Source organism: Isoptericola sp. NPDC060185, from assembly GCF_042728595.1.
Lineage (GTDB): Bacteria > Actinomycetota > Actinomycetes > Actinomycetales > Cellulomonadaceae > Isoptericola.
The window spans coordinates 55,212-111,936 of the sequence record NZ_JBHWYY010000001.1 but is presented as its reverse complement, the minus strand read 5'-3'; the positions used below and the strand labels follow the sequence as shown (position 1 = coordinate 111,936).

Annotated in this window: 53 protein-coding genes (2 of these 53 only partly in view); 17 read left to right on the top strand and 36 right to left on the bottom strand. The window is 74.5% G+C overall.

Features of this window, described 5'->3' with window-relative positions; all coding sequences use genetic code 11:
- Positions 1-568 carry the 5' portion of an ABC transporter permease gene (locus ACFWDO_RS00535; RefSeq protein ID WP_380318365.1) on the bottom strand. It extends 428 nt beyond the left edge of the window, so only the first 568 of its 996 coding nucleotides appear in the window; it begins with the start codon at positions 566-568; the stop codon falls past the left edge of the window.
- Positions 569-831: 263 nt separating this feature from the next.
- Here ACFWDO_RS00535 and ACFWDO_RS00530 point away from each other — a divergent pair, with 263 nt between their 5' ends.
- From ACFWDO_RS00530 to ACFWDO_RS00510, 5 genes are all read left to right on the top strand, one after another.
- Positions 832-1,890, top strand: coding sequence for a LacI family DNA-binding transcriptional regulator (locus ACFWDO_RS00530; protein WP_380318362.1), 1,059 nt, complete (start codon positions 832-834; stop codon positions 1,888-1,890).
- 9 nt (positions 1,891-1,899) lie between these two features.
- Complete coding sequence (locus ACFWDO_RS00525) at positions 1,900-3,636, top strand: DUF885 domain-containing protein (protein WP_380318359.1); 1,737 nt, start codon at positions 1,900-1,902, stop codon at positions 3,634-3,636.
- Positions 3,637-3,675: 39 nt separating this feature from the next.
- Positions 3,676-4,602, top strand: coding sequence for an AEC family transporter (locus ACFWDO_RS00520; RefSeq protein ID WP_380318356.1), 927 nt, complete (start codon positions 3,676-3,678; stop codon positions 4,600-4,602).
- 26 nt (positions 4,603-4,628) lie between these two features.
- Complete coding sequence (locus ACFWDO_RS00515; RefSeq protein ID WP_380318353.1) at positions 4,629-5,276, top strand: Maf family protein; 648 nt, start codon at positions 4,629-4,631, stop codon at positions 5,274-5,276.
- Positions 5,277-5,469: 193 nt separating this feature from the next.
- Complete coding sequence (locus ACFWDO_RS00510; RefSeq protein ID WP_380318350.1) at positions 5,470-7,260, top strand: biotin carboxylase N-terminal domain-containing protein; 1,791 nt, start codon at positions 5,470-5,472, stop codon at positions 7,258-7,260.
- Here the strand turns inward: ACFWDO_RS00510 and ACFWDO_RS00505 are convergent.
- Positions 7,257-9,185, bottom strand: a complete 1,929-nt coding sequence (locus tag ACFWDO_RS00505) for a heavy metal translocating P-type ATPase (protein ID WP_380318347.1) — start codon at positions 9,183-9,185, stop codon at positions 7,257-7,259. The genes ACFWDO_RS00510 and ACFWDO_RS00505 overlap by 4 nt on opposite strands.
- Positions 9,186-9,259: 74 nt before the next feature.
- The gene (locus tag ACFWDO_RS00500) at positions 9,260-9,874 is read right to left on the bottom strand and encodes a GNAT family N-acetyltransferase (protein WP_380318344.1); all 615 of its coding nucleotides are present in this window, start codon (positions 9,872-9,874) and stop codon (positions 9,260-9,262) included.
- Positions 9,875-9,993: 119 nt separating this feature from the next.
- On the opposite strand from ACFWDO_RS00500, the gene ACFWDO_RS00495 reads away from it, so the two are divergent.
- Entirely contained in the window at positions 9,994-11,823 is a 1,830-nt protein-coding gene (locus tag ACFWDO_RS00495) for a DUF222 domain-containing protein (protein ID WP_380318341.1), read from the top strand.
- Between the two features lie 115 nt (positions 11,824-11,938).
- Here ACFWDO_RS00495 and ACFWDO_RS00490 read toward each other — a convergent pair whose 3' ends face one another.
- Positions 11,939-13,306: an MFS transporter gene (locus ACFWDO_RS00490; protein WP_380318338.1), complete on the bottom strand. Its 1,368-nt coding sequence runs from the start codon at positions 13,304-13,306 to the stop codon at positions 11,939-11,941.
- Positions 13,307-13,389: 83 nt separating this feature from the next.
- On the opposite strand from ACFWDO_RS00490, the gene ACFWDO_RS00485 reads away from it, so the two are divergent.
- On the top strand, positions 13,390-13,938 hold the full coding sequence (locus tag ACFWDO_RS00485; RefSeq protein ID WP_380318335.1) for an NUDIX domain-containing protein: 549 nt from the start codon (positions 13,390-13,392) through the stop codon (positions 13,936-13,938).
- Between the two features lie 49 nt (positions 13,939-13,987).
- Here ACFWDO_RS00485 and ACFWDO_RS00480 read toward each other — a convergent pair whose 3' ends face one another.
- Positions 13,988-15,433, bottom strand: a complete 1,446-nt coding sequence (locus ACFWDO_RS00480; RefSeq protein WP_380318408.1) for an NAD(P)H-quinone dehydrogenase — start codon at positions 15,431-15,433, stop codon at positions 13,988-13,990.
- 134 nt (positions 15,434-15,567) lie between these two features.
- Here ACFWDO_RS00480 and ACFWDO_RS00475 point away from each other — a divergent pair, with 134 nt between their 5' ends.
- On the top strand, positions 15,568-16,419 hold the full coding sequence (locus tag ACFWDO_RS00475) for a purine-nucleoside phosphorylase (RefSeq protein ID WP_380318332.1): 852 nt from the start codon (positions 15,568-15,570) through the stop codon (positions 16,417-16,419).
- A 37-nt stretch (positions 16,420-16,456) separates the two neighbouring features.
- A complete protein-coding gene (locus ACFWDO_RS00470) occupies positions 16,457-18,307 on the top strand; it encodes a phospho-sugar mutase (RefSeq protein WP_380318329.1) in 1,851 nt (616 codons plus the stop codon).
- On the opposite strand, the gene ACFWDO_RS00465 is transcribed toward ACFWDO_RS00470, so the two are convergent.
- The 16 genes from ACFWDO_RS00465 to ACFWDO_RS00390 all read right to left on the bottom strand — a co-directional run bounded on the left by ACFWDO_RS00465 (position 18,285) and on the right by ACFWDO_RS00390 (position 36,177).
- Complete coding sequence (locus tag ACFWDO_RS00465; RefSeq protein WP_380346739.1) at positions 18,285-19,196, bottom strand: siderophore-interacting protein; 912 nt, start codon at positions 19,194-19,196, stop codon at positions 18,285-18,287. The genes ACFWDO_RS00470 and ACFWDO_RS00465 overlap by 23 nt on opposite strands.
- A gap of 16 nt (positions 19,197-19,212) precedes the next feature.
- Complete coding sequence (locus tag ACFWDO_RS00460) at positions 19,213-21,036, bottom strand: oleate hydratase (RefSeq protein WP_380323896.1); 1,824 nt, start codon at positions 21,034-21,036, stop codon at positions 19,213-19,215.
- A gap of 121 nt (positions 21,037-21,157) precedes the next feature.
- Positions 21,158-22,702: a hypothetical protein gene (locus ACFWDO_RS00455; protein WP_380323893.1), complete on the bottom strand. Its 1,545-nt coding sequence runs from the start codon at positions 22,700-22,702 to the stop codon at positions 21,158-21,160.
- A gap of 4 nt (positions 22,703-22,706) precedes the next feature.
- Complete coding sequence (locus ACFWDO_RS00450; RefSeq protein ID WP_380323890.1) at positions 22,707-23,357, bottom strand: ATP-binding cassette domain-containing protein; 651 nt, start codon at positions 23,355-23,357, stop codon at positions 22,707-22,709.
- A gap of 11 nt (positions 23,358-23,368) precedes the next feature.
- Positions 23,369-24,088 (bottom strand): deoxyribose-phosphate aldolase, encoded by a 720-nt coding sequence (gene deoC / locus ACFWDO_RS00445; RefSeq protein ID WP_380323887.1) that lies wholly within the window; start codon positions 24,086-24,088, stop codon positions 23,369-23,371.
- Positions 24,085-25,200 (bottom strand): adenosine deaminase, encoded by a 1,116-nt coding sequence (locus tag ACFWDO_RS00440; protein ID WP_380323884.1) that lies wholly within the window; start codon positions 25,198-25,200, stop codon positions 24,085-24,087. Before ACFWDO_RS00440 ends, deoC begins: the two co-directional genes overlap by 4 nt.
- Positions 25,201-25,219: 19 nt before the next feature.
- Entirely contained in the window at positions 25,220-25,453 is a 234-nt protein-coding gene (locus ACFWDO_RS00435) for a hypothetical protein (RefSeq protein ID WP_380323881.1), read from the bottom strand.
- 83 nt (positions 25,454-25,536) lie between these two features.
- Positions 25,537-26,370: a hypothetical protein gene (locus ACFWDO_RS00430; protein WP_380323879.1), complete on the bottom strand. Its 834-nt coding sequence runs from the start codon at positions 26,368-26,370 to the stop codon at positions 25,537-25,539.
- A gap of 13 nt (positions 26,371-26,383) precedes the next feature.
- Positions 26,384-27,694, bottom strand: coding sequence for a thymidine phosphorylase (locus ACFWDO_RS00425; RefSeq protein ID WP_380323875.1), 1,311 nt, complete (start codon positions 27,692-27,694; stop codon positions 26,384-26,386).
- 2 nt (positions 27,695-27,696) lie between these two features.
- Complete coding sequence (locus ACFWDO_RS00420) at positions 27,697-28,152, bottom strand: cytidine deaminase (RefSeq protein ID WP_380323872.1); 456 nt, start codon at positions 28,150-28,152, stop codon at positions 27,697-27,699.
- Between the two features lie 2 nt (positions 28,153-28,154).
- Positions 28,155-29,453, bottom strand: coding sequence for an ABC transporter permease (locus ACFWDO_RS00415; RefSeq protein ID WP_380323869.1), 1,299 nt, complete (start codon positions 29,451-29,453; stop codon positions 28,155-28,157).
- The gene (locus ACFWDO_RS00410; RefSeq protein ID WP_380323902.1) at positions 29,450-30,778 is read right to left on the bottom strand and encodes an ABC transporter permease; all 1,329 of its coding nucleotides are present in this window, start codon (positions 30,776-30,778) and stop codon (positions 29,450-29,452) included. Before ACFWDO_RS00410 ends, ACFWDO_RS00415 begins: the two co-directional genes overlap by 4 nt.
- 98 nt (positions 30,779-30,876) lie before the next feature.
- On the bottom strand, positions 30,877-32,421 hold the full coding sequence (locus ACFWDO_RS00405; protein ID WP_380323866.1) for an ABC transporter ATP-binding protein: 1,545 nt from the start codon (positions 32,419-32,421) through the stop codon (positions 30,877-30,879).
- Positions 32,422-32,598: 177 nt separating this feature from the next.
- A complete protein-coding gene (locus tag ACFWDO_RS00400) occupies positions 32,599-33,696 on the bottom strand; it encodes a BMP family protein (protein ID WP_380317964.1) in 1,098 nt (365 codons plus the stop codon).
- Between the two features lie 172 nt (positions 33,697-33,868).
- Positions 33,869-35,062, bottom strand: coding sequence for an amidohydrolase (locus tag ACFWDO_RS00395; RefSeq protein ID WP_380317961.1), 1,194 nt, complete (start codon positions 35,060-35,062; stop codon positions 33,869-33,871).
- Positions 35,059-36,177 (bottom strand): mannose-1-phosphate guanylyltransferase, encoded by a 1,119-nt coding sequence (locus tag ACFWDO_RS00390; RefSeq protein WP_380317958.1) that lies wholly within the window; start codon positions 36,175-36,177, stop codon positions 35,059-35,061. The genes ACFWDO_RS00395 and ACFWDO_RS00390 overlap by 4 nt, the downstream gene beginning before the upstream one ends.
- A gap of 183 nt (positions 36,178-36,360) precedes the next feature.
- Here ACFWDO_RS00390 and sdhC point away from each other — a divergent pair, with 183 nt between their 5' ends.
- Genes sdhC through ACFWDO_RS00370 form a run of 4 tightly spaced genes read left to right on the top strand, consistent with a single transcriptional unit; the run spans position 36,361 to position 39,835 of the window.
- Entirely contained in the window at positions 36,361-36,744 is a 384-nt protein-coding gene (gene sdhC, locus ACFWDO_RS00385) for a succinate dehydrogenase, cytochrome b556 subunit (protein ID WP_380317955.1), read from the top strand.
- Complete coding sequence (locus ACFWDO_RS00380; RefSeq protein WP_380317952.1) at positions 36,744-37,208, top strand: succinate dehydrogenase hydrophobic membrane anchor subunit; 465 nt, start codon at positions 36,744-36,746, stop codon at positions 37,206-37,208. The genes sdhC and ACFWDO_RS00380 overlap by 1 nt, the downstream gene beginning before the upstream one ends.
- A 15-nt stretch (positions 37,209-37,223) precedes the next feature.
- On the top strand, positions 37,224-39,059 hold the full coding sequence (sdhA, locus tag ACFWDO_RS00375) for a succinate dehydrogenase flavoprotein subunit (protein WP_380317949.1): 1,836 nt from the start codon (positions 37,224-37,226) through the stop codon (positions 39,057-39,059).
- Positions 39,059-39,835 (top strand): succinate dehydrogenase iron-sulfur subunit, encoded by a 777-nt coding sequence (locus tag ACFWDO_RS00370; protein WP_380317946.1) that lies wholly within the window; start codon positions 39,059-39,061, stop codon positions 39,833-39,835. The genes sdhA and ACFWDO_RS00370 overlap by 1 nt, the downstream gene beginning before the upstream one ends.
- On the opposite strand, the gene ACFWDO_RS00365 is transcribed toward ACFWDO_RS00370, so the two are convergent.
- The 7 genes from ACFWDO_RS00365 to sigE form a co-directional block, all read right to left on the bottom strand.
- Positions 39,819-40,904, bottom strand: a complete 1,086-nt coding sequence (locus tag ACFWDO_RS00365) for a YihY/virulence factor BrkB family protein (RefSeq protein ID WP_380317943.1) — start codon at positions 40,902-40,904, stop codon at positions 39,819-39,821. The genes ACFWDO_RS00370 and ACFWDO_RS00365 overlap by 17 nt on opposite strands.
- A gap of 10 nt (positions 40,905-40,914) precedes the next feature.
- Positions 40,915-41,469: a 2'-5' RNA ligase family protein gene (locus tag ACFWDO_RS00360; RefSeq protein ID WP_380317940.1), complete on the bottom strand. Its 555-nt coding sequence runs from the start codon at positions 41,467-41,469 to the stop codon at positions 40,915-40,917.
- On the bottom strand, positions 41,466-42,533 hold the full coding sequence (gene trpS, locus ACFWDO_RS00355; RefSeq protein ID WP_380317937.1) for a tryptophan--tRNA ligase: 1,068 nt from the start codon (positions 42,531-42,533) through the stop codon (positions 41,466-41,468). Before trpS ends, ACFWDO_RS00360 begins: the two co-directional genes overlap by 4 nt.
- Before the next feature lie 70 nt (positions 42,534-42,603).
- The gene (locus ACFWDO_RS00350; RefSeq protein ID WP_380317934.1) at positions 42,604-43,023 is read right to left on the bottom strand and encodes a Sec-independent protein translocase TatB; all 420 of its coding nucleotides are present in this window, start codon (positions 43,021-43,023) and stop codon (positions 42,604-42,606) included.
- Between the two features lie 62 nt (positions 43,024-43,085).
- Entirely contained in the window at positions 43,086-44,468 is a 1,383-nt protein-coding gene (locus tag ACFWDO_RS00345; RefSeq protein ID WP_380317931.1) for a S1C family serine protease, read from the bottom strand.
- Positions 44,465-45,451 carry a zf-HC2 domain-containing protein gene (locus tag ACFWDO_RS00340; protein WP_380317928.1) on the bottom strand — a complete coding sequence of 329 codons (987 nt, stop codon included), beginning with the start codon at positions 45,449-45,451 and terminating at the stop codon, positions 44,465-44,467. The genes ACFWDO_RS00345 and ACFWDO_RS00340 overlap by 4 nt, the downstream gene beginning before the upstream one ends.
- On the bottom strand, positions 45,448-46,077 hold the full coding sequence (gene sigE, locus ACFWDO_RS00335; protein WP_380317925.1) for an RNA polymerase sigma factor SigE: 630 nt from the start codon (positions 46,075-46,077) through the stop codon (positions 45,448-45,450). The genes ACFWDO_RS00340 and sigE overlap by 4 nt, the downstream gene beginning before the upstream one ends.
- A 193-nt stretch (positions 46,078-46,270) precedes the next feature.
- Here sigE and ACFWDO_RS00330 point away from each other — a divergent pair, with 193 nt between their 5' ends.
- Positions 46,271-46,843 (top strand): O-methyltransferase, encoded by a 573-nt coding sequence (locus ACFWDO_RS00330; RefSeq protein WP_380317922.1) that lies wholly within the window; start codon positions 46,271-46,273, stop codon positions 46,841-46,843.
- A 104-nt stretch (positions 46,844-46,947) separates the two neighbouring features.
- Here the strand turns inward: ACFWDO_RS00330 and ACFWDO_RS00325 are convergent, their stop codons facing one another.
- The 4 genes from ACFWDO_RS00325 to dapE all read right to left on the bottom strand — a co-directional run bounded on the left by ACFWDO_RS00325 (position 46,948) and on the right by dapE (position 50,254).
- Complete coding sequence (locus ACFWDO_RS00325) at positions 46,948-47,115, bottom strand: DUF3117 domain-containing protein (RefSeq protein ID WP_079573043.1); 168 nt, start codon at positions 47,113-47,115, stop codon at positions 46,948-46,950.
- A gap of 163 nt (positions 47,116-47,278) precedes the next feature.
- Entirely contained in the window at positions 47,279-48,220 is a 942-nt protein-coding gene (folP, locus tag ACFWDO_RS00320; protein ID WP_380317918.1) for a dihydropteroate synthase, read from the bottom strand.
- Complete coding sequence (locus tag ACFWDO_RS00315) at positions 48,217-49,035, bottom strand: TIGR00730 family Rossman fold protein (RefSeq protein WP_380317915.1); 819 nt, start codon at positions 49,033-49,035, stop codon at positions 48,217-48,219. Before ACFWDO_RS00315 ends, folP begins: the two co-directional genes overlap by 4 nt.
- Positions 49,036-49,045: 10 nt before the next feature.
- The gene (gene dapE, locus ACFWDO_RS00310; RefSeq protein ID WP_380317912.1) at positions 49,046-50,254 is read right to left on the bottom strand and encodes a succinyl-diaminopimelate desuccinylase; all 1,209 of its coding nucleotides are present in this window, start codon (positions 50,252-50,254) and stop codon (positions 49,046-49,048) included.
- A 30-nt stretch (positions 50,255-50,284) separates the two neighbouring features.
- On the opposite strand from dapE, the gene dapD reads away from it, so the two are divergent.
- Both dapD and ACFWDO_RS00300 read left to right on the top strand, forming a co-directional pair.
- Complete coding sequence (gene dapD / locus ACFWDO_RS00305) at positions 50,285-51,253, top strand: 2,3,4,5-tetrahydropyridine-2,6-dicarboxylate N-succinyltransferase (RefSeq protein WP_380317909.1); 969 nt, start codon at positions 50,285-50,287, stop codon at positions 51,251-51,253.
- A 2-nt stretch (positions 51,254-51,255) separates the two neighbouring features.
- Positions 51,256-52,164: a hypothetical protein gene (locus tag ACFWDO_RS00300; protein ID WP_380317906.1), complete on the top strand. Its 909-nt coding sequence runs from the start codon at positions 51,256-51,258 to the stop codon at positions 52,162-52,164.
- 227 nt (positions 52,165-52,391) lie between these two features.
- Here ACFWDO_RS00300 and ACFWDO_RS00295 read toward each other — a convergent pair whose 3' ends face one another.
- From ACFWDO_RS00295 to fdxA, 3 genes are all read right to left on the bottom strand, one after another.
- On the bottom strand, positions 52,392-53,714 hold the full coding sequence (locus ACFWDO_RS00295; protein ID WP_380317903.1) for a citrate synthase: 1,323 nt from the start codon (positions 53,712-53,714) through the stop codon (positions 52,392-52,394).
- A gap of 194 nt (positions 53,715-53,908) precedes the next feature.
- Positions 53,909-55,090, bottom strand: a complete 1,182-nt coding sequence (gene dapC / locus ACFWDO_RS00290; protein WP_380317900.1) for a succinyldiaminopimelate transaminase — start codon at positions 55,088-55,090, stop codon at positions 53,909-53,911.
- Positions 55,090-55,407, bottom strand: coding sequence for a ferredoxin (gene fdxA, locus ACFWDO_RS00285; RefSeq protein ID WP_079573027.1), 318 nt, complete (start codon positions 55,405-55,407; stop codon positions 55,090-55,092). The genes dapC and fdxA overlap by 1 nt, the downstream gene beginning before the upstream one ends.
- A 73-nt stretch (positions 55,408-55,480) precedes the next feature.
- Here fdxA and ACFWDO_RS00280 point away from each other — a divergent pair, with 73 nt between their 5' ends.
- Positions 55,481-55,789 (top strand): hypothetical protein, encoded by a 309-nt coding sequence (locus ACFWDO_RS00280; protein WP_380317896.1) that lies wholly within the window; start codon positions 55,481-55,483, stop codon positions 55,787-55,789.
- Positions 55,790-55,817: 28 nt separating this feature from the next.
- Here the strand turns inward: ACFWDO_RS00280 and ACFWDO_RS00275 are convergent, their stop codons facing one another.
- Positions 55,818-56,725 carry the 3' portion of a prephenate dehydrogenase gene (locus tag ACFWDO_RS00275; protein WP_380317893.1) on the bottom strand. It continues 109 nt past the right edge of the window, so only the last 908 of its 1,017 coding nucleotides appear in the window; its start codon lies off the right edge, out of view; its stop codon occupies positions 55,818-55,820.

Here is a 56,725-nt window from a genome sequence, read left to right as displayed (position 1 = left end):
AGAAGGCGTCCGAGTTGCCGATGACGTCGATCGGCTGCCACCCGTGGGCGCGCAGGAAGTTGTTGATCAGCCCGGCCCCACCCAGCACCTGCTGGAAGACCGCGACCACGATCACCCAGGACAGGAAGTGCGGCAGGTAGAGCACCGACTGGACCCACTGGCGCACCCGGTTCGAGACCAGGCTGTGCAGCAGCAGCGCGAGGATGATCGGCGCCGGGAAGACGAGCACCGTCTGCAGCAGCGTGATGATCAGCGTGTTGCGGAGGGCGCTGAGGAACTCCGGGTCCCCGGAGAACAGGATCGAGAAGTTCTCGAAGCCCACCCACAGGCTGCGCCCGATGCCGAGGTACGGCTGGTAGTCCTGGAACGCGATGACGTTGCCGCCCAGCGCCAGGTACTGGAACACGATGACCACGAGCATCGCCGGCAGCGCCAGGAGCAGCACCGCCCGGTCCCGGACCATGCGGCGCCACCACGGCAGCGGCGGGCGCGGGGCGCCGGGGTCCACGTCGAGCTCGCCGGCGGTCTCCGGCCGGTGCCGGGTGCCGGCCTCGTCGAGCGCCGTCATCCGTCCCCCTCGGTCCGCAGGGGTGGGGGTGATGCCATGAGGTCGGTCCTCTCGTCGTCGAGCGGGCGGCATCGGGACCTCGACGTCCGCGGGGCGCACCGGTGCGAAAGTGATCGATCACTTCCAGGGCGTCACCGTAGAAGGTGATCGATCACACCGCAACCATCTCCTCGCGTCTCCTCCCCGCGGCCGCGTCGTCGGGGGCGTGCCAGAATGACCGGGCGCCCCACCTCGGCGGGCGCGTTGACCAGCAGGGACGACACATGACGGAGCAGCGGGCGGGACGTGAGCGGCGGGCGACGATCTGGGAGGTCGCCAAGGTGGCCGGGGTGTCCCACCAGACGGTCTCCCGCTTTCTGCGGGACGACCCGCGCATGCGCCCGGAGACGGTCGAGCGCGTCGCCAGCGCGGTCGCGGAGCTCGACTACCGCCCCAACCTCACCGCCCGGTCGATGCGCACGCGACGCAGCGGCCGGGTCGCCGTCCTGCTGCCGGCCGTCGCGACCTACGGGCCGCCCCAGATCCTCGGCGGGGTCATGGAGGTCGCCCACGAGCACGGCTACACGATCGAGGCGCTGACCGTGGAGGGCTCCGCCGCGGACCGGTTCGACCGCGTGCTGGAGCTCGCGGACTCGGGCCAGGTCGAGGGGGTCCTCGCCCTCGCCCCGCTCCCGCCGGCGTCCGAGCACGAGGTCCCCGCGCGCGCCGCCATCGTCGCCTCCGCCGACTACGACGAGAGCTTCCGCGGCGTCGGCGAGCTCGCCGACGGCTCGCCCGTCGCCGAGCTCGTCGAGCACCTCGCGGAGCTCGGCCACCGCCGCTTCCTGCACGTGACCGGCGCGCTCGACTTCGCGTCCGCCCGAGGACGTCGCGACGTCTTCGTCGCGACCGTGGAGCGGCTCGGCCTCGGGCCGGCGCTGGTGCACGAGGGCGACTGGTCGGCCGCGTCCGGGCGCGCCGCGGTGCTCGCGATGTCCGCCGAGGACCACCCCACCGCCGTCGTCGCGGCGTCGGACACCGTCGCGGGCGGCGTCGTGCAGGGGGCCCACGAGCGAGGCTGGTCGATCCCCGGGGACCTGAGCGTCACCGGCTGGGACAACCAGCAGCTGGGGGCCTACCTCGAGCCCACCCTCACGACCGTCCAGGTCGATCACCACCGGCTGGGCCGCGCGGCGATGGCCCGCATGGTCGCGACCCTGCGCGGGCAGCCGGCGCCGGAGCCGCCCGGCGAACCGCTCAACACCATCATCTGGCGGGGGTCGACCGGCCCCGTGCAGGGCGGACCGGGGAATGGACGGGATCCGGGCACCGCCACGCCCTAGGCTGCGACCGTGACCTCGACCACCCCCACCACGCCCCGCACGCCCTCCGCGATCGACGCCGTCGCCGACGCGTACGTCGCCCGGTCCGCCGAGCTCGACCCGCTGCTCGCGACGTCGATCGGGCTCTCCGGCCACGACCACCGGATGACCGACCTGTCCCCCGCCGGCCACGAGGCGCGCGCCGAGAGCGACCGCGCGGTGCTGCGCGACCTCGACGCGGCGGAGCGCGACGGCGGCCCGCTCGACGACGTCGATCGGGTAACCCTCGCCGCGATGCGCGAGCGCGTGGGGCTGCAGCTCGAGCTGCACGACGCCGGCGAGCCGCTGGCCAGCCTCAACAACATCGAGTCGCCGGTGCAGCAGCTGCGCGACGTCTTCGACCTCATGCCCACGGGCTCGGTCGAGGCGTGGGAGAACGTCGCCGCCCGGCTCAATGCCGTCCCGGACGCGATCGACGGCTACGTCGCCTCGCTCACCGAGGCTGCTCGCCGCGGGCAGGTCGCCGCGATCCGCCAGGTGCGCGAGGGGGTGTCCCAGTCGCGCGAGCTGGCCGGCGAGGACTCGTTCTTCCTCGGGCTGGTGCGCGGCGACGACGCCGCCGCCGTCCTGGACGAGTCCAGCGCGTGCAGCCTGGTGCGCGCGGAGCTGGAGCGGGGGGCCGCCGCGGCCCGCGCGGCCTACGCCCGCCTGGCCGAATTCCTCGAGGGCGACCTCGCGCCGCAGGCGCCCGCGGCGGACGCCGTGGGCCGCGAGCGGTACGCGCGCTTCTCGCGCGAGTTCCTCGGCGCCGAGGTCGACCTGGACGAGACGTACGAGTGGGGCCTGGACGAGCTGGCGCGGATCGTGGCCGAGCAGGAGTCCGTGGCCCGCGAGATCGCGGGGGCGGGCGCGAGCGTCGAGGACGCCGTCGCGGCGCTGGACGCCGACCCGGCCCGCACCCTGCACGGCACCGACGCGCTGCGCCGCTGGATGCAGGAGACCGCCGACGCGGCCATCGAGGACCTCGCCGGCACGCACTTCGACATCGAGGGCCCGGTGCGCACCATCGAGTGCCGCATCGCCCCCACCCAGACGGGCGGGATCTATTACACGCCGCCGAGCGACGACTTCTCCCGCCCGGGCCGCATGTGGTGGTCGGTGCCCGCCGACGTCACGGAGTTCAACACCTGGCGCGAGAAGACGACCGTCTACCACGAGGGCGTGCCGGGCCACCACCTGCAGTGCGCGGCCGCGGTCGTCGCCCGCGACACCCTCAACTCGTGGCGCCGCCTCATGTGCTGGGTCTCCGGGCACGGCGAGGGCTGGGCCCTGTACGCCGAGCGCCTCATGGCCGACCTCGGCCACCTCGACGACCCCGGCGACCGGTTCGGGATGCTCGACGCGCAGCGGATGCGCGCCGCCCGCGTCGTGCTCGACATCGGCGTCCACCTCGGCAAGCGGGCCCCCGAGCGGTGGGGCGGGGGCGTGTGGGACGCGGACAAGGCGTGGCCGTTCCTCAAGGCGAACGTCAACATGCCCGAGTCGTTCGTGCGCTTCGAGCTCAACCGCTACCTCGGCTGGCCGGGCCAGGCGCCGTCGTACAAGGTGGGCCAGCGGCTGTGGGAGCAGACGCGCGACGACGCTCGCTCGGCGGCGCAGGCGCGCGGCGAGGAGTTCGACCTGCGCGCGTTCCACGCCCGCGCGCTGAGCCTCGGCTCGGTCGGGCTCGACGTCCTCACGGGCGCGCTGCGCGACCCCCGCGCCTGAGCTCCCCGGCCCCGCACCCCGTCCCGCTCCTCGGCTGACATGGAAGGCATCCTCACCGGCTTCGCGATCATCGGCGTGGTCATCGCCGTCGGGTACGTCGCGGCGCGGCTGCGCCTCGGCGGGCCCGACGCCGGGACCGCGCTGAACCGGATCGGGTTCTTCGTCGCGAGCCCGGCACTGCTGTTCACCGTCATCGCCCGCGCGGACGTCGGCGAGCTGTTCCAGGCGCCCCTGCTGGAGCAGGCCGCGGCGGCGGTGACGGTGGCCGGGGTGTTCGTCGTCCTCAACGTGCTCTGGCTGCGGCGGCCGGCCGCGGAGGCGACGATCGGCGCCGTCTCGGCCGGGTACGTCAATGCCAACAACATCGGACTGCCGGTGGCGGTGTACGTGCTGGGCGACCCGGCCGCCGTCGTGCCGGTGATCCTGCTGCAGCTGCTGGTCCTGGCGCCCGTGACGCTGCTCGTCCTCGACGCGCAGACGAGCGGGCGGGTGTCGGTGCGGTTCGTGCTGAGCCAGCCGGTGCGCAACCCGATCATCCTCGGCTCGCTGGCGGGCGCCGTCGTGTCGTTGACCGGGTGGAGCGTGCCGGCGCCCGTCCTCGCGCCGCTGGAGATCCTGGGCGGCGCCGCCGTCCCGATGATCCTGCTGGCGTTCGGGATGTCGCTGCACGGGTCCCGGCCGTTCCAGCAGCCCGGTGGCCGGTCGGCGGTGGTGGTGGCCTCCGCGCTCAAGGCGGTCGCCATGCCGGCCCTCGCGTTCGTGCTGGCCCGGTACGTGGTCGGGCTCGACGACGCGCAGGTCGCCACCGCCGTCACGCTCGCCGCGCTGCCCGTCGCGCAGAACGTGTACAACTACGCGGCGCGGTTCCGTACCGGGGAGATGCTCGCGCGCGACACGATCCTCGTGACGACGCTCGCGTCGCCGGTCGTGCTGCTCGTGTCGAGCCTGCTGCTACACACCGGCTGAGCCCGCCCAGTGGGTATCGTGCGTCCGTGCCTCTCGTGAGCCTCGTCCTCGCCTCCCGCTCCCCCGCCCGCCTCGCCACCCTGGCGTCGGCCGGGGTCACGCCGGAGGTCGTCGTGTCCGACGTCGACGAGCCCGCGGTGCTCGCCGCGGCCCGCGCGGGCTTCGGCCAGGACCTGGAGCCCGCGGACGCGGTCCTCGTCCTCGCGCAGGCCAAGGCGGAGGCCGTCGGCCGTCAGGTGGAGGACGAGGTGTCGGCCCTCGTGCTGGGCTGCGACTCGATGCTCGAGCTCGACGGCGAGATCGTGGGCAAACCGGCCGACGCCGACGAGGCGCGCCGCCGCTGGCGCGCCATGCGCGGCCGGTCCGGCGTGCTGCACACCGGCCACTGGGTCGTGGACGCCCGCGACGACGAGGACGGCGGCACCGGCGCCACGCTGGGGGCGTCGTCGGCCACCACCGTGCACTTCGCCGACCTGGACGACGAGGAGATCGACGCCTACGTCGCCACCGGCGAGCCGTTGCACGTCGCGGGCGCGTTCACCATCGACGGGCTCGGCGGTCCGTACATCGAGCGCGTCGAGGGCGACCACCACGGCGTCGTCGGCCTCAGCCTGCCCCTGCTGCGCGAGCTGCTCGGCGAGCTCGACGTCGCCTGGCGCGACCTGCGCGGCTGACCGCCCGCACAGCGCGCGGGGTCCGTCGGGCCTGCCGAAACCACCAACGCGGGGCGGATGACCCGCCCGCTTCCCGCCGAGTCCATGTGGGATCCCTCCAAACGGCCCGGATCGCCGTTGGTACCCGGCACAGACTTCTGCGCGGGCGCCCCGCGGGTGCCGGAGGACGGCGGAGCACGCGTTACCGTGAGCCGTGCCCACCATCAGCAAGGTCCTCGTCGCGAACCGCGGCGAGATCGCCGTCCGCATCGCCCGTGCCTGCACCGACGCCGGTATCGCCTCCGTCGCCGTCTACGCCGACTCCGACCGGGACGCGCTGCACGTGCGGCTCGCGGACGAGGCGTTCGCGCTGCAGGGCCAGCGCGCCGCCGACACGTACCTCGACGTCGACAAGCTGCTCGACGTCGCGCGCCGCTCCGGCGCGGACGCGGTGCACCCTGGCTACGGCTTCCTGTCGGAGAACGCGCAGTTCGCGCAGGCGGTCCTCGACGCCGGCCTGGTGTGGATCGGCCCGCCGCCCGCGGCGATCGAGTCCCTCGGCGACAAGGTGAGCGCGCGGCACATCGCGCAGGCCGCCGGCGCGCCGCTGGTCCCGGGCACCCCCGACCCCGTGAACGGCGCGGACGAGGTGCACGCCTTCGCCGCCGAGCACGGCCTGCCGATCGCGATCAAGGCGGCGTTCGGCGGCGGCGGCCGCGGCCTCAAGGTGGCCCGCAGCGCCGACGAGATCGACGAGCTGTATGAGTCCGCGGTGCGCGAGGCCGTCGCGGCGTTCGGGCGCGGCGAGTGCTTCGTGGAGCGCTACCTCGACCGCCCCCGGCACGTGGAGACGCAGTGCCTGGCCGACACGCACGGCAACGTCGTGGTGGTCTCCACCCGCGACTGCTCGCTGCAGCGGCGCCACCAGAAGCTCGTCGAGGAGGCGCCCGCGCCGTTCCTCACCCCGGAGCAGGAGGCCGAGCTCGACCGGGCGTCGCGGGCCATCCTCGCCGAGGCGGGCTACGTCGGCGCCGGCACCTGCGAGTTCCTCGTCGGCACGGACGGCACCCTGTCCTTCCTCGAGGTCAACACCCGTCTCCAGGTGGAGCACCCGGTCACCGAGGAGATCACCGGCATCGACCTCGTGCGCGAGCAGCTGCGCATCGCCGCCGGCGAGCCCCTCGGGTACGACAGCACCTCCCCGCGCGGCCACTCCTTCGAGTTCCGCATCAACGGCGAGGACCCGGCCGCAGGCTTCCTGCCGTCGCCCGGCACCGTCAGCACGCTGCGCTGGCCCAGCGGCCCCGGCGTGCGCGTCGACACCGGCGTCGTCGAGGGCGACACGATCTCCGGCGCGTTCGACTCGATGATCGCCAAGCTCATCGTCACCGGCGCCACCCGCGAGCAGGCGGCGCAGCGCGCCCGCCGCGCGCTGCGCGAGCTCGAGGTGGCGGGGATCCCCACCGTCGTGCCGTTCCACCGCGCCGTGATGGACGCCGAGGACTTCGTCCCGAGCGACGGCTCGCCCTTCCGCGTGCACACGCGCTGGATCGAGACCGACTTCGCGGACGAGCTCGGCAGCCTGGCCCCCGCGCCGGCGTCGGTCCCCGACGCCGACGACGCGGCCGACGAGCAGCTCGCCGAGCGCGTCGTCGTCGAGGTGGGCGGCCGCCGGCTCGAGGTCGTGCTGCCCGCCGGCCTCGGCGTCGCCGCGGGCCGCGCGCGACGCGCGAACGCCGCCCGCCGTCCCGCCCGCCGCAACGGCTCCCGCGCGTCCGCCGCTGCGAGCGGCGCGACCCTCGCCTCCCCCATGCAGGGCACCATCGTCAAGGTCGCCGTCGAGGACGGCGCCCAGGTGGCCGAGGGCGACCTCGTCGTCGTCCTCGAGGCCATGAAGATGGAGCAGCCGCTGCTCGCGCACAAGGCCGGCACCGTGCGGTCCCTGTCCGCCGCCGCCGGCGCGACCGTGACCGCCGGCGCCGCGATCTGCGAGATCGTCGACTAGCCGGACCGTCGGCCATCGGTGCCGGGCCCGGCGCCCGCCGACGCGCGGCCCGGCACGACGGGCTCGCGGCCCGGCGTCGACGCCGCGACGTCGCGCGCGTCGGCCCGGCCGCCGATCGCGCGCAGCGCCGCCAGGATCGCCACGAGGTCCACGACCTCCTGGAGCAGCGCACCCACGGTCGCCGGGATGACGCCGAACGCCGCCACCGACATGAGCCCGACGCTCACGGCGATCCCGATCCAGATCGACTGGAGGGCGATGCGGACCGTGTCGTGCCCGATCCGCACGGCCTTCGCGACCCGGGACAGGTCGTCGACGAGGACGACGACGTCCGCCGACTCGCTCGCCGCCGTCGTCCCCTTCGCCCCCAGGGCGACGCCGACGTCCGCCGCCGCCAGCACCGGGGCGTCGTTCACGCCGTCGCCGACCATCATGACCGGGCGCTCGGCGATGTCCTGCACCTCCTGCACCTTGTCGGCCGGGAGACACTCCGCCCGCACCCGGTCGATGCCCAGCTCCGCGGCGACGTGCCGCGCCGTCGAGGCCGCGTCGCCCGTGAGCATCCGCACCTCGCGCACCCCCAGCCCGTGCAGGGCCGCGAGCGTGGCCGCGGCCTCGCGACGCACCTCGTCCCGGGCGAGCACCGTGCCCGCGAACCGCCCGTCGACGGCGACGTAGACGGCAAGCTGGCTCGGGGCGAGCGACGCGGCCGTCGCCTCGGGGGCGAGCCCGCGCACGAAGGCGAGCTTGCCGACCGCCACCTGCCGCTCCCCGATCGTCGCCACGACGCCGTTGGTGGCCTCCTCCCGCGCGTCGCCGGCCTCGCCGAGCTCCAGCCCGCGCTCCTGCGCCGCCCGGATCATCGCGCCCGCGAGCACGTGCGAGGAGTACTGCTCTGCCGACGCGACGAGGCCGAGCAGCTCGTCCTCGTCGAACCCGGCCTCCGGGCGCACCTCGTCCACCTCGGGCGTGCCCCGCGTGAGCGTGCCCGTCTTGTCGAAGACGGCGGTCCGGACGCGTCCGAGCTGCTCGAGCACGCCCCCGCCCTTGACGATGACGCCGTTGCGCGACGCACGGCTCATGCCGCCCAGGAACGCGACCGGCGCCGCGATGAGCAGCGGGCACGGGGTGGCGAGCACCAGCACCTCGGCGAACCGCACCGCCTCGCCCGAGAGCGCCCACGCCACCGCGCCGAGCGCCAGCGAGAACGCCGTAAAGGGCACCGCGTACCGGTCCGCGAGGCGCACCACCGGCGCCCGGCTGGCGCTCGCCTCCGACACGAGCGCGACGATGCGCTGGTACTGGCTGTCCGCGGCGGCCGAGGCGGCGCGGACCGTCACCGCCACCGGGCCGTTCACCGACCCGCTCAGCAGCTCGTCGCCCGGGTGCTTCTCGACGGGCAGGCTCTCCCCGGTGAGGGACGACTCGTCCATCGACGTCGACCCGCTCACGAGGATCGCGTCGACCGGGACCAGCTCGCTCGGGCGCACGAGGAGCTCGTCGCCCACCCGCACGTCGCCCACGGGGACGTCGGTGATGTCGTCGCCCTCCATGCGGTGCGCGCGCTGCGGCGCGCGCGACAGCAGTGCGTCGAGCTCCCGCTTGGCGCGGTGGTTGGCGTAGTCCTCCAGCGCGTCGCCGCCGGTGAGCATGAGCACGACGACGAGCGCCGCCACGTACTCCCCCACCGCCACGGTCGCCACGATCGCGGTGATGGCGAGGACGTCGAGGCCGACGTTCCCGCGCAGCAGCTGCCGGACCATGCCCACGGCCTGCCAGACGGCGATCGCGAGCGCGTAGACGCCGAACAGCCACGACACCGCCGCCCCCGCGCCGCTGAGCCACAGCCCGATCCCGACCAGACCGACCACGACCGTGAGCGCGACGGCCCAGTACGTCCGCGCGAGCTCCTGCCAACGACTCATCCCGCCATCCTGCCCCGGTCGTGGGCGGGGCGCGGCTCGACGGCTGTCCCCCTGCTCACGTCGCCGTGGCCACGTCACGTCGCCGCGGGTGCTCCTTCTGGAGGCGGGGCGCCGTCGGGCCGGGCCAGCGGCGCGCGCAGGAGGAGCCCGAGGCCGCCCTCGAACGTCACCCCGGCCAGCCGCGGGCCGCGGGCCACCTCCACGAAGTGCCAGGGCCGGTGCAGCGCGATCGACGCGAGGTTGCGGGAGTTGACCACGAAGAAGACCTCTGGCGCGCGAACCGCCACCCAGTCGATCCGTGCCTGCGTGAGCGCCGTCGCGACGCCCCGCCGCCGCAGGCGTGGGTCGACCGTCACGCCACCCAGGTAGTGTCCGGCGGGGGCCGGGTCGGTCACCGCGGTGCGGAGCGACGTCTGGCCCCAGCCCACGACGGCTCCACCGCCCGGACCAGGCTCGACGTCGAGGCCGAGGTCGCGGGCGAGGTCGGGGGCGAGGTCGGGGGCGATCGTGGCGACGAGGACGCACCGGTCCTGGTCGCCGACCGCCCGCCGGTACGCGTCGGGACGGACCGCACGGCTGGCGCGCAGCCCCACGGCCGCCATGGCCTCGACGTCCGACTCCACCGCGGGGCGCACCGTGAGCGGGACGCGCTCACCCCCGCCGTCGGGTTCGTACGCGGCGAAAGACACGACGAACACCCTAGCCACGGAGACCCTGGCCACGGACTCAGCCCGACCCTCCGCCGTCGTTGTCCACAGATTGCCGGGAGGCTCCAGAACACGCGTTCGAACGTCGCTAGGCTCGGGGGATGACGACGACGCTCCCCGACTCCGCGACCGGCACCTCCGCCGGCACGCCTGCGGGTCGCGCGAGCGGGCCGGCTGACCTGAACGCGGCGGCGGAGCGGCTCGCCGCGATGCCACGGTCGTGGACCCCGTCGATCAGCGAGCTGCTCGAGGAAGAAGGACGATCTGGCAGGGGCGGGCCCGGCACTGAGCCGCAGCACCCTGCCTCCTCGAAGCAGCCCTCGTTGGCCGACCTGGACCGGGTGCTCGACGAGCTCGCCGAGAACGACGCCGAGATCGCTACCCTGCACGCCCACCGCGCGGTCCTCCTCGCACAGGCAACGGGCCTGGCCGAGGCCCTGGAGTCCGACCTCCTCGCCGACGACGACCCCGCCGACCCGACCGCCCGCCGGGCACCCTCCGCCCGGCGGCTCGAGCTCGCCCGCCGCGCCGTCACCACCGAGATCGCCACCACCCTGCACCTGGGCGAGCACGCCACCGGCACGCTGGTCGACCACGCCGTGGCGTTGACCGGCAAGGCCCCCGCGACCCTGACCGCCCTCAGCGCCGGCCGACTGTCCTGGGCGCATGCCACCGCCATCACCACACACCTCGCCGACCTGACCTCCGACGAGGCCGCACATGTCGAGCACACCGTCCTCGCCGCCGTCATGACAGCCGAGGTCAACCCCGACGACGCCCCCGGCACCACCGCCGGCACGGTCTCGTGCACGCCCACCCAGGTCGCCCGCCGCGCCCGCCGAGCCCGCGAGACCGCCCACCCCACCCCGCTCGACGTCCGCCACCACGAGGCCGCCCTCCGGCGCACGGTCTGGCTCGAGGACGACCACGACGGCATGTCCTGGCTCGTCGCCCACCTCCCCGCACCCCTCGCCCACGCCGCCTACGACCGCCTCACCCGCACCGCCCGCCACCTCACCACCAACAACGACGCTGGCAACGGCGCCGGCCGCGCTGGTGGCACTGGCGGCGGAGACGGCATGGGCGGCGGCCGCACCCTCGCCCAAGCCCGCGCCGACACCCTCACCGCGCTCCTGCTGGACGACGGCACCCTCGACCACACCACCGCGCCGGGCGGGACCCATGAGACGACCCATGACACAAGGCCAGTCGACGGCCGTCCGCACGACGACCCGAGCCCCGATCCCCCAGACGAAGCGCCCGACCTGAAATGCACTCAGTCGGCGATCGCGACGCTGGCGCGCTCCATCCGCCCCCAGGTCACGGTCACGGTCCCGGTCCTGACGCTGCTCGGCATCACGGACGCCCCGGCCACGATGAACGGGCACATCCCCATCGACCCCGACACCGCACGCACCCTGACAGCCCTCGCCCCCTCACTGCGGCGGATCCTGACCCACCCCGAGACCGGCACCGTCCTGTCCGTAGGGCGCACCACCTACACCACCCCCGCCGACCTCAAGAACCTCATCCGCCACCGCGACACCACCTGCCGCTTCCCCGGCTGCACCCACCCCGCCACCCAGTCCGACCTCGACCACACCACCCCCTGGGCCACCGGCGGCACCACCAACGCCACCAACCTCGCCGCACTCTGCCGCCGACACCACGTCCTGAAACATCAAACGACATGGCAGGTCAGACAGGTGAACACGGCGGCCGGCACCGGCCCCCACCGTCAACCACCCGACTGGGGCGGCACCCTCGAATGGACCTCCCCCACCGGACGCCGCCACACCACCACGCCCGAGCCCATCGACACCACCCGACACCGACACGCGCCCCACGGGCACGAGGTCCCCGACCACGCGCTCCCCGACCCGGGTTTCGACGACCCACCGGACGTCTCACCCGCGGTCCCACCGTTCTGAGCCACGCCCCCAGGACCCCCTACCTGTCAACGCCACCCGTCGTGAGCGAGGCGTCGTGAGCGGCGCGTCGTGAGCGGCTGGCGCGGTCAGGCGTGACGGGCGCGTCGACCCAGGCTCAGGTGGTGGCGGGCTCCTCGTCGGCGTCCGCGGTCGCAGGGCGCGCGATGGCGGCGAGCGACCGGCGCGCGGACGGCACGGACAGGACGGCGAGGACGAAGGCGACGAGCAGCGCTCCGGCGACGACGAGCAGCACCTGCACGGAGTACCGGTCGGCGAGCGGGCCGAAGACGACCATGCTCAGCGGCATGGCGACGGTCATGACGATGCCGACGAAGCCGAAGACGCGGCCTTGCATCTCAGGGGCGACGGTCTCCTGGAGGATGGCCATGCTCGGGGCCGACATCAGAGTGAACGACACCCCGATCAGCAGCCCGAGCGCGAAGAACACCCACATGTTCGTGGAGAGCCCGAGCCCCGTCGTGAACACGCCCGCCGCGAAGGTGGTGCCGACGATCAGCGCCACCCGGTTCGTGACGCGAGTGCCGACCAGCGCCATCGCGAGCCCGCCGGCCAGCATGCCCGCCGCCCAGAACACCTCGTTCGTGGTGAGCTTCCAGACCTCGTCGCCGAAGGTGCGGGTCACCATGAGCGGCGTGAGGTACGACGGCGCGCCGATCAGCACCATCGTGGTGGCGAAGATCGTCATGAGCCACCGCACCGCCGCGTGGCCGCGGATGTAGCGCACCCCGGCCACCAGGTCGCCGAAGTAGGTAGGCCGCTCCCCCGCGGCACCGGCACCGCCCTCCGTGCCCGCGGTCCCAGCGGCGTCGTGCCGCACCAGCCGCGGCACCCGCACGAGCAGCAGCATCCCCACGCCCAGCAACGCGGTGACGACGTCCACGAAGAACACCGCGACGATGTCGAAGCTCGCGTAGATGGCGGCGGCCAGCACCGGGGCGAGCAGCATCATCCCGGACTGGATGGACTGGTTGATCCCGTTGATGCGGATGAGCTGGGCGGTCGGCACGATCTGCGGCACCATCGCGTTCACCGCGGGCGTCTGGATGCCGGCGAACGTGGAGCGCACCGCCAGCGCCACGTAGATGATCCACAGGTCGTCGACACCGGACAGCATGAGCAGCGCGAGACCCAGCGTGATGGTCGCGATCGCGCTGTCCGCGCCGATGATGAGCAGCTTGCGCGAGTGCCGGTCGGCCCACACGCCACCGAAGATCGACATGAACGCCTGCGGCAGCATGCCGAACACGATGCTGAGCATCAGCACCGACCCCGACCGGGTGACGATCGTCAGGTGCCACATCACGGCGAACTGCACGAGCATCGACCCGAGCAGCGAGACGGTCTGGCCGGTGAGGAAGATCGCGACGTTGCGCTTCCAGCCGGGCATCTCGCCCTCGGGCCCGGTCAGGGGCACGGCCGGGAGCGCGGTCTCGGGCGCGGTGGTCACCTGGTCGTCGTCCATGGGTGCAGATGACGGTCCGCGGGAGCTGAAGTCATCGGTGCCGGCGTCGCTCACCCGGCAATCGTCGCCTGTAGCCTGGCCGCGTGCCCAGCCCATTCCCTCCGCGCGAGACGCTCCACCGGCACCCCGGGGACGGCTGGGTGACCTGCGGCGACCACCGGCACTGGGGCCTGCACGGTGCCGCGGGGCTGCTGCTCGCCCGCCGCGCGACCGCTGGCCGCGCGACCGACCAAGGGACCGGCGCCGGTCCTGTCACCGACGTCGTGCTGCAGCACCGCGCACCGTGGTCGGACCAGGGCGGCACCTGGGGCGTGCCCGGCGGCGCGCTGGCGCCGGACGAGACCCCCGTCGACGGCGCCCTGCGCGAGAGCCTCGAGGAGGCGGCCGTGCCGCCCCGCGCCGTGCACGTGCTGGGCACGCACGTCCTCGACCACGGACCGTGGGCCTACACGACCGTCCTCGCGGACGTCGTGCCCGGGGCCGACGTCGCGCCGTCCGCCGCCGACCCGGAGAGCCTCGAGGTGCGGTGGGTGGCCGTCGACGACGTCGCGGCCCTCCCCCTGCTGCCCGCGTTCGCCGTGGCCTGGCCGACGCTGCGCGCCCGGCTGGACGCGGCCGGTCTCGGCCGATGACGCGCGGCCCAGGCCTGTGACGAGCGACGTCAGCCGCTGAGTCGCGGGCTCAGTCGACGGCCTGCGGGCCGGACTGGCCGTGCAGTACGCGCGCGGCCTCCGCGATCGAGCCCGACAGCGACGGGTAGACGGTGAACGCGTCCGCGACGTCGTCGACGGTGAGCCGGTGCGCGACGGCGAGGGTGATCGGGAAGATCAGCTCGCTGGCCCGGGGGGCCACGACGACGCCGCCGAGCACGACCCCGGCGTCGGGGTGCGCGAAGAGCTTCACGAAGCCGTCGCGCATCCCGAGCATCTTGGCGCGCGGGTTGCGCGCCAGCGGGAGCGTGGTGGTGACGTAACGGTGCCCCCGCTCGCGCAGCGCCTGCTCGCTGAGGCCGACGGTCGCGATCTCCGGGCCGGTGAAGATGTTGGCGGCGACGCGGCCGAGCTTGAGCGGCGCGACCGCGTCGCCCAGGGCGTGCGACATCGCGATGCGCCCCTGCATGGCGGCCACGGAGGCCAGCGGCAGGACGCCCGTGCAGTCGCCCGCGGCGTACACGCCGGGCACGGAGGTGCGCGAGACGCGGTCCACCTCGACGTGCCCGCTCGCGGACAGTCGCACGCCGGCCTCCTCGAGGCCGAGGCCCCCGGTCGACGGCACGGCGCCGACGGCGATGAGGACGTGGGAGCCTTCCACGACGCGGCCGTCGGACAGGGTGACGGCGACGCCGTCGGCGGTGCGCTCGGCGGACGCGGCGCGCGAACGGGACATGACGGTCATGCCGCGGGAGCGGAAGACGCCCTCGAGCAGCTCGGCGGCGTCCATGTCCTCGCCGGGCAGCACGCGGTCGCGCGAGGAGACCAGCACCACCTGGGAGCCGAGCGTCTGGTACGCGCCGGCGAACTCCGCGCCGGTGACGCCCGAGCCCACGACGATCAGCTTCTCGGGCAGCTCGGTGAGCCGGTACAGCTGCGTCCACGTGAGGATCCGCTCGCCGTCGGGGACGGCGGTCGGCAGCGTGCGGGGCGTGGCGCCCACGGCGAGCAGCACGGTGTCAGCGTCGAGGGACGTCGTCTCCCCCGCCGCGCCGTCGACCACGACGCGCGACGGCCCGTCGAGCCGACCGGTCCCGGCCACGATGTCGACCCCCTCGCGCTCCAGGCGCGCGTGGATGTCCCGCGACTGGGCGTCGGCGAGCGCGAGCACGCGGGCGTTGACGGCCTTGAGGTCGACGAGGTCGCGCCGCTCGCCGGCGGGCGCCTCGCCACGGACGCCGAGCTCGGGGCCCTGCTCCGCGGTGGTGAACCACTCGGCGGTCGCGATGAGGGTCTTGGACGGAACCACGTCGGTGAGGACCGCGGCGCCGCCGAGGCCCTGGCGCTCGACGACGGTGACGCGGGCACCGAGCCGGCGGGCCACGAGGGCGGCCTCGTAGCCGCCCGGGCCGCCGCCGACCACGACGACGTGCGGGGCGCGGGGGTCGGTCTCGGGGATGCCGGGGGTGGGGGCGATCGAGGAGGCCGGGGTGTCCGGGGCGGTGTCCGGGGAAGGGGTGTTCACGGAGGGCACGGGGGCCATTGTGTCAGGCCGCCGAGGGGCCCGCGCCGACGCGGCGCGGGGACCCCGCCCGGACTACCCTCGGGACCATGAGCACCACGAGCCGCAGCGTCGGGGACCTCGACGACCCGACCACCGACCCGTTCGACGTCGCCCGCGCGGCGGCCGACCACATCGCCGAGGTGACGGGGGTGCCCGGCCACGACGTGGCGCTGGTGCTCGGCTCCGGCTGGGGCGGCGCCGCCGAGCTGCTCGGCGACGTCGTGGCCGAGATCCCGACGCACGAGATTCCGGGCTTCTCCCGCCCCGCCGTCGTCGGGCACGCGGCCACCACCCGCTCCGTGCGGGTCGAGCGCCCCGACGGCGCCGTGCGCCACGCGCTGGTCATCGGCGGCCGCACCCACCTGTACGAGGGCAAGGGCGTGCGCCGCGTCGCGCACGGCGTGCGCACGGCCGCCGCCGCCGGCTGCGAGACGGTCGTCCTCACCAACGGGTGCGGCGGCCTGCACATGGCGTGGCGGCCGGGCCAGCCGGTGCTGATCCGCGACCACATCAACCTCACGGGCACGTCGCCGCTCGAGGGCGCGACGTTCGTCGACCTCACCGACCTGTACTCCCCGCGGCTGCGGGAGATCGCCCGCACCGTGGACCCCGAGCTGCCCGAGGGCGTGTACGCCCAGTTCCACGGCCCGCACTACGAGACCCCGGCCGAGGTGAAGATGGCCGGGCTGATGGGCGCCGACCTCGTCGGCATGTCCACGACGCTGGAGGCCATCGCCGCGCGGCACGCCGGCCTGGAGGTGCTCGGCGTCTCGCTCGTGACGAACCTCGCCGCGGGCATCAGCCCGCAGCCGTTGTCGCACGAGGAGGTGCTGGAGGCCGGCCAGGCCGCCGGCCCGCGCATCAGCGAGCTGCTCGCCCGCATCGTCACGGCCCTGTGACGCCCCGCGAAGAGACCCGCGAAGAGAGAGGTCAGCGATGAGCCTGGACACCGACGACCCGGCCTTCGAGCCTGCCGCGCGGTCCACCGACCTGTCCACGCTGCTCGACCAGGTGGAGCGCTGGATCCGGTACGACGTCGACGACGACGACAAGGCCGAGCTGTCCCGCCTTGCCGAGCAGACGTCGTCGCCGCGCGCGAGCACGCGCGAGCACGCGGTGAACCTGCTGCGCGACCGTTTCGCCGGCAGCCTGCAGTTCGGCACGGCGGGCCTGCGCGGCGCGATGGCGCCGGGCCCGAACCGCATGAACCGCGCGGTCGTGACGGCGGCCGCGGCCGGCCTCGGCTCCTACCTCGCGGCGCAGCTGGGGCCGGGCGTGGCCCCGCGTGTGGTCGTCGGGTACGACGCGCGCGAGCGCTCGTCGACGTTCGCGACCGACACGGCCGCCGTCCTCACCGCGGCCGGCGCCGAGGTGCTGCTGCTGCCGTCGGCGCTGCCCACCCCGGTGCTCGCCTTCGCCGTCCGCCACCTGGACGCCGACGCGGGCGTCATGGTCACCGCGAGCCACAACCCCGCGCGGGACAACGGCTACAAGGTCTACCTGGGCGGCCGCGTCGTGACCGACGCCGGCCAGGGCGCGCAGATCGTGCCGCCGCACGACGCGGGCATCGCCGAGCGCATCGCCGCCGCCGGGCCCGCGTCGGGGGTGCCGCGAGTCGAGTCGGGCTGGACCGTCCTCGGGCGCGACGTCGTCGACGCGTACGTCGCGTCGGTGCACGCGCTCGCCGAGCGGGCCGGCACGTCCACCGGTCCGGCGGAGCGGGCCGCGCTGCGCGTCGTCACGACGTCGCTGCACGGCGTCGGCGGCAGGGTCCTGGCCCGGGTGCTCGCCGACGCGGGCTTCACCCACGTGCAGCCCGTCGAGGAGCAGCTGCACCCCGACCCCGCCTTCCCCACGGTCCGGTTCCCGAACCCCGAGGAGCCCGGCGCCATCGACATGGCCGTCGCGCTCGCCGAGGCGCACGCCGACGTGGTCATCGCGAACGACCCCGACGCGGACCGGTGCGCGGTGGCCGTCTACGACCCGAGCCACGGCACCCACCAGGGCGCCGAGACGGCCCGCTCGCACGGCTGGCGGATGCTGCACGGCGACGAGGTGGGCGCCCTGCTCGGGCGCGAGGCGGTGCGCCGCATCGCGCGGGGCGACGTCGCCCCGCCGGACGGCCCGGACGGCGCCGGCCCGGTCGTCGCCTGCTCGGTGGTGTCCTCCCGCGTGCTGTCCTCGATCGCCGTGCGGTACGGCGTCGGGCACGCGACCACGCTCACCGGGTTCAAGTGGATCTCGCGGACCCCGGGCCTCGTCTTCGGGTACGAGGAGGCGCTGGGCTACTGCGTGGACCCGGCGCAGGTGCGCGACAAGGACGGGCTCAGCACCGCGGTCCTGGTGGCACTGCTCGCCGCGCGCGAGAAGGCCGCGGGGCGCACCCTCGTCGACGCGCTCGACGACGTCGCCCGCGAGAACGGGCTGTTCGTCACCGACCAGCTGTCCGTCCGTTTCGACGACCTGTCGAAGATCCCCGAGACGATGGCGCGGCTGCGCTCGGCGCCGCCCCGCACCCTCGCCGGGGCCGGCGTGGCGCAGGTCCTCGACCTCGGCGACGGCATCGACGGGCTGCCGCCCACCGACGGCATCGTGCTGCTCGGCGCGGACGACACCCGCGTCGTCGTGCGGCCCAGCGGCACCGAGCCGAAGGTGAAGTGCTACCTCGAGGTGGTCGAGCCGGTCGCGTCGGACGCGTCCGCGATCGACATCGGCCGGATGCGGGTCGCGGCGCACAAGAAGCTCGACCGGATCAAGGCGGACCTCAGGACCGCGCTGGGTCTGTGAGCCCCGCGTCGTCCGTGAGCTTCGCGTCGTCGGTGAGCCCCGCGCCGTCGGTGAGCTCCGCGTCGTCGCGCTCGATGGCGGCGGCCCAGTCGCGCTTGCTCGCGCGCCAGCCCTCGTCGTCGCTTCCGCGGCGCCAGTAGCCCGAGGCCGACAGCAGCTCGCGCGGCACGCCGAGCTGCGTGCGCACCCAGCGACGCAGGTCGCGCACGCACCCGGCCTCGCCGTGCAGGAAGACGTGCGGGGCGCCGGCGGGGAACTCCCCGGCGGCGGCCCGCACCGCGTCGGCGAGGCCGTCGCCCGCATCGCGGTGCACCCACGTCACGGTGAGGTCCGCGGCCGACTCGAGCGGCTGCTCGTCCTGCGGCCCCGGCACCTCGACGACGGCGTGCGCGACGGCGCCGGCCGGCAGGGACTCCACCGCGGCCGCGATCGCGGGCAGCGCGGAGTCGTCGCCCACCAGCAGGTGCCACGGCGCCGCGGGGTCCGGGGCGTACGCGCCGCCCGGGCCCAGGAACGTGACCGGCTCCCCCGGCCGCACGCGCGTGGCCCACGGGCCGCCCACGCCCTCGTCGCCGTGCACCACGAGGTCGAGGTCCCACTCGGTGTCCCCCGACGTCGAGCCCGACGTCGAGGCCGACCCGTCTCGGACCGCGCGCACCGTGTACGCGCGCACCAGCGGGCGCCCGTCGGCCAGCTCGCCGAGCACCAGCTTCACGTAGCTGTCCGTGTGCGCCGTCGGGTCCAGCGAGGCGAGCTCGGGGCCCGTGAGCGTGACCCGCACCAGGTGCGGCGAGAGCCGGCGCACGGCCGAGACGGTCGCGTGCCGCGGGGTGCGCTTGCGGGCGGGAGGAGCGGGGGTGCCAGCGGAGGTCTCAGCCGTGTCGGTCATCACCAGCAATCATGACTCACTCGACGGCGTCGTCCTGCCGCTCGCGGCGCGTGGTGGCGCCCCGCTCGGGGATGAGCCCGAAGTCCGTGAGCAGCTCGCCGATCTGCGTGCCGTCCAGGCGCCGCAGCAGCCGCTCGCGCAGGAACCTGGGCCCCGGCAGGTCCACCTCCTCGCCGTCGCGCAGCCGGCTCGTGGCCTTGAGCAGCGTCCGCACGTCGTAGGTGGAGCCGAACACCTCGGGCACGCCGCGCTCGATGTCGAGCAGGCGGTAGGCGGCCTCCATGCCCGTGCGCACCGAGTACTCGGTGGTGAAGATGCAGTCCCGGCTGGTCTCCGCGAACTGGCCGATGAACGCGAAGTTCACCGCGCCCTCGGGCACGACGTCCGGCCGGTCGCCCGCGTGCCGGGGCATGAAGAACGACGTCACGTACGGCATCATCACCGGCACCGTCCGGGCTCCTGTGGCCGCGAGCTCGTCGATCTGGTCGACGGGGACGCCCAGGTGGTAGAGCCACTCGCGGGTGATCTCCTCGCCCGTGCACTCCTGCATGGGCTTCGTCACGTAGTCGCCCGGGCGGTCGACGAACAGCGAGTACACCCACACCACGACCTGGTCGGCGGGCTGCTGCTTGAAGTGGGGCTGCCGGTTGACCGTCCAGCTCATCAGCCAGCTGGAGTCCTTCACGGTGACGATGCCGCCGGTCACGACCTTGCCGCTGAACGGGTCGCGCTTGCAGATGCGCTGGATGTGCTCCGGGATGCGCGGGTCGAGCGTCGTGACGGTGGCCGACTCCCACTTCGTGTGCGGGATGTCGCCGCCGAAGACGTCGGGGTGCCCGAACGAGGGGTCCTTCGCCGCGATCCGGCGCCACAGGTCCCACGCGGGGGCGGGGCCGGTGTCGAGGCGGGCCGGGGTCTGGTGGTCGCCGTTGTCGGAGTTCTCCGTGAGGGAGCCGATGGTGGCCAGCACCAGGTCGTCCTCGCCGAGGTCGACGCCCCCGGCCTCGCCGTCGGACACCCAGTGGATGCGCGTCGCGACCTTGCGGCTCGCGCCGTCGGCGCCGGGCGTGACCGCGTAGTCGATGTCCGTGACCTCGGTGGAGAAGCGGAACGTCACGCCCTGGTCGAGCAGCCACCGGTACAGCGGCAGCACCAGCGACTCGTACTGGTTGTACTTGGTGAACTTCAGCGCCGAGAAGTCGGGCAGGCCGCCGATGTGGTGCACGAAGCGGTGGATGTACAGCTTCATCTCCAGCGCGCTGTGCCACTCCTCGAACGCGAACATCGTGCGCCAGTACAGCCAGAAGTTGCTCTCGAGGAACTCGCGGCCGAAGACCTCGTCGATCCGCTTGCCCTCCATCTCCTCGCGCGAGGCGAGGAAGACGCTCACGATGTCCTTCTGCGCCTTCTCCGACAGCGCGAACAGGCCGTCGGTGTGCGCGTCCTGGCCGCGGTCCACGGTGGCGCGCTGCAGGGAGAAGTTCGGGTCGTCCTTGTTGAGCCAGTAGAACTCGTCGAGCACCGACGCGCCCTCGACCTCGATCGACGGCACCGACCGGAACAGGTCCCACAGGCACTCGAAGTGGTCCTCCATCTCGCGCCCGCCGCGGATCACGAAGCCCTTCTCGGGCTCCTTGATCCCGTCGAGCGCACCGCCGGGCAGGCGCAGCCGCTCCAGGATGGTGATGCGCTCCCCCGCGAGCTGCCCGTCGCGGATCATGAACGCCGCCGCCGCCATGGACGCGAGGCCGGCACCGACCAACCACGCCGTCTTGCCGTCCACACCGGCCGGCTTGCGCGGTCGGGCGAAGGCCTCGTAGTTGCCGTTGCTGTAGTACACGGGCGGTCCCTCCGGTCGGCGCGACGGCCCGGGTCGCGGGCCCTGGGTCGAGCCTCTGCCGAAACGTCGCGGGCCGCGACCGGGACGGGGCGGGACGGGGCGGGGCGGGGAGCGGGACGCCTCAGGCGCGCGCGAACCGCCGCACTGCGGCCGCGACGAGGCCCGCGGCGAGGGCCACCACCGCCACCGAGGCCGGGCCCGGGGAGCCCGCGGCGCCGGCCCGGTGCAGCAGCCAGCCCGCGGCGGCCACCACGAGCCACCCCCGCAGGTACCAGGCGCCGAGCACGAGCATCGACATGTCGCCGTTCGGCGTCATCATCGGCGTGAACAGACCCGGCGGCGCAGCGGTCGCGCCCGCCACCCAGATGCGGACCCCGAGCGCGGCCACGACGACGGCGAGGACGACGACGGCGCCGGTTCCCGCCGCCCCGGCGCCCCCGGCGAGCGCCCCGACCGCCGTCCCGAGGACGGCGGCCAGCAGGCCCAGGGCCCCCGGCACCGCCGCGTGACCGGCGACGGCGGCCGTCGTCGACCCTGGCAGGAGGGCACCCGGCCGGGGCTGGGCGGCGTAGGCATGCAGGCCGTCGGCCCACGTCCGGGAGGCGGCGTAGAGCGCCGCCGCCCCGACCACGGTGACGAGCGCCGGGCCGCCGTCCGCCCCGAGCTGCACGAGCAGCGCGCCCGCGCACCCCGCCACGAGGGAGACGGCGAACGCCGCGGGGCGCCGGCGCAGCCCCAGCAGGTCGCGCGCCACCAGCGGCGCGCGGGCCAGCAGCCACCGCGGGAGCGTGGCCGCTCGTCCCGCGTACGCGCGCGGGCCGAGCACGTCCCCCACGGCGCCGGACTCGCCCCCCACGAGCCCCCGCGCGGCCGTCACCGTCCTGGCCTGCCCCGCGGCCGCACGGTCCATGTCGATGCCGTCGGGCAGCACGCGGAGCACGAGCACGGCGCCCCCCACACCCAGAAGTCCTGCCACGACGACGGCCACCGCACCGGACGCCCCCGGCAGGACCGCGCTCGCACTCGCCCCCGCCGCCCCGGCGCCGCCCGCACCGAGGACCAGCAGGGCCGCGGTCGTCGTGGTCGCCGCCGACCGCACGCGGCCGGGCACCTGCGCGGCCACGCCGACGGCCAGGGGCACCTGCGCGAGCAGCGCGGCGACGGCCCCCGCGAGCACGGTGCCGGACGCGACGGCGCCCTGGGCCACGGCGCTGCCGAGGAACGCCCCGACGGCGGCCGCGCCCGCCACGAGCCACGCCGCGCGCCGTCGCAGCACGTCGTGCGGCGCGAACTGGCCGCCCAGGGCGAAGGTCGCCTCCGCCGGGGTGGTCCACAGCGGCCCGCCGGCACGCGCCGACGCGAGCCCTGCGGTGCACAGCACGCCCAGCCCGAGGACGCACCCCGCGGCCGCCGCCAGGGTCCCCGAGGCCCCGGCGGGCCAGGACAGCGCCGCCGCGGCCTGCACCAGCGCGGACCACAGGATCGGCCCGTACACCAGCGCGAGGAGCACCACGCCGTACCCGAGGTAGACCCGGTCGTGCGGGTCCCCGCCGTTCTCGGCAGCCCGCACGACGACGGCCCGGCGGCGCAGCGACGCCACCCAGCGGCGCCAGCGGCGGTACGGCACGCGGGAGCCGTCGTCCACGTGCCCGGCGACGACGCTCACCGGGTCACCGGGGCCCCGGCGCCGCGAGCTCCACCTCGCGGCCCCGGCGCGCGAGGTCCGCGCGCAGGTCCGGGTCGTGGGTCGCGACGAGCAGCGCGCGGCCGGCGTCGAGCGCCCCCGCGACGAGGCGGCGGGCGACGGCGCGCCAGCGGGCGTCGAGCCGCTGCTCCGGCTCGTCGAGCAGCACGAGGCGGGCGGGCCGGTACAGCGTCGTCGCGAGGGCGAACATCTGCCCCTCGCCCGAGGACAGCTCGCCGGGGAGCTGGTCGCGCACCCGGTCGAGCTCGGCGGCGGCCAGCGCGGCCTCGACGTCCGGGCCGGGGTGCCGGCCCGCCCACGCCGACGCCACGAGGCGCAGGTGCTCCGCGACCGTGAGGTCCGGGTAGGCGGACAGGCCGCCGAGCAGCACCGCCACGTCCTCCCGGCGGCGCAGCCGCGCCTGCCCGGCGGGCAGACCGAGCACGCGCACCCGCCCGGTCGTCGGCTCGTCCTTGCCGGCGACGAGACGCAGCAGCGTCGACTTGCCGCTGCCGTTGGGCCCGACGACGGCCGCCGCCTCCCCCGGGCCGAGGGTCAGGGTCGTCGGCCCGAGCACCTGCACGGTGCCGTGGGTGCGGGTCGCGTCGCAGACCTCGACGAGCGGCCCGGCGTCCACCCCGCGCCCGCTCAGTAGCCGCTGCCGCCGGCGGCCGGGGCCTCGCCGGAGAAGCCCGCGAGCACGCCCGCGGTCCCCGACAGCCCGAGCCGCGTGGCGCCGGCGCCGATCATGGCGAGCGCGTCGTCCAGCGTGCGGATCCCGCCGGAGGCCTTCACGCCCAGGGCGTCGCCCACGGTGTCCGCCATGAGGGCCACGGCGTGCACGGACGCGCCGCCGGCGGGGTGGAACCCGGTGGACGTCTTGACGAAGTCCGCCCCGGCGTCCTTCGCCGCCCGGCAGGCGGCGACGATCTCGCCGTCGGTCAGCGCGGCCGCCTCGATGATGACCTTGAGCAGGTGCTCGGCGGGCACGGCGGCCCGCACGGCGGCGATGTCGGCGCGGACGGCGTCGAACGCGCCCTCCTTGGCGGCGCCGACGTCGATCACCATGTCGACCTCGTCGGCCCCGTCGGCCACGGCGCGGGCGGCCTCGGCCGCCTTCACCGCGCTGACGTGCTTGCCCGACGGGAATCCGCAGACCGTCGCCACGGCGATGCGGCCCGCCGCGACGCGGGCGGCGTGCGCGACAAACGTCGGCGAGATGCAGACCGAGAAGACGCCGAGGTGGGCGCCCTCCTCGACCAGCGCCGTGACGTCCGCCGTCGTCGCCTCGGGCTTGAGCAGCGTGTGGTCCACGAACTGGGCGAGGGCCGCCGCGTCGGTGGGGACGGTACGGGCTGCGTCGCTCATCGCTGCGCTCCTTCGGCCTGCTGGTAGCCCGGCAGGATGACGTCGTCGACGAGCGCACGGCGCTCGTCGTGGTGCATGAAGGCGCTCCACGCGGCGGTCAGGGTGACGTCGGCCAGGTCGTCGATGGTCCAGCCGGCCTCGGTGACCAGGCGCGTCATCTCGTTGCTCATCGACGTGCGCGACATGAGGCGGTTGTCGGTGTTGAGCGTGACCGCGAAGTCCAGCTCCTTGAGGCGCGTGATGGGGTGGTCGGCCACCGACGTCGCCGTCGTCGCCGCGGTCTGCAGGTTGGAGACCGGGCAGACCTCGAGCGTGATCTGGTGGTCGCGCACCCAGTGGGCCAGGCGGCCCAGCTCGGCGCGCCGCTCGCCGTCGTCGTCGAAGCCCTCGTGGAAGGTGATGTCCTCCACGATTCGCACGCCGTGGCCGATCCGGTCGGCCTGGCCCAGGTGCACCGCCTCGGCGATCGACGCCGGGCCGGCCGCCTCGCCGGCGTGGATCGTGGTCGGGAAGTCCTGCTGCGCGAGGTAGCGCCAGATGTCGACGTGGCGCGACGGCGGGAACCCGTCCTCCGGGCCGGCGATGTCGAACCCGACCACGCCGCGGTCGCGGTAGGCGACGGCGAGCTCGGCGATCTCCTGCCACCGGTCGGTGTGCCGCATGGCCGTGACGAGCTGGCCCACGCGGATGATCTGCCCGCGCGCGGCGGCCTCGCGGATGCCCTCGTCGATGCCCGCCTGCACGGCCTCGACCGTCTCGGGGAGGCTCAGCCCGCGGGCCAGGTGCTGCTCCGGGGCCCAGCGCTGCTCGGTGTACACGACGCCGTCCGCGGCCAGGTCCAGCACCGCCTCGCGCGCGACCCGCGCCAGGGCGTCGGGCGTCTGCATGACGGCGATCGTGTGGTCGAACGTCTCGAGGTACCGCACCAGGGACCCCGAGTCCGCGGCCTCGACGAACCACGTGCCGAGCGACGCGGCGTCCGACGCCGGGAGCTCGTGGCCCACCTCGGCGGCGAGCTCGAGGACGGTCTGCGGTCGCAGGCCCCCGTCGAGATGGTCGTGCAGGAGCACCTTGGGCAGGGCGGGGATCAGGTCGACGAGCGCTTGCGTCATGGGGCCAACCTACCGGCCGTCAGGCGCCGGCGGCGGCGTCGGGATCGTCGAGCCCCGGCACCTCCTGGCTCTGCTCCACGACGTCCGCCTCCGCGGCCTCGTCGTCGAGGTCCGGGCGGGCGTGCCGGGGCCGGTACTCCTCGGGCGCGGGAGGCTCCTGCTCGGCGGTCTCGGCGTCCTCGACCAGGCTGGTCGTCTCCTCCGTGCCCTCCACGCCGGCGTCCTGCCGGGCGTCCTCCGGGACGGTGCTCATGGAGCTCCTCCTTCGCTCGACGGCGGTGCGCCCACCCATCGTGACCCGCCCCCCGGCGGCGCGCCAGAGGAGCCCGGCTGTGCTCAGCCGCGCGCGTCGCGGGGCAGCAGCGCCCAGACCACGTGGGGCCAGCCGCCCAGCGCGGCCTCCCTCACGGGGCCGGTCGCGTCCGCGCGACGGCCTCCTCCCGCCGCCTCCAGCTCGGCCCGCGGCACGGCGTGCAGACGCCCGGCGGACGGCTCGTACAGCGTCGCGAGGCCGCCACGGACGGCGGTGAGCAGGACGACGTGCCGCGGCACCGCCGTCGCCGCGCCGCGGGCGAGGTCGCCGCCCGTGTAGAGCGGGACGGGCACGCCGGCGGCCGCGGCGGCCACGGCCGAGGCGAGGACGCCGGGGGCGGTGCGGCCGCCCACCACGCGGTGCGTGTAGCGCACGCGGCCGTACCGGGCGACGCGCGCCGCGCCCCACGGCGGAGTGCCGAGCGCCTGCGGCCACACGGGCAGGCCGCGCACGCCGTGGGTGGTCTCCCGGTGCAGGGCGCGCTGCTGGGACGCGAACGCCGCCGCGGTGCCCTCCGGCCATCGGCTCAGCTCGAGCGCACGGCGCGGGTCGCCAGCGAGGCGCAGCATCGCGAGCACCGCCGGGCCGCAGCTGCGCTCGTCGACCTGTCGCGCGGGCGCCAGCACGCCCTCGGGCCCCGGCAGCACGAGGGCGCGCGGACGACCCGGGGCGGGCGGGGGCGCGTCGCGGCCCAGCGGGTCGAGCACCCACGCCCGCGCCGCGGGCGGCAGGGCCGCCAGCGCGGGTGCGAGGTCGTCCGGCACGTCCGGCCGGGCGAACCTCCCCGCGGGCGGCGGCGCCGGCGGCGGGCCCGCGAACGCGCCCACCGCGGCGAGGAGGTCCGTCAGGCGACGCATCCCTGCCGTCGGCTCAGCCGATCCGGTCCAGGACGAGCGCCGACGGCGACCCCACGGCCGCCACGTCGTCGACCGCCCACTGCCCGTCGAGGGCGGCCAGCGCGCGGTCGAAGCGCTCGGGGGTGTCGGTGTGCAGCGTGAGCACCGGCTGGCCGGCCTCGACGCTCTCGCCCGGGCGGGCGTGGATCTCGACGCCGGCACCCGCCTGGACCGGGTCCTCCCGGCGCGAGCGTCCCGCGCCGAGCCGCCACGCGGCCAGGCCGACGGCGTAGGCGTCGAGGCGCGACACGACCCCGGCGCGGTCGGCGACCACGTCCCGGCGGTGCGCCGCGACCGGCAGGGGTGCGTCCGGGTCGCCGCCCTGCGCGGCGATCATGCGGCGCCAGACGTCCTTGGCGCGCCCGTCGGCCAGCGCCGCCCGCACCTCGGCCTGGGGCACGGGGCGGCCCGCCCCGGCGAGCATCTCGACCGCCAGCGCCACCGTGAGGTCGACGACGTCGGCCGGGCCGCCGCCGTCGAGCACCTCGACCGACTCGCGGACCTCGAGCGCGTTGCCCGCGGTGCGCCCGAGCGGCACCTGCATGTCGGTGAGCAGCGCGACCGTCCGCACGCCGGCGTCCGTGCCGAGGTCGACCATCGTGCGGGCGAGCTCGCGGGCGGCGGCCAGGTCCTTCATGAAGGCGCCGGAGCCCACCTTGACGTCGAGCACGAGCGCGCCCGTGCCCTCCGCGATCTTCTTGCTCATGATCGAGCTCGCGATGAGCGGCACCGACTCGACGGTGCCGGTCACGTCGCGCAACGCGTAGAGCTTCTTGTCCGCCGGGGCCAGCCCCGCCCCCGCCGCGCAGACCACCGCGCCGACGTCCTCGAGCTGGTCCATCAGCTCGGCGGTGCTCAGCGACGCGCGCCAGCCCGGGATCGCCTCCAGCTTGTCCAGAGTCCCCCCGGTGTGGCCCAGCCCGCGGCCCGAGAGCTGCGGCACCGCCACGCCGAACGACGCCACGAGGGGCGCGAGCGGCAGCGTGATCTTGTCGCCCACGCCGCCGGTGGAGTGCTTGTCCGCCGTGGGCCGCGACAGGCCGGAGAAGTCCATCCGCTCGCCGGAGGCGATCATCGCGCCGGTCCAGCGCGCCACCTCCGGCCGGGTCATGCCCCTCAGCAGGATCGCCATCGCGAGGGCCGACATCTGCTCCTCGGCGACCGCGCCGCGGGTGTACGCGTCCACGACCCAGTCGATCTGCGCGGCCTCGAGCGTCCCCCCGTCGCGCTTCGCCCGGATGACGTCGACGGCGTCGAACGGCTCGTTCCCCGGCGTGGTGGTCATGCTCAGCTGCCCTCTCGTTCGCTGGTGCGCGGCCGGTCCAGGTCGGCCGCGCCGAACGCGTCCGGCAGCACCTCGGTCATCGGCACGACGCCGCGCGCGGTCTCCACGAGCAGCGCCGGCCCGCCGTGCTCCCACAGCAGCTGGCGGCAGCGCCCGCACGGCATGAGCAGCTCGCCCGCGCCGTCCACGCACGTGAACGCGACCAGGCGGCCGCCCCCGCCCGTGACGAGGGCGGACACGAGCGAGCACTCCGCGCAGAGCGTCACCCCGTAGGCGGCGTTCTCCACGTTGCAGCCCACCACCACCCGGCCGTCGTCGACCAGCGCCGCGGCGCCCACCGGGAACGCCGAGTAGGGCGCGTACGCGCGGCCGACGACGTCGCGCGCCGCGGCGCGCAGGGCGTCCCAGTCGACCGGGGGCCCGGGCACGGCGGGCTCGGACGGTGCGGGCTCGGGCACGGCTACTCCTTGGTGTAGGGGGTGCCCGACGCCGCGGGCGCACGGGACTTGCCGACCAGGCCGGCCACGGCCAGCAGGGTCACCACGTACGGGAGCATCAGCATGAACTGGCTGGGCACGGGCGAGCCGACCACGGACAGCACGTTCTGCAGGTTCGTCGCGAACCCGAACAGCAGGCCCGCGAGGGCCGCCCGCAGCGGGTCCCACTTGCCGAAGATCACCGCGGCGAGGGCGATGAAGCCCGCACCCGCCGTCATCTCGCGGCCGAACTGGTTGATCGACACCACCGTGTAGAACGCGCCGCCGAGGCCGACCACGGCGCCGCCGATGAGGACGGCGCGGTAGCGGGTGCGCAGCACGTCGATGCCGACCGTGTCCGCCGCCTTCGGGTGCTCGCCCACCGCGCGGACGCGCAGCCCCCAGCGGGTGCGGAACAGGGCGTACCAGACCGCGGCGACCGCCACGAACATCAGGTACACGACGATGGTCTGGTTGAACAGCACCGGCCCGATGATCGGGATGCGCTCGAGCAGCGGGATTGGCAGGCGCTCGAAGCGGGTGGTCGAGTTGAGGGTCTCGGCGTTGGGGACCAGCACCTCGGAGTAGAAGAAGCTCGTCAGGCCGATCACCAGCACGTTGAGCACCACGCCGACGATCACCTGGTTCACCTTGTAGGTGATGGTGAAGACGCCCAGCACGAGCGCCACCAGCGCGCTCGCGACGACCGCGGCGACCAGGCCCGCCCAGGGGCTGTTCGTCAGCGACCCGACGATCGCGGCGACGAACGCCCCCGCGAGCAGCTGGCCCTCGATGGCGATGTTCACGACGCCCGCGCGCTCGCCCACGACGCCGCCGAGGGCGCCGTACACGAGCGGCACCGCGAGGCCGACGGCGCCGCCCAGCAGGCCGACGACCGACAGGTCGCGCGGGCTGCCCGCGGCGGCCCAGGCGAGGAAGCCCACGAGCAGCGCGGCCGCGAAGACCGCGATCGCCCAGGCGGGCACCCGGCGCCCGGACCGCGTGCGGACGATGGCGAACAGCAGCACGAGCACCCCGATCGCCCCGCACACCCACGCCGTCGCCATCGCCGGCACGACGATCGTGGACAGGACGACGAAGTCGGTGCTGGTCGACAGCGCGAACCGGGCCGAGCCCTCGTGCGGCGCGAGCAGCAGGAGCAGCGCGTACAGCGCGAGGACCACCGTGAGGCCGACGACGGCCTTCCACGACACCCTCGCCACGACGCGCGGGGCGGGCTCGGTGGCGGTGGGACCCGCAGCGTCGACGGTCGTGGCGGTCATGCCCGTCCCTCCTCGGTGGCGGCGGCCGCGGCGCGGCGGCGGTCGCGGCGGCTTTCGCGCCCGCGGGGTGTGCGGTCGGGCTGCGGCAGGCGGAAGATCGCGCGCACCAGCGGGGGCGCCGCGATGAACAGCACGATCAGGGACTGCACGACGAGCACGATCTCGATGGGGATGCCCTGCGCGGCCTGCATCGCCGAGCCGCCGGCCTTGAAGCCGCCGAACAGGATGCCGGCGCCGAGCACGCCCCACGGCGACGACCCGCCGAGCAGCGCGACCGTGATCGCGTCGAAGCCGATGCCCGCGTCGATGTCGACGCTGAAGCCGGTGGTCACGCTGCCCAGCACCTGCTGGACGCCCGCGAGCCCGACCAGGCCACCGGCGACGAGCATGACGAGCACCGTGGTGCGCGAGACGTCGATGCCCGCGACCCGCGCCGCCTTGGGGTTCTCCCCCACGGCGCGGAACGCGAAGCCGGCGCTGGACCGGTTGAGCAGCCACCAGACGCCGACGACGGCGAGCAGCGAGAGCACGAAGCCCCAGTGCAGGTTGTACGACGGCCCGAGCAGCGGCGGCAGCACGGCCGAGTCCTGCATCGGCGGCGTCTTCGGGTTCGCGGAGCCCGGGGCCTGCATGAGCCCCGGCGTCGCGAGGAAGTACGACAGCAGGTAGAACGCCACGTAGTTGAGCATGATCGTGACGATCACCTCGTGGGCGCCCGTGCGTGCCTTGAGCAGGCCGGCGATCCCGGCCCACAGGGCGCCGGCCGCGACGCCGGCCACGAGGCACAGCAGCATGTGCCACGGGAACGGCAGCCCGGTGACGCCGAAGCCGATCCAGCCGGCGGCGGTCGCGGCCATGAGCATCTGCCCCTGGCCACCGATGTTGAACAGGCCCGCGCGGAAGGCGAGCGCGACGCCAAGGCCGGCCGCGATGAGCGGCGTGGCGTTCGTGAGCGTCTGCGTGAGCGGCCGGATGCCCTGCGCGAAAGAGTCCGCGCCGAAGTTGTAGACCGCGCCCTGGAACAGCGCGGAGTACGCGCCGCCCACGGCCTGCCCGATCGCGGCGAGCGTGTCGCTCGGTCGGGAGAAGAAGTACGGCGCCGCGGCGAGCACGGCCTCGTCGGTCACGACGATGAGGATCGAGCCGGCGATCACGGCCAGGACGATGGCGCCGAGCGCCACGGCCCAGCCGCCGGACGTCGCGCGGCGCATCGCGTCGCGCCACCGGTCGCCCGACTCCTCGACCGCGGGGGCCGCGACACGCGCGACCTCCTGCTCGAGCTCCTCCGCGAGGCCCGGCTCCGCCTCCGCGTCGACCTGCTCGATCGCCTCGCCCAGCGGCGAGCCGGGGTCGACGTCCGGCACGGGGTCATGTGCCGGGTCCTTCGCCGGACCGTCGGCCCGGTCCTGGGGCGACTCGCCGCTCACGCCGCGTCTCCTTCGTTCTCGGGACCCGTCGGCGACGCGTCCTCGGGCGCGATTCCGGCCATCATGAGGCCGAGCACGTCGCGCGGGGTCGTCGCGGGGACGATGCCGACCACCCGCCCGCGGTACATGACCATGATCCGGTCGGCGAGGGCGACGGCCTCGTCGAGCTCGGTGGACACCACGACCACGGGGATGCCCGTGTCTCTCGTCTCGACGATCCGCTTGTGGATGAACTCGATCGACCCGACGTCGACGCCGCGGGTCGGCTGCGCCGCCACGAACAGGCTCAGCTCGCGCGAGAGCTCGCGCGCCAGGACGACCTTCTGCTGGTTACCGCCCGACAGGCGGCCCACCCGGGTCTCGATGCCCTGCGTGCGCACGTCGAACTCCGCGACCTTCTCGCGGGCGAACTCGTCGCGGAGGGCGAGCTGCAGCGCGCCGCGGCGCACGAACGGCGGTCCGTCGGTGCGGTCGAGCACAAGGTTCTCGGCGATGGTGAACTCGCCCACCAGGCCGTCCTCGTTGCGGTCCTCGGGGACGAAGCCCACGCCCGCGTCCAGGATGCGGCGCACGGACCGGCCCACGAGCTCCGTGCCGTCCAGCCGCACGCTTCCGGTGACCCCGGGCTGCAGGCCGACGAGCGCCTCGGTGAGCTCGGTCTGCCCGTTGCCCTGCACGCCGGCCACGACGAGCACCTCGCCGCCGCGGACGGTGAAGCTCACGTCGTCCACCAGCACCACGCCGTCGGCGCCCTCGACCCGCAGGTCGGTGACCTCGAGCGCGTGCTCGGTCGGGCGCGGGGCGTCCTTGCGCACCGTCAGCTCGACGGCGCGGCCCACCATGAGGGACGCCAGCTCGCCGTCGGTCGCTGTGGGGCTGGCCTCGCCGACGACCTTGCCGTGGCGGACCACGGTGATGCGGTCGGCGACGGCGCGCACCTCGCGCAGCTTGTGCGTGATGAAGACGATCGCGGCGCCCTCGTCGCGCAGCTGGCGCATGATCGCCATCAGCTCGTCGGTCTCCTGCGGCGTCAGCACCGCGGTCGGCTCGTCGAAGACCAGCACGTCCGCGTCGCGCGACAGCGCCTTGATGATCTCGACCCGCTGCTGCACGCCCACGGGGAGGTCCTCGACGACCGCGTCGGGGTCGACGTGGAAGCCGAACCGGCCCGCGATCTCCTCGACCCGGCTGCGCGCGCTGTCCAGGTCGAGCACGCCGCCGGCCCGCGTCGACTCGTGCCCGAGCATGACGTTCTCGGCCACCGTGAACACGGGGACGAGCATGAAGTGCTGGTGCACCATGCCGATGCCGGCGGCCATCGCGTCGCCCGGGCCGTCGAACGCCTGGACCTCGTCGTCCAGCAGGATCTCGCCCTCGTCGGCCTGGTAGAGGCCGTACAGCACGTTCATCAGGGTGGACTTGCCGGCGCCGTTCTCGCCCAGCAAGCAGTGGATCTCGCCCGGCTGCACCACCAGGTCGATGTGGTCGTTCGCCACGAGCGCGCCGAAGCGCTTCGTGATGCCTCGCAGCTCGAGCCTCATGCTCTGCCTTCCGTCCGTCGAGGGATCCGTCGAGGGGTCGTCAGGGGCCGGGATCGACGTACCGTCGTCAGCCTCTCACCGGGGCGACGTCGCCGCCGCCCCGCATACGTCGTGCGCGGGCCCCGGGGTGTTCCGCGGGGCCCGCGCACGAGCGTCATCGGTAGGTCGAGCGGTCGGTCACTCCTGGCCGGAGAGGTACGACTTGACCGTCACGTCGCCGTCGATGATCTTCTGCTGCAGGTCCTTGACCTCGTCCATGAGGGCCGGGTCGACCTTGTCCTCGAAGTTGTGCAGCGGGGCGATGCCCACGCCTTCGTTCTCGAGGGTGCCGATGTACGGCGTCGCGTCGAACTCGCCCTTGCCGGCGGCCGTGACCGCCTCCTCGGTGGACAGGTCCATCGCCTTGAGGACCGACGTGAGCACGTAGTCCTGCGTCGACGGGTCGGACTCGAAGAGGTCCGCGTCTGCGCCGATGAGCGCGATGTCCTTGCCCGAGTCCTGGATCGCGGCGATCGCGGACTGGTAGATCGGCCCGCCCACCGGCAGGAGCACGTCGACGCCCTGGTCGATGATGTTCTGCGCCGTGGTCTTCGCGGTCTCGTTGGCCTCGAAGCCGCCCGTGAACGAGCCCTCCTCGCCGCCCGAGTAGCCCACGACCTCGACCTTCTTGCCCTTGGTCTCGTTGTAGTACTCGACGCCCTGCTTGAAACCGTCCATGAAGATGGTCACGGTCGGGTACGGCTGGCCGCCGAAGGTGCCCACCTTGCCCGTCTGCGAGTAGCCCGCGGACAGGTAGCCGGCGAGGAACGCGGCCTGCGCCGTGTCGTACAGCAGCGGCTTGATGTTCTCGGCGTCCGTCTTGCCGTCGAAGTCCGCGTCCGCCGCGTCGTCGATGATGATGTACTCGGTCTCGGGGTTCGCCTTCGCCGACTCGATCGTCGCGGCCGACAACGCGAAGCCGACCGACACGATCGGGCTGCAGTTCTGACCGACGAGCGACTCGACGTTCGGCTTGAAGTCGCTCTCCGACTGGGACTGGACGGACGTGAGCTTCACGCCGAACTCGTCCGCCGCCGCGGTCGCCCCCTCGAAGCTGAGCTGGTTGAAGCTCTTGTCGTCGAACCCACCCTGGTCCGAGACGATGCACGGCTTGAAGCCCTCCACCGCGGTCGCGGCGCTGCTACCGCCGCCGGACTCCTCGGGGGCCTCCGCACAGGCCGCCAGCGCGAGCGCGGCGACGCCGGCGAGGGCGGTGAGCTGGATCGCTCTCTTCACCTGTCGCTCCTGTCGATCGATCGTCGGGCCAGGATCGTCCGGCCCGTCACCGAGGTGAGCCTAGCCACCGGCGACCGCGCCGAGAACCGCAAGCGGTGAACCTGCAGGAGTCGTTACCGAAGCGGTATCGACGCGGCACCTCCCGGGAACACACCGGCAACTTTCCGGCGGGTCAGGGCTGCAGCGCGAAACGTCCCAGCAGCCGGGCCCCGACGGCGATCGACCGCTCGTCGACCACCAGGTCGCCCCGGTGGATGTCGTAGCGCCGCTCCCCCGGCGTCGCGGTGCCCAGCCGCGCCATCGCGCCGGGGGCCTTGGTGAGGTACCAGGCGAAGTCCTCGCCGCCGAGCGACTGCTCCGTGAGCACCACGCCGTCGGGCCCGAGCACCGCCGCCCCCGCGGCCTCCAGCGCCCCGGTCACCGCCGCGTCGTTGTCGACCGGCGGGACGCCGCGCGCGTGCCGCACCGTCACGTCCACCTCGTAGGGGGCCACGACCTGCTCGACCGCGTCGTGGAGCACCTGGCCCGCGCGCTCCCAGGCGCGCACGTCCAGGCAGCGCAGCGTGCCTCCCACGGTGCCCGTGGCGGGGATGGCGTTGTGCGCGTTGCCCGCGTGCACGGCGCCCCAGGTGAGGTTCACGCCCGAGCGCGGGTCGAGCCGGCGGCCCAGCACCGCGGGGACCTGGGTGATGACCTGGCCCAGCGCGTACACGACGTCGCCCGTGAGGTGCGGGCGCGAGGTGTGGCCGCCGCTCGAGGACAGCGTGACCGTCACGGTGTCGGACGCGGACGTGATCGGCCCGATGCGCGTGCCGACCTGCCCGACGTCGAGCTTGGGCTCGCAGTGCACCGCGGCGATGCGGTCCACGCCGTCCAGCGCGCCCTGCCCGATGACGTCGTGCGCGCCCCCGGGGGTGACCTCCTCCGCGGGCTGGAACACGAGCCGCACGCCGCGCTCGAGCAGGCCCTCGTCGGCCAGGGCCGCGAGGGCCAGCCCGGCGCCCAGCACGACCGCCGTGTGCACGTCGTGACCGCAGGCGTGCGCGACGCCCGGCACGACGGAACGGAACGGCAGCCCGCAGGAGTCCTCGAGCGGCAGCGCGTCGATGTCGGCACGCAGGGCCACCCGGCCGCGGCCGTCGGCCGTGCGCCCCGGGCCGATGTCGCAGACCAGCCCCGAGCCCTCCAGCAGCCGGGGCTCGAGGCCGGCAGCACGCAGCCGGTCGGCCACCAGCGCGGTGGTGCGCACCTCCTGGCGGGCGAGCTCCGGGTGGGCGTGCACGTCGCGCCGCACGGCGATCAGCTCCGCCTCCAGCGCGCCGACGACCTCGTCGAGGCGCGCGCCGGTGCCGGTGCCGGCGCTCACAGGACGTCCTCGCGGCCGTGGGTCCGCATCGCGTCGACCATGTCCTTGACCTGCTGGGCGCGGGCCCGGGTCGTGACCAGCAGCGCGTCCGGGGTGTCGACGACGACGACGTCGTCGATGCCGAGCAGCGCGACCACCCGGTCGCCGCCCGGGACGACGACGGATCCGGCGGACTGCACGCGCACCACGTCGGCGGGGTCGCCGAGCACCTTGGACCCCCCGTCGTCGTCCGACGGCAGGAGCGCGGCGAGCGAGTTGAAGTCCCCGACGTCGTCCCAGCCGAAGGTGCCGGGCACGACGGCGACGCCGCCCTCCGCGGCCACCGGCTCCGCGACGGCGTGGTCGATCGCGATCTTCTCCAGCCCCGGCCACACCCGGGCCACGACCTCGGCGCGCCGCGGTGTGTCCCACGCGGCGGCGATCTGCCGCAGCCCGTCGTGCAGGGCGGGGCGGTGGGTCGCCAGGTGCCCCAGGAGCACAGAGCTGCGGGCCACGAAGATGCCCGCGTTCCAGCGGTACTCGCCCGACGCCACGTACTCGCGGGCGGTCGCGGCGTCCGGCTTCTCCGTGAAGCCGCGCGCGTGCAAGGCGCTCGGCGCGCCCTCGACGCCCAGCGGCTCGCCGCTGTGCACGTAGCCGAAGGCCACGGACGGGCGCGAGGCCGCGATCCCGATCGTCGTGACGTAGCCCGCGCGCGCGGCCTCGACCGCCTCGCGCACCGCGGCGTCGAAGGCGGCCGCGCCGGACACGACCTGGTCCGCCGCGAAGGAGCCGACGACGACGTCCCCGTGCCGCCGCTCGAGCACGGCGGCGGCGAGGCCGATGGCAGCCATGGAGTCGCGCGGCGACGGCTCGGCGAGCACGTCGTCGTCGCCGAGCCCGGGGAGCTGCTCGCGCGCGGCGGCCACGTGCTGCTCCCCCGTGACGAGGACCACCCCACCGGGACCGGTCAGGGGCCGGAGCCGGTCGACGGTGCCCTGCAGCAGGGAGCGGCCGGTGCCCGCGAGGTCGTGCAGGAACTTGGGGGCGCCCGCCCTGGACAGCGGCCACAGGCGGGTGCCCGCGCCCCCCGCCGGGACCACGGCGAAGAACCCGGGGACGGGTCGGGAAGTCATGTCCGCAGCATAGTGACGCGTGCTGACGGCGACGGCTCGCGCGACGTCAACCCTGTGGGATGGGTCACGAAACGCCCCGAGCCGTCCCGGTTTGCCGGACCTCGTGTGCCGGGAGGCGACCGGATGTCACTACAGTGGCCGTGAACGGAATCCACACAGAATCCGCCAACGGAGGCTCCCCCCGTGCCTACAGCACCTGCTGGCACGCTCTACCGCGGCCGTGAAGGCATGTGGTCCTGGGTCGCGCATCGCGTGACCGGCGTGCTCATCTTCTTCTTCCTCCTCGTGCACATCCTGGACACGGCGCTCGTCCGGGTCTCGCCCGAGGCATACAACGCCGTCATCGGCACGTACCAGACGCCGATCATGGGACTCGGGGAGGCCGGCCTGGTGGCCGCGATCGTCTTCCACGCGTTCAACGGCATCCGCGTGATCCTGGTCGACTTCTGGGCCAAGGGCCCGAAGTACCAGAAGGCCATGCTCTGGATCGTCGTCGGCCTGTTCGTCGTGACGATGGCCGGCTTCCTGCCGCGGCACCTGATGAACGTCTTCGGAGGTGGGCACTGATGGCTCAGACCCAGACCCCGTCCGCGCTCGCCGCACCGCGCTCCCCGTACGCGCGCCGCAAGACCACCCGCGGCAACTACGAGCTGTACAGCTGGGTGTTCATGCGGGCGTCGGGCGTCGTGCTGCTCGTGCTCGTCTTCGGGCACCTGTTCGTCAACCTCATGGTGGGCGACGGCGTGCACGCCATCGACTTCGCCTTCGTCGGCGGCAAGTGGTCCTCCCCGTTCTGGCAGGTCTGGGACCTGCTGATGCTGTGGCTCGCGATGATCCACGGCACCAACGGCGTGCGCACGATCATCAACGACTACGCCCAGCGCGACACCACCCGCATGGTGCTCAAGGGGCTGCTGTACCTGGCGTTCGTGATCGTCGTCGTGCTCGGCACCCTCGTGATCTTCACGTTCAACCCGTGCCCGCCGGACGCACCGGCGAACCTCCTGCCGTCGATCTGTTCCGCGAACTAAGGACTGGCTCCCCCGATGCAGACACACCAGTACGACGTCGTCATCGTCGGCGCAGGCGGCGCCGGCATGCGCGCGGCGCTCGAGGCCTCCGGCGAGGCCCGCACCGCCGTCATCTCCAAGCTGTACCCCACCCGCTCCCACACCGGCGCCGCCCAGGGCGGCATGGCCGCGGCCCTCGCGAACGTCGAGGAGGACAACTGGGAGTGGCACACGTTCGACACCGTCAAGGGCGGTGACTACCTGGTCGACCAGGACGCGGCGGAGATCCTCGCGAAGGAGGCCATCGACTCGGTCCTCGACCTGGAGAAGATGGGCCTGCCCTTCAACCGCACGCCCGAGGGCCGGATCGACCAGCGCCGGTTCGGCGGGCACACCCGCGACCACGGCCAGGCCGCGGTGCGCCGCGCCTGCTACGCCGCGGACCGCACCGGCCACATGATCCTGCAGACGCTCTACCAGAACTGCGTGAAGCAGCAGGTGGAGTTCTTCAACGAGTTCTACGTCCTCGACCTGCTGACGGACCACGACCTCACCACCGAGCAGATCGAAGACGGGGCCGAGGTCAACGCGACCGGCGTCGTCGCCTACGACCTGGCCAGCGGCGAGATCCACGTGTTCCAGGCGAAGGCGATCATCTTCGCGACCGGCGGCGCGGGCAAGATCTTCAAGACCACCTCCAACGCCCACACCCTCACGGGCGACGGCATGGCGCTGGCGTACCGCCGCGGCCTGCCCCTGGAGGACATGGAGTTCTTCCAGTTCCACCCGACAGGCCTGGCCGGCCTGGGCATCCTCCTGTCGGAGGCGGCCCGCGGCGAGGGCGGCATCCTGCGCAATGCGGACGGCGAACGCTTCATGGAGCGCTACGCCCCCACCATCAAGGACCTCGCGCCGCGCGACATCGTCGCCCGGTCGATGGCCAACGAGGTGCGCGAGGGCCGCGGCGCCGGCCCGAACAAGGACTACGTCCTGCTCGACCTGACGCACCTCGAGCCCGCGCACATCGACGCGAAGCTCCCGGACATCACCGAGTTCGCGCGCACCTACCTCGGCATCGAGCCGTACACCGAGCCCGTGCCCGTGTACCCCACCGCGCACTACGCGATGGGCGGCGTCCCGACCAACATCCTGGGCGAGGTGCTCCGCGACAGCCACAACGTCGTCAAGGGCCTCTACGCCGCGGGCGAGGTCGCGTGCGTGTCCGTGCACGGCTCCAACCGCCTGGGCACCAACTCGCTGCTCGACATCAACGTCTTCGGCAAGCGCGCCGGCCGCTCCGCGGCCGCGTACGCCAAGACGGTCGCCCAGCACGCGGAGCTGCCGGAGGCCCCGGCCGCCCGCGTCGAGGCCCAGCTCGCCGAGATGCGCGACCGCCCCGAGGGCGAGCGCGTCGCCGACGTCCGCCAGGCGCTGCAGGAGACCATGGACGCGAACGCCCAGGTGTTCCGCACCGGCGACTCGCTGAACGAGGCGCTCGCCACGATCCGCGACCTGCAGAAGCGGTACCGGAACGTGTCCGTCCAGGACAAGGGCAAGCTGTTCAACACGGACCTGCTCGAGGCGATCGAGCTCGGCTTCCTGCTGGACATCGCCGAGGTGACCGTCGTCGCCGCCCTGAACCGCAAGGAGTCGCGCGGCGGGCACTACCGCGAGGACTACCCCGCCCGCGACGACGCGAACTACATGCTGCACACGATGGCGTACCGCCGCCCGACGTCGGCCCCCGACGCCGGCGACGGCCACGTCCCGGGCTACTTCGACCACGTCGAGGACTTCGGGGACTACAAGGTCGTCCTGGGGTCCAAGCCCGTCATCCAGACCCGGTACGAGCCCATGGAGCGGAAGTACTGATGACTGCTGTTCTCGAGAACCCCGCTGCCCCGTCGGCCGAGCCGAAGGCCGGCGCCGTCCCCAGCTTCGAGGTCACGCTCCGCGTCCGGCGGTACAACCCCGAGTCGGAGCACGGCGAGGAGTCGACCTGGGACGACTTCGTCGTCCAGGTGCACGGCACCGACCGCGTGCTCGACGCGCTGCACAAGATCAAGTGGGAGCAGGACGGGTCGCTGACCTTCCGCCGTTCGTGCGCTCACGGGGTCTGCGGCTCCGACGCCATGCGGATCAACGGCCGCAACCGGCTCGCCTGCAAGACGCTCCTCAAGGACGTCAACCCGGACAAGCCGATCACCGTGGAGCCCATCAAGGGCCTGCCCGTGGTCAAGGACCTCGTGGTCGACATGGAGCCGTTCTTCGCCTCCTACCGCGAGATCATGCCGTTCCTCATCACGTCGGGGAACGAGCCGAGCCGCGAGCGGCTGCAGTCCGCCGAGGACCGCGAGCGGTTCGACGACACCACCAAGTGCATCCTGTGCGCCGCGTGCACGTCGTCGTGCCCCGTGTTCTGGACCGACGGGCAGTACTTCGGCCCGGCCGCGATCGTCAACGCGCACCGGTTCATCTTCGACAGCCGCGACGAGGGCGCCACCCAGCGCCTGGAGATCCTCAACGACAAGGAGGGCGTGTGGCGCTGCCGCACGACCTTCAACTGCACCGAGGCCTGCCCCCGCGGCATCGAGGTCACCAAGGCCATCCAGGAGGTCAAGCGCGCGATGATCACCCGCGCGTTCTGACGCCCCGTCCCGCCCGCCGGCCCACCCGGCGGACGCTGGACATCCGCATGGCGTAGGAGCCCCGTCGTACCCCGCGTACGACGGGGCTCCACGGCTTTCCGGACCCCTGCCCGCGCCGGACGACGCGCTCGATCTCCGCCGCGTCGCGCATCGCCGCGACCTCCGCCTCCGCGCGCGCGATCTCGTCCAGGCGGGGCGGGTCGTAGATCCACGCGCACACCAGCAGCAGCACCCGCGCGACGAAGTTCACCAGCACCAGGACCGTCACGAGGCCGGCGAACGCGGCGAGCAGGGCGTTGCGCTCCGCGCCGGCGGCCACGACCGACGTGCCCAGCCAGCGCAGCACTCCCGCCACGACGCCCGCCGCGAGGCAGCCGAGGACGAAGTCGCGCGTGCGGCGCGGGCGCACCCGGGCCACGACGCGCACGATGAGGTAGACCAGCAGCGCGTCGAGGGCCACCCCGACCGCGGCAGATCCCAGCGCCGTGACCTGGGCGACGACGAACGACCCGCCGAACAGGTCCTCGACCCGCCGGCTCACCGCCTGGGACAGGATGCTCGCCGCGGCGGAGGCCACGATCATCGCCCCGAGGATGACGAAGCCCAGCAGCTCCCAGATCTTCGACAGCACGGGGCTGACACCCACCACCGGCTGGTCGAACATCGACCGCACGGAGATGCGCAGGGCCCGCATGAACCCGATCGCCGTCCACAGGAACACCACGGTGGCCGTCACGCTGTACCAGGTGATCACACTGGGCAGCACCAGCTGCGACGGTTGGATGACGTACTTGTCACCCTCGCCGACGAGTCCCGGCAGCCACGTGTTGATCTGCCTGAAGACGGCTTCCTGGAGCTCTTTCCGGCCGTCCAGCACCCGCGAGAACACGGTGAAGCCGATGGTCAGCGCGGCGAAGAGCGAGAAGATCGCCGTGTAGGCGATGCCGCCGCACAGGAGGGCGCCGCGGCGGTCGACGTACCAGTACCAGGACCGCACGGGCCGGAGGCTCTTGAACCACTGGTACGCGACGACGGACCGGCTCTTGGCCTGGACGAGTCGGTCGTTCACAACCGCGACCCTAGGGAGCCGGGTGCTCCCCCGCGAGCCGGAACGAGCGTTGCGGGCGCCACACACCGTCGTCGCCGTGCTCGTACTGCCAGAGGCGGTCCACCTCGAAGACGCCGTCGAAGTCGGCCATCTCGACGAAGGCGCGGTCCAGGTCGGCCTCGGTGACCTCGTGCGCGACGGTGACGTGCGGGTGGTAGTTGAACCGCAGGTCCTGGGCCAGCACGCCCGACCGCGCGGCGGTCTCGAGCCGCTCGCACTCCGCGATGCCCTCGGCGAGCGACACGAACACGACCGGCGAGACGGGGCGGAACGTGCCCGCCCCGCGCAGGTGGACGCGGAACGGGGCCGTCTCTGACGCCACCTTCTCCAGGTGCTCCGCCACGGCGTCGAGCAGCGACTCGTCGACCACCGTCGGGCCGATCACCGTGATGTGCGGCGGGATGGAGTTCGCCAGCGGGTCGCCGAGCCGGGCGCGCGCCTCCTGGAGCTGCGTGCCGTACGGCTCGGGCACCGCGATGGCGACGCCGATCCGCACCTGGGCAGGCCCGCGGTCAGGGAAGTTCACCGGGCGCCTCGCGGCAGCAGGCCGAACCGGTCGTAGACGCGGTCGAGCACCGGCCGCGCGATGTCCCGCGCGCGCTCGGCGCCGTCGGCCAGCACCTTGTCGAGCTGCGCCGGGTCCGCGAGGTAGGTCTGGGCCCGCGTCTGGAACGGCTCGAGGAAGGCGACGACGGCGTCGGCCAGGTCCACCTTGAGGTAGCCGTAGCCACGGCCGTCGTACTCGGCGGCGATCTCGTCGACGCCGCGCCCCGTGACGGCTGAGAAGATCGTCAGCAGGTTGGAGATGCCCGGCTTGGCGGCCGGGTCGTAGCGCACGCCGTAGGACTCGTCCGCGTCCGTGACGGCGGACTTGATCGCCTTGACGGCCTTCTTCGGGTCCTCCAGCAGCCAGACGACACCCTTGCCGCCGGCGTTCGACTTGCTCATCTTGGCCGTGGGCTCCTGCAGATCCTGGATCTTCGCCACGGCCTTGACGATGTGCGCCTCGGGGACGACGGCGGTGCCCTCGCCGAAGCGGGCGTTCAGGCGCTCCGCGAGGTCGCGGGTGAGCTCGAGGTGCTGGCGCTGGTCCTCGCCGACCGGCACCAGCGCCGTGTCGTACAGGAGGATGTCCGCGGCCATGAGCACCGGGTACGTGAACAGGCCCACGGTGGTGCCCTCGGACCCCTGCTTGGCCGACTTGTCCTTGAACTGCGTCATCCGGCCGGCCTCGCCGAAACCGGTCTGGCACGACAGGAGCCACGCCAGCTCCGCGTGCTCGGCCACGTGCGACTGCACGAACAGGATCGACCGTTCGGGGTCGATGCCGCCCGCGAGGTACTGCGCGGCCGTGCGGCGGGTGCGCTCGCGCAGCGCCGCCGGGTCCGGGTTCACCGTCAGGGCGTGCAGGTCGACGACGCAGTACAACGCCTCGTGGCCCTCCTGGAGGGCCACCCACTGGGCCAGCGCGCCCAGGTAGTTCCCGAGGTGCAACGACCCGTCGGTCGGCTGCATGCCGGAGAAGATGCGGGGCAGCCCCGGCGCGGACGCTCCGCGCTGCGGGGACGATGAGGTGGCGACGTCGGGCATGGCGTCCATTGTGGCAGGTCGCCCGGGCCCGTCGAAAACCGGTCCAGGAGGAGGGCCGCCGGAGCGACGGCTACGTGGCCTCGTCGTCGAACGGGGCCGGCACCGTGACCTCCGCCTGCTCCGAGGTGCTCGTGGCGGCGGCGCCCGCGGACCCGCCGGCCGTGCCCGCCGCTGCGGCGGTGCCCGCCGCTGCGGCCGTCGCAGCCGGCGCGGGCGCCCGCGCCGGGATGTCGTCGTCGTCGTCCGCCAGCGCCTCGCGCACGATGCGGCGCGGGTCGTACTGGCGGGGGTCGAGCTTGGACCAGTCCACGTCCTGGAACTCGGGGCCGAGCTCGGTGTCCACCCGCTCCTTGGCGTCCCGGAGCATGCGCCGGCCGCGCTTCACGAGCGACGCGAGCTGGGAGGCGTACCCGGGGAGGCGCTCGGGTCCGATCAGCAGGACGGCGAGCACCACGATGATGAGGAACTCACCGCCGTTGATGTCGAACACGGGAGCAGCCTAGCGCCCGCGGGAGGCGGCGCGGACGCCGCGACGGAAACTGGGCACGGACGTCATTCGGACTCCCTCTCCTGCAGCACGACGCGCACCTCGCGCTCCTGCCCGTTCGTGCGCACGCGCAGCGTCACCGCGTCGCCGGGCTGGCGCGCGCGGATGGCCACGATGAGCGCGTCGCTCATGGTCACGGGCCTGCCGTCGACCGAGAGGATCACGTCGCCCGGCCGGATGCCGGCCCGGTCGGCGGGGCCATCGGGGGTCACCGCCGCCTGCCCCTGCTGGGAGCCGTCGGAGACCTTGACCCCCTCGCCCGAGTACGACGTGTCGAGCAGGGCCCCGATCACCGGGTAGGTGGCGTGCCCGGACTCGATGAGCTGCTCCGCCGTGTGGCGCGCCTGCGACGACGGGATCGCGAAGCCGAGGCCGATGTTGCCCGTGGCGGCCAGCGCACCCGGCGGCTGCGCGATCGCGGAGTTGATCCCCACCACCTCGCCGTCGGCGTCGATCAGCGGCCCCCCGGAGTTCCCCGGGTTGATCGCGGCGTCGGTCTGGATGGCGTCGATGAACGCGGCGGTCGCTCCCCCGGTCTCGTCGCCCGCCTGCACCGGCCGGTGCAGCGCGCTGACGATCCCTGTCGTGACGGTCGAGTCCAGGCCCAGCGGCGCACCCACGGCGAGCACCGGGTCGCCGACGACCACCTCGTCCGAGTCGCCGAGGACGAGGGGCTCCAGCCCGTCCTCGTCCACCTTGATGACGGCGAGGTCGTAGTCCGCGGTGCGCCCCACGACCTTCGCGTCGCGCTCCCGCCCGTCCGAGAACGTCACGCGGGCCGATCCCTTGCCGTCCGCCGGGGCCACGACGTGGTTGTTCGTGAGGATGTAGCCGTCCTCGCGCAGCACGAACCCCGAGCCCGTCGACACGCCGTCCGCGCCCGTCACCTGGATCGACACGACGCTCGGGAGCACGTGCGCGGCGAGCGCGGCGACCGAGCCGTCGGGCCGCGCCGCCCCGGCGGAGGCGCCCGTCGCCGCGCCACCCGTGCCGGAGGTCGGCAGCGCCGCGTCGGTGGGGCGCCCGTCGTCGAGCGCGTCGGAGACCCGCCCCCCGACGAAGCCGCCCACCGCGCCCGCCACCAGGGCGAGGGCCACGACGGCGGCCGTGCCCGGCCGGCGTCGGCGCGTCGCCGGTCCAGCCGGGGCGTGGCCCGTCGGCGCGACATGGTCCGCGGCGGGGGCGCTGTGGTCCTCCGCGGCGCCGGCGTGGTCCGCGGCCGGGGCGTGCGCCGCGTCCGACGGCGTCGGGGACAGCGTCGGCGGGAACGGCGAGGCGGGGAGCGCGCGGACGACCGGCACGACCGGCGGCTCGGGCTCCGGGGCGCGCGCCGGCGGCTCGGGCGGGGCGAACAGGTCGTCGTCGTCAGGGCGGGACGGTGCGGTCATCGGCGCCAGAGGGCTCCTGTCATGGTGGTCCAGCCGCGGGTGATCTCGTGCAGCACGCCGGCGTCGTCGCCCGCGGTGGTGCCCGGGAACGCGGCGACGAGCTCGGCGAGCGCGTCCGCGGGAAGGTCGGCGACGACGTCGAGCGCCGTGTCGCCCGACTGCCAGGCGACGTGCCACGGCTCGCTGGAGAGCACGCGCACGTCGTGGTCGTGGACCTCGAGGCCCCCCGACCCGGCGACGCCCGCGCCGTCGACGGCGGGCCCCAGGTCCGCGAGCCGCCCCTGGCGCAGGCACACGACGGCGTTGCCGTCCGGCCCGGACACGTCCAGCTCCACCGACCCGGTGGACGACCCGTCGGTCGCGGTGCAGCCGTCGGTGCGCAGCGCGGTGATCGCGTAGCCGACGGGCAGCGCCGCGGGGGCGGCCCAGCCGTGCTCGGACAGCCACGCGATCGACTCCGCGGTGCTCGCGCGCGCGGCCGCCGCGTCGGAGGCGCCGACCGGCTCCGCGCCCGCCAGGAGGGTGAGGGCCGCGGCCCGCGACGGGTCGGGGCTGACCACCGGGGCCTGGCCCAGCACGAAGAGCGCCACCCCGAGCACGCCCACCCCGCCCGCGCCGACGGCGACGAAGCGGCGCGTGCGGTGCCGGCGCCGCGCGCCGAGCTGCCCGGAGAGCGTCGGGGCCCACGCGGCGGGGCGCTCCCAGCCGACGACGTCGCCCCGGTCGCGCAACGGGTCCCCCGCCGTCGACGGGATCGAGGCCGACAGTGCGAGGAGGCGGTCCGTGAGCTCCGGGTCGGGCGCCACGTCACGGGCCCCGGCGAGGGCCCGGCGCGCCGCCCGGGCGGCGTCGAGCTCCGCGGCGCAGCGCTCGCAGCCCGCGACGTGCACCAGCGCCCGCTCCGTCGACGCGGCGTCGAGCTGGCCGTCGGCGACGTCGCTCACCCACGGTCCGAGGTGGCCGCCCCCGGCGTAGCCCGTCACGACGGCACCCCGCCGCTCGCGTCCCGCGCCGTCACCTCCGCGCGACGGTGCTCCAGCGCGTCACGGAGCTGCGCGCGGGCCCGGTGGATGCGGGAGCGGACCGTGCCGAGCTTGATGCCCAGCGTGACCGCGATCTCCTCGTAGCTGAGGCCCTCGATGTCGCACAGCACGACGGCGGCGCGGTACTCGGGGCGCAGCGCGTCGAGGGCCGCCTGCACGTCGTGGTCCAGGTTCGCGTGCTCGAAGCCGCGCTCGGGGCGACCGTGGTCCTCCGGCGCGGCCACGCGGGCGGCGTCGTCTCCCATCGCCTCCATGCGGATGCGCTTCTTGCGCCGCACCTGGTCGAGGAAGAGGTTGGTCGTGATGCGGTGCAGCCAGCCCTCGAACGTCCCCGGCGTGTAGCTGGACAGGGAGCGGAAGACGCGCAGGAACGTCTCCTGGGTCAGGTCCTCGGCGTCCTGCCGGTTGCCGCTCAGCCGGTACGCGAGCCGGTAGACGCGCGCCGAGTGCTCGCGCACGATCTCGTCCCACGTGGGGGGCGTCCAGGCGGCGTCCTCGGGCACGCCGAAGCCCGCCTCGGCGGGGGCCTCGGGCACGTCCTGCACGGGAGCGGGGTCGGTCGTCATCATCACCATCGTCCCACGGCAACGTCCGGGCACGCCGCGACGTTCCCGCGTACGATCACCGCAGCATCACCCGCGCCGGCCGCCCCGCCGGCGACCGCGCCGTGGAGGACCCGCCATCAGCACCGACGTCGACGCCCGCAGCGGACGCACCGCCGCCTGGGCCTACAGCGAGTCCTTCGTCCCCGAGGACGAGGTGCTGCTGCGTGCCCGCGAGCGCGCCGCGGAGCTGGGCTGCCACGCCGCCTCCCCGGGCACCGGCGCGCTCCTCCAGGTGATGGCCGCGTCGCTGGGCGCGCGGGCCGTGGTCGAGGTCGGCACGGGCACGGGGGTCGCCGCGCTCTGGCTGCTGCGCGGCATGCCCGCCGACGGCGTCCTCACGACGATCGACGCGGAGCTCGAGCACCAGCGGGCCGCGAAGCGGGCGTTCGCCGAGGCCGGGATCCGCCCGGCCCGCACGCGGACCATCCCCGGCCGCCCCGCGGACGTGCTGCCGCGCCTCACCGACGGTGCGTACGACCTGGTGCTCGTCGGGGCCGACCCGCACGCCTACCCGGAGTACGTCGAGGCGGGGCTGCGGCTGCTGCGCCCGGGCGGTGTGCTCGCCGTCGACGGCGCCCTGCACGGCGGCCGCGTGCCCGACCCGGCGCGCCGCGACGAGGTCACCACCGTGGTGCGCGACGTCGGCCGCTCCCTGCGCGCCGACGACCGGGTGCTCTCGGCGCTCGCGCCCTCCGGCGACGGGCTGCTGCTCGCCGTGCGGCGCTGAGCACCGCCCGCGAGACGCCGACGGAGGACGGCTCCGAGGGAGGGCAAAAGAAACGAGCGCGGGGCGTCCGCCCCGCGCTCGCCGCGTCTGTCGCGTCCTCGCCGTCAGGAGACGACGGCCTGGAGCGCCTCGCCCAGCTCAGTCGCCTCGGTGGCGTTCAGCTCCACGACCAGACGGCCGCCACCCTCGAGCGGGACCCGCATGACGATGCCGCGTCCTTCCTTGGTGACCTCCAGCGGCCCGTCGCCCGTCCGCGGCTTCATCGCAGCCATCTGTGGCTCTCCATTCCGTTGTCCGGTTCCTCGGCCTGACCCCTGCCCGCTGTCCGCCGGTCGGCGGGAGCGGGCCGAGGCGCGCCCCACCATTCTAGTTCAGAACCTGCCCCCGACTTCCACACCCCGGACGCCTCGGATCGACTGGCGAGACCCGCCGCCGTCAGGCCAGGCCACGCAGCACGGCGTGCGGGGGCGCCTCGTCGCGCACGACCGCGACCAGGTCGAGCACCCGCCGGGTCGCGACGACGTCGTGCGCGCGGAAGACGGTCGCCCCCATCCACGCCGCGAGCGCCGTGGCCGCCAGGGTGCCCTCGAGGCGGTCGTCGGGGCCGAGCCCCAGCGTCTCCCCCACGAAGTCCTTGCGGCTGAGGGCCATGAGCAGCGGGTAGCCCAGCCCGGCGAGCACCTCCGTGCGGCGCAGCAGGTGCAGCGAGTGCCAGGTGTTCTTCCCGAAGTCGTGCGTCGGGTCCACCAGGACGGAGCGGGCCGGGACGCCGCACGCCACCGCGCGCGCGGCCGCCGCGCGCAGCGTCGCGACCGCGTCGTCGAGGACGCCGTCGCGCGGGTCGCCGCCCGCGCCCGGCGTCGGCGGGTACTCGACGCGGTACGGGTCGGTGCGCGGCACGGCCCCGCCCGTGTGCGAGCAGACGACGCCGACGCCCGCCGCACCCGCCACCTCGACGAGCTCGGGGTCATGGCCCGCCCAGGTGTCGTTGACCAGGTCCGCGCCCGCCGCGACCACCTCGCGGGCGACGCCGGCCCGCCACGTGTCGACCGACACGAGCAGGTCCGGGACCTGCTCGCGCAGCCGCGCGACGAACGGGACGACGCGGTCGATCTCCTCCGCCTCGTCGACCTCGGGGCCGACGCCGGCTCGCACGCCACCGACGTCGAGGATCTGCGCGCCGTCCTCCCAGGCCTGGTGGGCGGCCGCGAGCGCCGCGCCCTCGTCCGGCTGGCGGGCGGGGGCGTAGAACGAGTCGGTGGTGCGGTTGACGATCGCCATCACCACCGGCCGCAGCGCGCCGTCGGACCCGCGGCCGACCTCGCGCCCGCGCAGCACCAGCGGCGTCCCCGCGGGCGGCGGGGCCAGGTCCGTCACGAGCCGTCGGCGGTGGCGCGCGCCGCGAGCACGTGCCCGCGCTCGACGACGTACTGGACGGCCTCGGCGGGCGAGTCCGTCAGGTGCATGAGGTCGATGTCGTGTGCGCCGATCATGCCGCGGTCGGCGACGGCGGTGCGCAGCCAGTCGAGGAGGCCGCCCCAGTAGTCGGAGCCGACGAGCACGATGGGGAACTCGGTGACCTTGTGCGTCTGGACGAGGGTGAGCGCCTCGAACAGCTCGTCGAAGGTGCCGAACCCGCCCGGCAGCACGATGAATCCCTGCGCGTACTTGACGAACATCGTCTTGCGGGCGAAGAAGTACCGGAAGTTCACGCCGAGGTTGACGTGCTCGTTCATGCCCTGCTCGAACGGCAGCTCGATGCCGAGGCCGATGGACGTGCCGCCCGCCTTGTGCGCGCCGGCGTTCGCGGCCTCCATGATGCCGGGGCCGCCGCCCGTCATGACGGCGTACCCGGCCTCCGCGAGGAGGCGGCCGACCTCGACGGCCTGCGCATAGTCCGGGTGGTCGGGAGACGTGCGCGCCGAGCCGAAGACCGACACGGCCGGGCCCACCTCGGCGAGCGCGCCGAAGCCCTCGACGAACTCCGACTGGATCCGCATCACGCGCCACGGGTCGGAGTGCACCCAGTCGGAGTCTCCCCCGCCGGACAGGAGCCGCTGGTCGGTGGTCTGGGCGGGGATCTCCTTCCCGCGCAGGAGCACGGGCCCCTTGCGGTAGCCGCTGCCCTTCTGGGGCACGCCGTCGTCGCCGCGGCCGGTGCCCGGGCCAGGATGGTTGGTCGCTCGCGTCATGTCCCCGAGCCTAGGCGCCCAGCAGCCACGCGCGCAGGGCGTCGCGGCCGACCGCGAGGCGCGCGACGGGCAGCCGCTCGTCGTCCTTGTGCGCCAGCACCGGGTCGCCGGGACCGAAGTTCACCGCGGGGATGCCCAGCTCGGCGAACCGCGCCACGTCCGTCCAGCCGTACTTGGGCTTCGGCTCGGTACCCGTGGCGGCCTGGACCGCGGCCGCGAAGTCGGCCACCAGCGGGTCGTCGAGGCCCGGTCGGGCGCCCGGCGCGGCGTCGGTGACGACGACCTCGAACCCCTCGAACAGCTCGCGCACGTGCGCCTCCGCCCCCGCGACGTCCAGGGACGGCGCGAAGCGGTAGTTGACGGTGACGGTGCAGGCGTCGGGCACGACGTTGCCCGCGATGCCGCCGCGGATGCCGACCGCGCCCAGGCTCTCCCGGTACACCAGGCCGTCCACCTCGACCTCCCGCGCCTCGTACGCGGCCAGGCGGGCGAGCACCGGGGCCGCCGCGTGGATCGCGTTGACTCCCGCCCAGGCACGGGCCGAGTGCGCGGCGACGCCGTGGGTGCGGACCTCGACGCGCAGCGTGCCGTTGCAGCCGCCCTCGATGCCGTTGTTGCTGGACTCCCCGAGGATCGCGAAGTCCCCCGCGAGCGCCTCCGGGTGGTTGCGCACCAGGCGGCCCAGCCCGCTGAGGGACGCCTCGACCTCCTCGTGGTCGTAGAAGACGTAGGTGACGTCGTGCGCGGGCTCCGCGCCCGGGCGCCCGAGCTCCACGGCGAGGGCGAGGGCGATCGCCACGCCGCCCTTCATGTCCACCGTGCCGCGGCCCCACAGCTCCACGGTGCCGTCCGCCGCGGTCTCCCGCCGGGTCGGGAGGTTGGCGGGCTCGGTGAGCGGCACGGTGTCGAGGTGGCCGGCGATGATCACGCGCCGGTCGCGGCCGAGGGTCGTGCGCGCCACGAGCGCGTCGCCGTCGCGCAGCACCTCCAGGTGCGGCTGGGCGCGCAGCACGCGCTCCACGGCGTCGGCGAGCGCGGCCTCGTCGCCCGAGACCGACGGCACGTCGCACACCGCGGCCAGCAGGTCGACGAGGTCGGACGACGCGATCGTCGCCGGGTCGAGCAGGGTGTCCAGGAGTGTGTCGATCCGGGAGGCGGCGTGCAGGTCCAGGTGGGGGTCGGGCGAAGGCGCTGTGCGGTCCGTGGTCACGCGCACCATCGTGGCAGACGCGCCGACTACGCTGGCCGCATGACGACGCCTGCCTCCTCCCGCCCCGCCTGGGGCCTCGGTCTCGCCACGGTCGCCGACGACGGCACCACGCTCGACGTCTGGTACCCCGCCCCCGTGCTGGGCGCGCCGCCGGAGTCGGACGTCGACATCCCGGCCGAGCTCGACGCCCTCACCGAGCGGGACGACGCGCGCCGCGTGGACGTCGTCGTCGTGCGCACGGTGATCGACCTCGACGTCGCGCCGACGGACACCGCCGACGCGTACCTGCGCCTGCACCTGCTCTCGCACCGGCTGGTCGAGCCGCACGGCGTGAACCTGGACGGGCTGTTCGGCGTGCTGACCAACGTGGTGTGGACGTCGCACGGCCCGTGCGCCGTCGAGGGCTTCGAGGCCACCCGCCTGCGCCTGCGCGCCGACACCGGCCGCGCCGTCACCGTGTTCGGCGTCGACAAGTTCCCCCGCATGGTCGACTACGTCGTCCCCGCGGGCGTGCGGATCGCCGACGCCGACCGCGTGCGCCTGGGCGCGCACCTCGCCGCCGGAACCACGGTCATGCACGAGGGCTTCGTGAACTTCAACGCCGGCACGCTCGGCGCGTCGATGGTCGAGGGCCGCATCTCGGCGGGGGTCGTCGTGGGCGACGGGTCCGACGTCGGCGGCGGCGCGTCGATCATGGGCACGCTGTCCGGGGGCGGCAAGGAGGTCATCCGCGTGGGCGAGCGGTCCCTGCTGGGCGCCAACGCCGGCCTCGGCATCCCGCTGGGCGACGACTGCGTGGTCGAGGCCGGCCTCTACCTGACCGCCGGCACCAAGGTCACCGTGCTCGGCGAGATGGGCGCCGACGGCGACCCGCTCGTCGTCAAGGCCCGCGACCTGGCCGGCCGCGACAACCTGCTCTTCCGCCGCAACTCCCGCACCGGCACCGTCGAGGTGCTCGAGCGCGGTGGGGTCGGCATCGAGCTCAACGCCGCGCTGCACGCGAACTGACGGTGAGCCGGGCCCGACGTCGAAGGCGGCGCACGGCCGGGATCGCCGCGGCCGTCGGCGCCGTCCTCGTGGTCGGGGTCGGCGCGATCGCGGGCGTCGTGTGGTTCCTGGACCGCACGAGCCCGCCGGAGCCCGAGCGCTGCGCCGCCGCGCTGGACGGCACGTCCTGGTACCTCACGCCCGTGCAGGCCCAGAACGCCGCGCTGGTGGTCGGCACGTCCGTGCAGCGGGGCCTGCCCGGACGGGCCGCGACGATCGCGCTGGCGACCGCGCTGCAGGAGTCGCGCCTGGTGAACATCGACTACGGCGACCGGGACTCGCTCGGCCTGTTCCAGCAGCGCCCGTCGCAGGGCTGGGGCACGCCCGAGGAGATCATGGACCCCGTGTACTCGACCGGCGCCTTCTTCGACGGCCTCGTCGAGGTCCGGGGCTACCAGGACATGGAGGTCACCGACGCCGCCCAGGCCGTGCAACGCTCCGGGTTCCCGGAGGCGTACGCCCAGCACGAGACCCGGTCGCGCGCCTGGGCGTCCGCGCTCACCGGGCACTCCCCCGGCGCCGTCACGTGCACGCTCCCGCCCGTCGCCGAGACCGACGCCCCCACCGGCGACGCCGCCGTGGCCACCCTGACCGAGCTCGCGGCGCGCGACCTCGGCCTGCCCACCGACGCCGTGCGGGCGGGCGACGACGGCACCACGGTGCGCATCGACACGGCCGGCCTGCCGCTGAAGCAGAAGCTCTCGACGTGGGCCGTCGCGCACTGGGCGGTCGCGACGGCGTCGTCCACCGGCGCCGAGGAGGTCCGCGCCGGCCGGCAGGCCTGGAGCCGCGAGACCGGCGAGTGGGAGACAGCCCCGGGCGCCGCACACCCGCCCGCGGGCGCGGTCGTCGTCGTCCTCCCCGCCGGCTGACACGGTTCCCCGCAGTCCACCTCGCGGGCGGACACGGTTCCTGCACCAAGGCCGCGGAGCGAAAGGCCGCAGGACGAACGAGCCGAGGGAGCGGGATCTCGTGTCGCGAGGCTGGATGGGCCTGGCGGGAGGTCGCGAGGTGCGAGCGATCGGATGGACGCCTCGCGACACGAGATCCCGCTCCCTCGGCGGGCACTACCGGGACGCGACGGTCCCAAGGAAGGCGATCAGCGCTGCTCGAGCCCCACGTAGTCGCGCTCGGTGGGACCCGTGTAGACCTGCCGCGGGCGGCCGATCTTGGTCTGCGGGTCGTGCATCATCTCGCGCCACTGGGCGATCCAGCCCGGCATGCGGCCCAGCGCGAACAGCGGCGTGAACATGGCCGGCGAGAAGCCCATGGCCTTGTAGATGAGGCCGGTGTAGAAGTCGACGTTCGGGTACAGCTTGCGCTGCACGAAGTAGTCGTCGGACAGGGCGATCTCCTCGAGCCCGCGGGCGATGTCGAGGAGCTCGTCCTTGGCGCCGAGCTGGCCGAGCACGGCGTCGGCGTGCTTCTTGACGATCGCGGCGCGCGGGTCGTAGCTCTTGTAGACGCGGTGCCCGAAGCCCATGAGCCGGACGCCGTCCTCCTTGTTCTTGACCTTCTTCATGAAGGTCTCGACGGAGTCGTCGCCGCTGCGGATGCTCTCGAGCATCGTGAGCACGGCCTCGTTGGCGCCGCCGTGCGACGGGCCGGAGAGGGCGTTGATGCCGGCGGCGACGGACGCGTAGAGCGTCGCGTTCGACGAGCCGACGATGCGCACGGTGGACGTGGAGCAGTTCTGCTCGTGGTCGGCGTGCAGGATGAGCAGCTTGTCCATGGCGGACACGAGCACCGGGTCGGACTCCCACTGCTCGTACGGCCGCGAGAACGTCATGCGCAGGAAGTCGTCCACGTAGCCGCGGGCGTAGTCCGGGTACATGAGCGGCTCGTCGCGCGTCGCACGGTGCAGGTACGAGGTGATGGTGCGGATCTTCGCGAGGATCAGCACGGTGGCGAGCTCGACGGCCTCGGGGTCGTGCGGGTCGAGCGACTCCGGGTAGTACGTCGGGAGCGCGTTGACGGCCGACGCGAGGATCGACATCGGGTGTCCGCCGCGCGGGAACGACGAGAGGAACGCGCGGAAGCCCTCGGGCACGAGCGTGTGGCGGTTGACCCGCTCCTCGAACGCCGACAGCTCCGTCGCCGAGGGCAGCTCGCCGTGGATCAGCAGGTAGGCCACCTCGAGGAAGGTGGACGAGTCGGCGAGCTGCTCGATCGGGTACCCGCGGTAGCGCAGGATGCCCTGGTCGCCGTCGATGTACGTGATGGCCGACTCGCACGACGCGGTGTTGGTGAAGCCCGGGTCGACGGTGACCAGGCCGGTGTCCTTGAGCAGGGACGACACGACGATGCCGTCGTTGCCCTCCGTGGCCGGGACGACGGGCAGCTGCCGGGCGGTGCCGTCGACGACGAGCTCAACCGTGGCGGTGTCTCCCGTGGTGCCTGCGGCAGGCGTGGTGGACGTCATGTCTTCCTTCCGTGACGGGCCCACCGGCACCCGGCGACGGGGACGGAGAGCGCGTGACTCGTGACTCGGGGACGGGGGCGACCCGAGGTACGCCGGCCGCGTGTGTCCTCCAGGGTGACCGCGGCCTGCGGTCGAACCTACCCCTCAACACCAAGGTGTTCCAATCCCCTGCTCATCCCCTGCCATCCGGGCGGTCACGCGGATGTGATGCGGGACACAGCCTCTGCCACGGAGTCGTCGGGCGCGGTCAGCGCGACGCGCACGTGCCGCTCCCCCGCCGTCCCGTAGAACTCCCCGGGCCCGACGAGGATGCCGCGGCGGGCGAACCAGGCCGCGAGCTCCCGCGACGTCGCGCCGGCCGGCACCGGGTCCGCCGCCCCCGACGTCGCGCCGCCGGGCTCCCCCGCGGGGCGCGCCCACAGGTAGAGGCCGGCCTCGGACCCGTCGACGACGAACCCGGCGGCCTCGAGCGCGCCCAGCAGGGCCGCGCGGCGGCGGCGGTAGACCTCGCGCTGCGCGGCCACGTGCACGTCGTCGCCGAGCGCCGCGGTCATCGCCGCCTGGACCGGTGCCGGCACGATCATGCCGAGGTGCTTGCGCGTGGCCAGCAGACCCTCGACCAGGGCCGGGTCGCCGGCCACGAACGCGGCGCGGTACCCGGCCACGTTGGACTGCTTCGACAGCGAGTACGCCACGAGCAGGCCGTCGTGGCTGCCGCCGGTGACCCGCGGGTCGAGCAGGCTCGGCACGCGGGAGACCCCGCCCTCGCCCACCCAGGCGTCCGCCCACGGCAGCTCGGCGTAGCACTCGTCGCCCACGACGACGGCGCCGGTCGCGCGCGCGGCCTCCACCACGCGGCGCAGGTGCGCGACGTCGGCGACCTCGCCGGTCGGGTTGCCGGGCGAGTTGACCCACACCAGGCGCACGTCGTCGCGCCCGGCCCAGTCGTCGACGTCGTCCGTGGCCAGCGGCGTCGCGCCCGCCAGGCGCGCCCCGACGTCGTAGGTCGGGTACGCGACCGCCGGGTGCACCACGACGTCGCCCGGCCCCAGCCGCAGCAGCGACGGGAGCAGCCCGACGAGCTCCTTGGAGCCCACCGTGGGCAGCACGGCCGCCGGGTCGAGGTCGGGGACGCCGCGGCGCCGGGCGAACCAGTCCGCGACGGCCGCGCGCAGCGCGGGCGTGCCGTGCGTCAGCGGGTAGCCGTGGGCGTCCGACGCCGCGGCCAGCGCGTCGCGCACGACGGCGGGCGTCGGGTCGACGGGCGTGCCGATCGACAGGTCGACCACGCCGCCGGGGTGGGCGTGGGCCGTGGCCCGCACGTCCCCCAGCGTGTCCCAGGGGTAGGGCAGGTCGCTGAGGTCCGCGAAGCCCATCAGGCCTGGGGCGGCAGGGCGGAGATCATGGGGTCGTCCTTCTCGATGAGCCCCATCTTCGCGGCGCCGCCCGGGGAGCCCAGGTCGTCGAAGAACTCGACGTTGGCGCGGTAGTAGTCCTTCCACTGCTCGGGGACGTCGTCCTCGTAGTAGATGGCCTCGACCGGGCACACCGGCTCGCATGCACCGCAGTCCACGCACTCGTCCGGGTGGATGTAGAGCGACCGCGAGCCCTCGTAGATGCAGTCCACGGGACACTCCTCGATGCACGCCTTGTCCTTGACGTCGACGCACGGCTGAGCGATCACGTAGGTCACTGCGGGCTACCTTCCAGGTGACGAGGGCGCGCGCCGGAGAGCCGGGCGCCGGACCAACTCTAGTATCGCTGACGTGGTGCCTCCGCCGTCAGCCGTCCCACCAGCCGTACCGCCCCCCGGACCCCCGTCCGCGTGGCGCCGCCTGCCCGCGGGCACCCGCGTCGTCGTGCGGCGACGGCTGTCGGCCACGGAGGCCGCCGAGAGCGGCGCCCGGTGGGCCGACGTCGTGGGGATTCTCACGGCCGCCGGGCCCGACGGCGTGCGTGTGCTCCCCGACCGGTCCCCCGGCCTGGCGGAGGTCTCCGTCGCCGCAGCCGACGTCGAGGCCGTGAAGCCGATCCCGCCGCGGCGGGCGCGGCGCGGCCGGCCCGAGGACGACTGAGCCACGCAGGACCCGACGTCGACCCGCGTCAGCGCGGCGCGCGCACCCGGACCGCGTCGTCGTCGACGCCCACCACGACGGTTCCGGTCGTGCAGCGCGAGACGAGGTCGTCCACCGCGGCGGGCGTCCAGCCGCCGGTCAGCGGCACGCGCTCCTCGGCGCCGTTGCGCCGCTCACGGCCCGCGCGGAGCTCGCGGACGTCGTCGGCGGCATGGAAGACGTCGTGCAGCGACCCGTTCGTCTCCAGCGCCCCGATCACGACCTCGAGGTCGCGCACCGCCTTGCGCAGCGCGGGCGCGACCCACGCGGCGTTCTCGGTGACCATCGCCTCGGTGCGGCCGGGGTCGGTGAGCGCGACCCGCGTGCCGTCCCGGAAGCTGCCCGCCGCGAGGCCGAGCGCCAGGTCGCGCACGGGGGCGCCCGCCACGGCGTTGAGGAGCTGGGTGGCCAGCACGTGCGGCACGTGGCTGATCAGGGCGGCCGCCTCGTCGTGCCGGTCGTCGGTGACGACCGCCGCGGTGCCGCCCAGCGGCCCCGTCACCAGGCGCAGCACCTGCTCCAGGCGCGCCGGCTCGTGCGCCGCGGCGGCGCCCGGCTCGGCCACGGTGACCGCCCAGGGCGCGCCGTCGAGCAGACCGGCGTCCGACGCGGCGAACCCGCTCTGCTCGGTGCCGGCCATCGGGTGGGCGCCCACGTACCGGTCGCCCAGGCCCGCCGCCCGCACCGCGGCGCGCACCGGGCCCTTGACGCTGCCGACGTCCGTGAGCGTCGCGTCGCCGCCGGCCAGCAGCGGCGCCAGCTCCGCCGCCGCCGCGCGGACGGCCCGCAGCGGCACGGCCAGCACCACCAGGTCCGGGCCGGCCGCGCAGAGGTCCGCGAGGTCGTCCGCGACGCGCAGACCCACCGCCCGGGCGTCCGCACGGGTACCAGGGTCGA

Excerpts from the sequence above, each read along its gene's own strand:
- ACFWDO_RS00530 (WP_380318362.1), top strand. The coding sequence starts at position 832 with ATGACGGAGCAGCGGGCGGGACGTGAGCGGCGGGCGACGATCTGGGAG.
- ACFWDO_RS00520 (WP_380318356.1), top strand. The coding sequence starts at position 3,676 with ATGGAAGGCATCCTCACCGGCTTCGCGATCATCGGCGTGGTCATCGCC.
- ACFWDO_RS00505 (WP_380318347.1), bottom strand. The coding sequence starts at position 9,185 with ATGAGTCGTTGGCAGGAGCTCGCGCGGACGTACTGGGCCGTCGCGCTC.
- ACFWDO_RS00495 (WP_380318341.1), top strand. The coding sequence starts at position 9,994 with ATGACGACGACGCTCCCCGACTCCGCGACCGGCACCTCCGCCGGCACG.
- ACFWDO_RS00490 (WP_380318338.1), bottom strand. The coding sequence starts at position 13,306 with ATGGACGACGACCAGGTGACCACCGCGCCCGAGACCGCGCTCCCGGCC.
- ACFWDO_RS00475 (WP_380318332.1), top strand. The coding sequence starts at position 15,568 with ATGAGCACCACGAGCCGCAGCGTCGGGGACCTCGACGACCCGACCACC.
- ACFWDO_RS00470 (WP_380318329.1), top strand. The coding sequence starts at position 16,457 with ATGAGCCTGGACACCGACGACCCGGCCTTCGAGCCTGCCGCGCGGTCC.
- ACFWDO_RS00465 (WP_380346739.1), bottom strand. The coding sequence starts at position 19,196 with ATGACCGACACGGCTGAGACCTCCGCTGGCACCCCCGCTCCTCCCGCC.
- deoC (WP_380323887.1), bottom strand. The coding sequence starts at position 24,088 with ATGAGCGACGCAGCCCGTACCGTCCCCACCGACGCGGCGGCCCTCGCC.
- ACFWDO_RS00440 (WP_380323884.1), bottom strand. The coding sequence starts at position 25,200 with ATGACGCAAGCGCTCGTCGACCTGATCCCCGCCCTGCCCAAGGTGCTC.
- ACFWDO_RS00435 (WP_380323881.1), bottom strand. The coding sequence starts at position 25,453 with ATGAGCACCGTCCCGGAGGACGCCCGGCAGGACGCCGGCGTGGAGGGC.
- ACFWDO_RS00430 (WP_380323879.1), bottom strand. The coding sequence starts at position 26,370 with ATGCGTCGCCTGACGGACCTCCTCGCCGCGGTGGGCGCGTTCGCGGGC.
- ACFWDO_RS00425 (WP_380323875.1), bottom strand. The coding sequence starts at position 27,694 with ATGACCACCACGCCGGGGAACGAGCCGTTCGACGCCGTCGACGTCATC.
- ACFWDO_RS00415 (WP_380323869.1), bottom strand. The coding sequence starts at position 29,453 with ATGACCGCCACGACCGTCGACGCTGCGGGTCCCACCGCCACCGAGCCC.
- ACFWDO_RS00405 (WP_380323866.1), bottom strand. The coding sequence starts at position 32,421 with ATGAGGCTCGAGCTGCGAGGCATCACGAAGCGCTTCGGCGCGCTCGTG.
- ACFWDO_RS00390 (WP_380317958.1), bottom strand. The coding sequence starts at position 36,177 with ATGACTTCCCGACCCGTCCCCGGGTTCTTCGCCGTGGTCCCGGCGGGG.
- ACFWDO_RS00380 (WP_380317952.1), top strand. The coding sequence starts at position 36,744 with ATGGCTCAGACCCAGACCCCGTCCGCGCTCGCCGCACCGCGCTCCCCG.
- sdhA (WP_380317949.1), top strand. The coding sequence starts at position 37,224 with ATGCAGACACACCAGTACGACGTCGTCATCGTCGGCGCAGGCGGCGCC.
- ACFWDO_RS00370 (WP_380317946.1), top strand. The coding sequence starts at position 39,059 with ATGACTGCTGTTCTCGAGAACCCCGCTGCCCCGTCGGCCGAGCCGAAG.
- trpS (WP_380317937.1), bottom strand. The coding sequence starts at position 42,533 with ATGCCCGACGTCGCCACCTCATCGTCCCCGCAGCGCGGAGCGTCCGCG.
- ACFWDO_RS00345 (WP_380317931.1), bottom strand. The coding sequence starts at position 44,468 with ATGACCGCACCGTCCCGCCCTGACGACGACGACCTGTTCGCCCCGCCC.
- sigE (WP_380317925.1), bottom strand. The coding sequence starts at position 46,077 with ATGACGACCGACCCCGCTCCCGTGCAGGACGTGCCCGAGGCCCCCGCC.
- ACFWDO_RS00325 (WP_079573043.1), bottom strand. The coding sequence starts at position 47,115 with ATGGCTGCGATGAAGCCGCGGACGGGCGACGGGCCGCTGGAGGTCACC.
- ACFWDO_RS00315 (WP_380317915.1), bottom strand. The coding sequence starts at position 49,035 with ATGACGCGAGCGACCAACCATCCTGGCCCGGGCACCGGCCGCGGCGAC.
- dapE (WP_380317912.1), bottom strand. The coding sequence starts at position 50,254 with ATGGTGCGCGTGACCACGGACCGCACAGCGCCTTCGCCCGACCCCCAC.
- dapD (WP_380317909.1), top strand. The coding sequence starts at position 50,285 with ATGACGACGCCTGCCTCCTCCCGCCCCGCCTGGGGCCTCGGTCTCGCC.
- ACFWDO_RS00295 (WP_380317903.1), bottom strand. The coding sequence starts at position 53,714 with ATGACGTCCACCACGCCTGCCGCAGGCACCACGGGAGACACCGCCACG.
- dapC (WP_380317900.1), bottom strand. The coding sequence starts at position 55,090 with ATGGGCTTCGCGGACCTCAGCGACCTGCCCTACCCCTGGGACACGCTG.